A 57671-nucleotide genomic window follows, 5' to 3' on the forward strand; every position below is an offset into this window, starting at 1 on the left:
CTGTCATTGTGGCAAAGGTACTTGGCTTAAATACAAATTCAACCACTACCAATTTCAAGGACAATGCTCAAATTGCTTCGTGGAGCCGGGGTGCAGTGTCTGCTGCAGCAGCAAAGAGGATCATTAACGGATATCCGGACGGAACTTTTGGTCCAAAGAAAGCGTTAACACGTGCAGAAGCGGTTGGTATTATTAGCAACTCGGTTATTTATAAACCAACAAGCCCAGGTGGTGTAGTTACACCTACGCCAACTCCTACTGCAACACCAACACCAACGGCTAGCCCAGTACCAACTGCTACAACTGCTCCAGGCAGTGGATCAGGTGGCGGAGGATCCGGAGGAGGTGGAGGAGGAACAGTCACTACTCCGACAGTAAGCGGTGCAACCTACGGTAATGTTGGCGTCGTTACGGCGGATGTCTATCTAACTCCTTCCGTAACTGGCGCAGTATACTATGTAGTCGCACCTTCTAATAGCGGTGTACCAACTGCCTTTCAGGTGCGGGATGGACTGAAGAGTGACGGAACATTAGGAGTGAATCACGGAAACAAGGCGACTTTAGCCAATACAACGGTTTCTTTCTCTGTTTACGGTTTATCAGCTGGCACTGAGTATGCAACTTATGTGACAGTTGCTGATGCTTCCGGCAATTGGTCTGCTGTTTCAACAGTCCAATTTACGACTGTCTCAGTCTCAGGTCCTGCAACCTCGATTTCACAGTTTGAACCGGGTAATGTAGGCACTGTAACTGCAGATGTGTATGTTACTTATGGACAGATTAGTGGCCCTACAGAGTCATTAAGTTATGTTATATTGCCTGATAGTGCTGTAGACCCTAGTGCAGCGCAAATAGCGGCTGGGCAGGATAGCACAGGTGTGGTATCGCCATTGAAGGGAACGATTTCAACCGCTCCGGCGGGAGTTGAGTACACACTTTCATTGAGCGGGCTAGCGGCCAACACCGGATATAAGATTTATCTTATAAAGGGATCGGTTAGTCCTTGGTCGCCCATAGAAATCATTCGTATCCATACGAAATAAACGTTAACTGTTAGAAAATGTGTCCGGAACAGGCGATTTGCCCATTCCGGACTTTTTTTAAAAATTTTTAGAGATTCATAGGTTTCGCATGATAACGTATCTTTATATTTTCCACAGAAATCGGTGCCACCCATCTAAAGGACTGCGAAGCCATTTCTTTTTGTTTTCGGCATATTTCGCCTGCTTTTGTCAGCGTTGTGTCACCTTTTATTAACTAAATGTAAAGGCTGTCATCTTTTGCTTTTTACTTAGCTCTAACAATTTGGTATACTGATCTTGTACAACAAAGGAGGAGTGCCCATGCAATTCAGCATTCGAGGTCAACAAATTGAAGTGACCGAGGCTTTGAGAGAATATGTTGATAAGAAGCTCAGCAGACTTGAGAAGTATTTCGATGCACCCCCTACCTCAGAAGGATATGTGACGCTTGGCGTCGTTCGTGGCCTTCATACGGTGGAAGTAACAATACCACTAGCGGGTGTGACACTTCGTGCCGAAGATCGTAGCGATGACATGTATGCATCAACAGACGCTGTAGTGGACAAGCTGGAACGCCAGATTCGTAAACACAAGACCAAGCTTAATCGTAAGTTCCGCCAGGAAGGAAGCCTGAAGACATTATTTGTGGAAGGAGCTAATGGCGCTGTTGCTTTAGATGAACAGGATTACGATGATTTGGAAGTTGTACGGAATAAGCGCTTTATCTTGAAACCTATGGATGTGGAAGAAGCGATTCTGCAGATGAACATGGTTGGTCATACATTTTTTGTATTTTCCAATATTGACACTTCTGAAGTGAGCGTTGTTTATAAACGCAATGATGGTAAATATGGATTAATTGAGCAGGACTAGGCCGGAGCACTGCCAGTAATGCGGCGAGTGGCCAAGGTTTGATGAAGAAAATTAAAACGAGCCCCTATTCGCATGAAGCGAATAGGGCTCTTGTGCGTATATATAGAAGTTGTGAAAACAAAGCTTCATATTGCTTGTATTGCGGCATCTCTTACAAACTGTTACAATTTATGAAGCAGCGGAATCGAATTTATAAATGGCCCTTTCAATTCTATGAGGATGGGCTCGATTCCACCATCTGTGTTGCATGAAAGGGGTTAACCATGCTAGGACTTGTGAAGAAAATATTCGGCGACACCAACGAACGCGATGTCAAACGTCTAATGAAGACGGTCGATGTAATTAATGGATTGGAATCGGAATTTGCGGTGCTCTCGGATGAAGCACTGATGGCTAAAACAGACGAATTCCGTGCCCGTATTGAAAAAGGCGAAAAGCTGGAAGAGATTCTTCCCGAAGCATTTGCTACTGTACGTGAGGCTTCCAAACGGACGCTTGGCATGCGGCATTTTGATGTACAGTTAGTCGGAGGTATGGCACTGCATGAAGGCAGAATCTCCGAGATGAAGACCGGTGAAGGTAAGACACTGGTAGGTACTTTGCCAGTTTATTTGAATGCGTTGCTCGGTAAAGGGGTACACGTTGTAACCGTTAATGATTATCTGGCTCAGCGCGATAGCGCGCAAATGGGACAAATCTATAACTTTCTGGGCATGACGGTTGGGGTGAACCTGAGCGGAATGGACCATGATGATAAACAAGCAGCGTACGCCTGCGATGTTACGTATGGCACGAATAACGAATTTGGCTTTGATTACTTGCGTGACAACATGGTGCTCTATAAAGAGCAAATGGTACAACGTCCTTTGTATTTCTGTATTATCGATGAAGTGGATTCTATCCTTATCGATGAAGCGCGGACTCCTCTTATTATTTCAGGTCAGGCAGAGAAATCTACTGAGCTGTATTTTGCAGCAGACCGTTTCGTGAAGAAATTGACTGCAGAAGAGGATTATACCGTAGATATTAAGGTGAAATCCATTGCTCTTACAGAGAAGGGCGTAGCTATTGCTGAACGCGCTTTTGGAATCGAGAACCTCTATGACCATAGTAATGTCACTCTGAATCATCATATTGTTCAAGCCCTCAAGGCGAATGTTATTATGCGTCGTGATGTGGATTACGTTGTGAATGAGGAAGAAGAAGTCGTTATTGTGGATGAATTCACAGGCCGCCTTATGGCGGGACGGCGTTACAGTGATGGACTGCATCAGGCTATTGAAGCAAAGGAAGAAATCGAGGTGCAGAACGAGAGCATGACGCTGGCCACGATAACCTTCCAGAACTACTTCCGGATGTATCGTAAGCTGGGTGGTATGACCGGTACTGCGAAGACGGAAGAAGAGGAATTGAAGAACATTTACGGCCTGGAAGTTCTGCAGGTCCCAACGAATAAACCCAACCAGCGTCTGGATCATCCTGACGTGGTCTACAAGAGTGAGAACGGTAAGTTTAACGCTGTTGTGGAAGAAATTGTTGAGCGGCATAAGAAGAACCAACCGGTGCTTGTAGGTACTGTCTCCATCGAGAACTCGGAGCGTGTCTCTGAAATGCTCAAACGCAAAGGCGTCAAACACCAAGTTCTTAACGCCAAGCATCATGCTGCGGAAGCGGAGATCATTTCCTACGCTGGGCAACCAGGTACAGTTACTATTGCGACTAATATGGCTGGACGTGGTACGGATATCGTTCTGGGTGAAGGAGTTACGGATCTTGGGGGTCTGCATATTATTGGTACAGAGCGCCATGAATCTCGGCGAATTGATAACCAGTTACGCGGACGGGCTGGACGTCAAGGCGACCCGGGTTCTACACAATTTTATTTATCACTCGGTGATGTACTGATGAAACGTTTTGGCGCAGACAATGTACTGAACATGATGGATCGCCTTGGCTTCGAGGAAGATCAGCCGATTGAGAGCCGGATGATTAGCCGTGCGGTTGAATCTGCACAGAAGCGGGTTGAAGGTAATAACTTTGATGTTCGTAAAGTTGTACTGCAATATGATGACGTTATGAACCAGCAGCGTGGCATTATTTATAAACAACGCCGCGAAATTCTGGAGTCTGATAATATCAAAGATGTGGTAATCGAGATGATTAAGCCGGTCATTGAACGTATTGTCAATGCGCATTGCAGCGACGATATCCCTGAGAACTGGGAGTTGCAGGAGGTTGCTGATTACGTGAATAGCAAGCTGCTGGATGAAGGCTCTCTGACCCGTGATGATATGTGGGGCAAGGAAGTAGAAGAGATTATCGAATATATCTTTGGGCTCGTGCTGGAGAAGTATGCTGCTCGTGAAGAACGTCTTGGCTCAGAGCTGGTACGCGAATTTGAGAAAGTAATCGTTCTGCGCTCCGTAGACAGCAAATGGATGGATCATATCGATGCTATGGATCAATTGCGTCAAGGGATTCACCTGCGTGCATACGGCGGTACAGATCCGCTGCGCGAATATCAGTTCGAAGGTTTCGAAATGTTCAATGAGATGACTGCTACGATTCAGGAAGAAGTGGCGACTTATATTATGAAGGCGCACATTGAGACGAATCAGGAACGGCAGTCGGTTGTGGAAGAAGATAAAATTTCCACAAACAGTGAACCTGTTGAGAAACGTCCGGTGCACATTGAGTCAACGGTTGGACGTAACGACCCATGTCCTTGTGGAAGTGGCAAGAAATATAAGAATTGCCACGGTCAGAACGCGTAAGAAGAACCACCAGATAAGTCTTGAGTATTATTCTTATAGGGTATAATGACAATAAGAGCGGCTGGGCCCGGGGTTACCCGTTTGCGGCCCAGCCGCTTTTTTGGACTTTATGCATTTTGGTGATCGTGCAGCGCAGCAGGCGGAATTGTTCTGGAGAAGCGTAGCGTTTGCCTTTATCCCCGGATTTCATTCATTGGATATTAATTCGAGAAATCCGGGGATAACAGCAATCGGAAGAATAATCCGCCAGCGAAGCGGCATTCGATCACAAAGGGCTTCCAAAGAGTCCAATAGCGCAAGACGCAACAACCTATTTTGAAAGGTGAAGTGAACTCCCATGATAGATCCGAATGTAAAGCACGACCTGCGTGAAATAGGCAAGAAACTAACTAATCTTAGGGGGTCACTTTGACTTAGACCTGAAGCAGGAGATTATTGCCAACTTCGAGGAGAAGATGGCGGCTCCCGGTTTTTGGGATGATAGTGACAAGGCACAAGGCGTAATCGCCGAGATGAATGCGGTAAAGCTATCAGTGGATCAATACGAGAAGCTGCAGCAGGAGTATGATGATGCCGAGATGATGACTGAGCTGGCGGATGATGAGGGTGACGAGGATCTGGCAGCCGAGACGGGAGCAACCATCCGTGAATTGATGAAGCGACTGGATGAATTCGAGCTGCAGCTGCTATTGAATCAGCCTTACGATAAGCTTAATGCGATTCTGGAGTTACATCCGGGTGCAGGGGGAACGGAGTCTCAGGACTGGGGTCAAATGCTGCTGCGTATGTATACTCGCTGGGCAGAGAAGCATGGCTTTAAGGTTGAGGTTCTCGATTATCTTGCGGGTGACGAGGCTGGAATCAAGAGTGTAACTCTTCTTATAAAAGGCTTCAATGCTTATGGATACCTGAAGACGGAGAAAGGTGTGCATCGTTTAGTGCGTATTTCTCCTTTTGACGGCTCTGGACGACGCCATACCTCCTTTGTATCCTGCGATGTTGTGCCGGAAATTCTGGATGATGTAGAAGTGGAAATTCGTACGGAGGATTTGAAGATCGATACTTACCGCGCTACAGGCGCAGGCGGTCAGCATATTAATACAACGGACTCTGCGGTGCGGATTACCCATCTTCCATCAGGTATTGTAGTGACCTGCCAGAATGAACGCTCCCAGATCAAGAACAGGGAACAAGCCATGACGATGCTGCGCTCCAAGCTGTATGAACGTAAGCTGCAGGAGCAGCAGGCGCATTTGGATGAGATTCGGGGCGAACAATCGGATATTGCCTGGGGCAGTCAGATTCGTTCTTATGTGTTCCATCCGTATAGTATGGTCAAAGATCACCGGACCTCCGTGGAAACAGGGAATGTAGGAGCGGTAATGGATGGCGATTTGGATGCATTTATCGATGGTTATTTGCGCAGCCAGATTAAGACAGAGGCAGAATAAGGAGATCCATGCATGCAAAAAATCAAATCGCGCAACAAGCCCCCGTTTATTCCCCTAAATGGACCGTTGCGTCATACCACTGATATCGCATTAATTCTGATTGGTTCGCTAATCACTGCACTTGCTTTTAATCTGTTTTTTCTGCCGAATCGTATTGCTTCGGGGGGCGTATCCGGTCTGTCGGTGCTGGCTGAGGCTTGGTTTGGAGCAGAACCGGCCTTTACCCAATGGGCGCTGAATATTCCTTTGTTTGTGCTCGGGATATTGTTCCTTGGCAAACAATACGGAATTCGTTCTTTGCTGGGGAGTTTCGTCTTGCCGTTGTTTATCTTTTTGACGAAGGACGGACCGATTCCAACGATGAATCCACTACTCGCTTCTATTTATGGCGGGATTGGCGTGGGATTGGGACTTGGATTAGTATTCCGCGGGCGTGGTTCGACAGGCGGGTTGACGATTTTGGCACAAATTATTCAAAAGATATCCGGCCTCAGCTTCTCCATGTCTGTTGTCCTGCTGGATGGTACGGTAATCACTCTGGCTGCCTTTGTACTAGGCATGGAGCAGGCGTTGTATGCACTAATCGGACTGTTCGTCACGGGCAGGGTCATTAATGCCTTGGAGGTTGGCTTCAGCAGTACAAAGGTTGCGTATATTATCTCGGATCAGACGGAGGAAATATCACAGGCTATCTTGAATGATCTGGATCGTGGTTTAACGAAGCTGAACGCTCAAGGTGGCTATACGGGCGATGACCGTACGGTGCTGATGGTAGTAGTAGGCCAGAACGAGATTGCAAGGCTTAAAGCGATTGTCCGTTCAGTGGACCCGGGAGCATTCGTTATTATTACTGAAGCACATGAAGTGCTGGGCGAAGGATTCAAAAGAGAAGCATAAATTCTCCTTTAAGGAGGGGTTATGCTTCTCTTTTTTAAAATATAAGAATTCATATGTTTCACACGATAACTTATCCTTATATTTCTCGAAGAAACGGGTACCGTCCATATAAAGGACGGCAAAGCCGTTTCATCTTGTAGGAAAGTTAACTTAACGTGTTGTATTTATATTAATTCAGTCGTATAATAATACATATTTGCAGGATGGTATACATGGGTTAATATCCGGGAATGAAGCTGCTTGGCAGCCTTTAGATAGATTCTAGTTTTTGGTAAATTAGAAGCAGAAAGCGGGGATGACAGTGGAAGGCAAGCTGAGGGCGGCAATTGTGGGGTCAACGGGGTATGGGGGCGTGGAGCTGATTCGGCTGCTGCAAAACCATCCTATGGTAGAGATTACTTCGGTAATTTCCTCGTCGAGTGCTGGTGCTCCTATTGAGGAAGGTTTTCCGCATTTGACTGGGGTTATTGAGCGCAATCTGGATGGCGTCGACCCGGCTGAGATCGCCGGTAGGGCGGATGTGGTCTTTACGGCAACGCCGTCAGGAGTGAGCGCCAAATTGGTGCCGCAGCTGCTCGAAGCTGGACTCAAGGTAGTGGATCTGTCCGGCGATTTCCGGCTGAAGGATGGTGCTGAATATGAGCATTGGTATAAGCATCCGGCTCCAGCAGATGTCTATCTGCAACAGGCTGTATACGGACTGTGTGAAGTATTTGGCGAACGAGTGGCAGGTGTGGATTTCGTGTCCAATCCCGGCTGTTATTCAACAGCTGCGCTGCTGGGATTAATTCCGGCTCTTCAGGCAGGCTGGATTAAGCATGACAGTATCATTATTGATGCTAAATCCGGAGTGTCCGGAGCAGGTCGGGGAACGAGCCTGACGGTCCATTTTGCGGAGATCAATGAGAACTTCAAAGCTTATAAAATGAACAAACACCAGCACATCCCGGAAATCGAACAGACGCTTACTGAGATCGCAGGGGAAAAAGTTACGGTAACGTTCACCACCCATCTCGTGCCGATGAACCGTGGAATTATGAATACGATGTATGCAGGGATGAATAGCCATTATACCGAGCAGGATTTTGTGGAATTATATCGTGAATATTATGCAGGGCGACCGTATGTGCGTGTTCGGGATGTTGGTGTGGTTCCGGCAACGAAGGAAGTTAGCGGCTCTAATTATTGTGATATTGGTTTTGCAACAGATGCCCGTACAGGACGGGTTACGATTGTGTCCGTCATTGATAACCTCGTGAAGGGTGCAGCAGGGCAAGCGATACAGAACCTGAATTTGATGATGGGATGGGAGGAAACCCTTGGACTTGGCTACACACCTGTGTATCCATAAGGTTCAGTGGTAACGATAATTATGAGCAATATTGATCTATATACCGTCGTCGAAGGCGGAAGTATTACAACACCCAAAGGGTTTACGTCCGGAGGTCTGCACTGTGGCTTGAAAAAAACAGAGCGTAACGATCTCGGCGTTATCGTGTGCGAGGTTCCGGCAACGGCAGCGGCAGTGTATACGACGAACATATTTCAGGCGGCTCCACTGAAGGTGACGCGGGAAAGCCTGGTTAACGGCACATTGCGTGCAATTATTGTGAACAGCGGGAATGCGAATGCCTGCACAGGTGAACAGGGTGAACAGGATGCATACGAGATGCGCGCAGAAGCTGCCCGTTATTTGGGCGTAGCTGAGAGTGACGTTGCTGTAGCATCGACGGGCGTCATCGGTGAGCTGTTGAAGATGGATCGTGTTCGCAGCGGCATTGCCGGATTGCCGGAGAAATTGAACGGAGGCGCCAGCGGAGCGGATGATTTCTGCCAGGCAATTCTGACCACAGATCTGATCAAAAAAGAATGTTGCGTGAAGGTACTTGTTGGCGGTGAGGAAGTTACGATTGCCGGGGCCGCAAAGGGCTCGGGAATGATTCATCCCAATATGGCGACCATGCTGGGCTTTATGACCACAGATGCGGTCATTGCAGCGGAAGATCTGCACAGCCTGCTGCGGGCCGCTACGAATGTTACTTTTAATATGATCACAGTAGATGGGGATACAAGCACCAATGATATGCTGGTCACGATGGCTAGTGGGCTCGCCGGCAATGAGACACTGACTCGGTTTCATCCGGATTGGGCTGCTTTTGCTGCTGCGTTCACCCATGTCTGCCAGAGTCTCGCTAAAGCGATCGCCCGTGATGGAGAAGGTGCGACTCATCTAATTGAAGTTCAAGTGAATGGTGCGGTAGACGACGATGCGGCGGCAGCTATTGCCAAGACGGTTGTCGGGTCCAGCCTGGTGAAGTCAGCCATATTTGGCGCGGATGCGAACTGGGGGCGGATCATTGCTGCGGTTGGACGCGCGGGAGTTCCGGTATCTCCGGACCGGGTAGATATTTCACTCGGCGACATTGAGGTGCTGCTGCAGTCGCGGCCGGTTGCTTTTGATGAAGAGAAGGCCTTGGTCTATTTACAAAAAAGCGAGACGGTGCTCATTACAGTAGATTTGCATGATGGAAGCGGAACGGCAACAGCCTGGGGCTGTGACCTCACCTATGATTATGTGCGTATCAACGCTGCTTACCGTACCTGAGGTGTGGTTTTCGTAAGGCCAAAGGGGAAGGATACCAATACTATGACGCAAAATTCAACTAATGAACTTATAGAAAAGAATGACACGAAGAGCTTGTTCGTGATGAAATGCGGCGGCAGTACGCTGGCGGCATTGCCCGATTCATTCTTCGATGATCTGCGGGAATTGCAGCAAGTGGGCGTTCAGCCAGTCATTGTGCACGGTGGCGGTCCGGCAATTTCGGAGAATCTCGCCAAGCTGGGTATTGAGAGCAGTTTCGTCGATGGTTTGCGGGTGACGACGGAGGCTATTCTGGATGTAGTAGAGATGACGCTCGCCGGAAGCATCAATAAAGTGATTGTACGGCGGATTCAAGGACGCGGAGGCAAGGCTCTGGGACTTTCGGGTGTCGATGGCAACCTTATTGTGGCTCGTCCAGTAGCTAATAGTGCTGAGATAGGATTCGTTGGAGAGGTGACTGGGGTGAATACCGAGATTGTGACGGGTATCCTTGCCATGGGTTACATTCCTGTAATTGCACCTATTGGTGTAGATGCAGTAGGCCAACGCTATAATATTAATGCAGATACAGCAGCAGGGGCCGTAGCTTCATTTGTCCAGTCCTCTAAAATGATCGTAGTTACAGATGTTCCAGGTATTATGCGTTCGGTAGAAGGCCGGAAGGAAGTGCTTCCGCGAGTGACGATACAGCAAATAGAAGATTTAATTGAAAGCGGCGAAATCTACGGCGGAATGATTCCCAAGGTGCGCGCGGCGATGGATTGTATCCAAGGGAACGTCTCAGAGGTCGTCATTGTAGACGGCAAAGAGCCGCGGGTGCTTAGTCGGGTGCTGCAGGGTGAAGAGCTGGGCACGCGGATCGTGCGACGATAAAAGGCCAATTTCTGATTGGGGAAGTATCAAGTTCAGTTTGGGTAGTACAAATTATAAGCGCTGCCGGGAACCCGGAACAGCCGTTGGGAGAGTGACTTAGAATGAGTAAGCTTACGCAAGCAGAGCAGGATTCCTTGATAGAAGCACAGCAGACTCACACCGCAGAAGCGGGTAATCCGAATACAGCTAAGAAGAAGCTGAGTTCGATATTCCCCTCTTACGCCAGATATGATCTTAGTTTGGTCAAAGGCAAGGGCAGCTGGGTATGGGATGATAAGGGCAACAAGTATCTCGACTTCACCTGCGGATTGGCAGTAACCAGTCTAGGTCACGCTCCGGAAAAAGTGGGTGCGAAGCTGAAGGAGCAGATCGATACGTTGTGGCATGTGTCGAACCTATTTCACATCCCAGGACAGGATAAGGTTGCAGAGCTACTCACCGATAATAGCTGTGCAGACCAAGTATTCTTCTGCAACAGTGGAGCAGAGGCGAATGAGGCAGCGATTAAGCTGGCGCGCCGTTACCATCAGAAAGTGAAGGGCGCTGACCGTTACGAGGTTATTACGTTCGAACAATCCTTTCATGGCCGGACACTGGCCACTTTGACGGCGACTGGACAGGCCAAAGTTAAGGAAGGTTTTTTGCCGCTTCCAGCAGGCTTCAAGACTGTGCCACTGTATGATCTTCCGGCACTGGAAGCAGCCATTGGAGAGCATACAGCAGCAATTATGATCGAGATGATCTTGGCTGAAGGCGGCGTGCTTGTGGTGGAGCCGGAGTTCCTGCATGCTGTAGCCCAGCTGTGTAAGGACAAAGGACTACTGCTGATCATAGACGAGGTGCAGACAGGCATGGGCCGTACAGGCAAGCTGTTCGCACATCAGCATTACGATCTGGAGCCGGATATCTTCACACTGGCCAAAGGGGTGGCTAGCGGCTTCCCGGCCGGTGTGATGCTGGGTAAGGGTTATCTGCGCGAGGCGTTCTCACCGGGCAGTCATGCGACCACCTTCGGCGGAACACCGCTGGCGGCAGCGGTGATGGCAGCGACAATCGAGACGATGCTTGAGGATGAGCTGCCACAGCGCGCAGCTGAAATGGGCGAATACCTGACCGGACTGCTGAAAGAGAAGCTGGCAGATTGTTCTTTTGTTATAGATATTCGTGGCAAAGGCTTGCTGATCGGGATTGAATGCCAGACACCGGTAAGCGATATTGTGCTGGCAGGACAAAAACGGGGTCTACTGTTCGTAAACGCAGGACCCAATGTTCTTCGTCTACTTCCTAATCTATATGTAAGCACAGAGGAGATCGACCAAGCGGTGGACATCCTTTCGGAACTCATTCATACTTATGCTAAACAAGTAAACGGGGAGGCAAGTTCATGAGCCAGGGCGTACAGAGCGATCCGCAAAAGATTGCTGAGCAGCTGAAAGGCCGCGACTTACTGGAGCTGAACGACTACAGTACGGAAGAAATCAACTATTTGATTGAGCTTGCGATCGAACTGAAGCGTAAGCAGAAGAACGGTGAGGAATACCAGCCATTGAAGGGTAAGACGATTGGACTTATTTTTGAGAAATCCTCTACCCGTACACGCGTTTCGTTCGAGGTCGGAATGTATCAACTCGGCGGACATGCGTTGTTCTTAAGCAGCAATGACATTCAACTTGGACGCGGGGAGACGATTGGTGATACAGCACAGGTAATGTCCCGATATCTCGATGGCATCATGATCCGCACCTTCGGCCATGACAAAGTTGAGGATCTTGCGCGGTTCGCTTCTGTTCCTGTAATCAATGGTCTTAGCGACCAGGCACATCCGTGCCAGGTACTGGCGGACTACCAGACTGTGTATGAGCATAAGGGACGGCTTAAGGGCCTGAAGCTTGCCTATATCGGTGACGGCAACAATATGGCCCATTCCCTCTTAATTGGCGGTGCCAAGTTGGGTGTGCATGTATCGATTGCTGGACCGGAAGGTTATGAGCCGGATGCTGCTGTTGTAGCGGAGGCCCGTGAGATCGCTAAAGAGACTGGAGCACAAATCGTTATCACCCGCAGTCCGCAGGAAGCGGTGCTGGATGCCGACATCATCTACACGGATGTATGGGCGAGCATGGGTTTTGAAGCAGAGCAGCTGGCGCGCGAAGCGGCGTTCAAAGATTATCAGGTTAACGAGGAGCTTGTACAGGGCGCGAAGAGCGATTACCTGTTCCTGCATTGCCTGCCGGCCCACCGTGAGGAAGAAGTCAGCACAGGCATCATTGACGGTCCGCACTCGGTTATTTTTGACCAGGCCGAGAACCGCCTACACGCACAGAAAGCACTGATGGCCGCATTGATGGGTTAAGACTCAGGGCTAAAAGGAAATTAGGATTGATCTTGTATGGCTCTTAAATTATATAAAATACTATATAAGATGAACTTGATCTGGAGCGTTAGAATTCTGGTGAAGTAACGAAGTGAAGGTTTGGAACTGGAGGAGCGTAGCGTTCGCCTTTGTCTCCGGATGTTATCCGCTAACAGCGATATAATTAAAAACATCTGGAGACAACAGCGGCCGGAAGTCCAAACAATTCACGCAGTTACGTCATATCACCAGATTTCTATAAGCATAAATCTTTTCATCTTACACTCCCCCACACGAAAGGAAGTTGCAGATTCATGGCTAAAGAAAAAATTGTACTCGCCTATTCCGGCGGGTTGGATACGTCGGTCATTCTGAAATGGCTGAAAGAAACTTATGATGCGGAGATTATTGCCTTCACAGCCGATATCGGCCAGAAGGAAGAGTTGGACGGTTTGGAGGAAAAAGCGCTCGCTACCGGCGCGTCGAAGGTATACATCGACGACTTGCGCGACGAGTTCGCGAATGATTTCATCTACCCGATGTTCCAATCGGGCGCACTGTATGAAGGCCAGTACTTGCTCGGCACTAGCATCGCACGTCCGTTGATCGCCAAACGTATGGTTGAAATCGCCATCGCCGAAGGCGCAACAGCTATCGCGCATGGCGCGACTGGCAAAGGCAACGACCAGGTGCGTTTTGAACTTGGCGCAGCAGCACTTGCTCCTAATATCAAGGTGATCGCACCTTGGCGTCTGGAGGAATTCCGCAACCAATTCCCCGGCCGTGCGGAAATGATCGCCTATGCGGAAGCCAATGGCATTCCGGTACAAGCCTCAGCGGCGAAGCCGTATTCGATGGACCGCAATCTGTTACATATCAGCTATGAGAGCGGCGTGCTGGAAGATCCATGGTTTGATCCAAGCGCACCGGAGAACAAAGAAATGTTCCTGCTGAGCAACGCTCCTGAGGATGCTCCGGATCAATCCGAATATTTGGAGCTGGATTTCCTGAAGGGCGAGTGTGTAGCGCTGAATGGTATAACTTTAACTCCTTTACAGGTGATGGAAAAGCTGAATGAGCTGGGCGGCAAGCATGGTATCGGCCGGGTAGATATGGTGGAGAACCGTTTTGTTGGCATGAAGAGCCGCGGCGTGTATGAAACTCCGGGTGGAACGATCCTATTCACAGCTCATCGCAAAATGGAGTCCATTACGATGGACCGTGAGGTAATGAATCTGCGCGACAGCTTGATTACCCGTTACAGTACCTTAGTGTATAACGGCTTCTGGTTCGCGCCTGAGCGTCTTGCACTGCAAGCTCTTGTAACAGAGAGCCAGAATAATGTAACTGGCACCGTGCGCCTTAAGCTGTACAAAGGCAACATCATCGGCGCGGGTGTAAAGAGTCCAGTCAGCCTGTATAATCCGGATATCGCCACCATGGAAGCTGATCCGACACAAGCCTATGACCAAGGCGATGCTACAGGCTTCATCCGCTTGAATGCACTGCGTCTTAAGGTCTCAGCAGGTGTTGCAGAGTCAGCGAAGTAAAGCGGGCGTAAATTCTTTATCAATCAATTAAACGGATACACTAGAGAAGGCCGTTCCTCCCGTCAGGATAGGAGCGGCCCTCTGGCGTCATAAGAGGAGGAAGCAACGGGTGAGCAAGCTGTGGGGTGGACGTTTTACGAAAGGCACAAACAAGCTGGTGGAGGAGTATACGGCTTCCATTGGATTCGATAAGGCTTTGGCGGAAGAAGATGTGCAGGGCAGTCTGGCACATGTTACGATGCTGGGGAAATGCGGGATCTTGCCGCAAGATGATGTGGAGATTATTAAGAATGGCCTGAATAAGGTGCTGGGCAAAGTACGCGCGGGCGAGGTTCTGTTCTCCGTAGCGGATGAAGATATTCATATGAATATCGAGAAACAGCTCATCGAGGAAATTGGTCCAGTCGGCGGCAAGCTGCACACAGGACGCAGTCGGAATGATCAGGTGGCGACCGATATGCATCTCTATTTGCGTAACCGTGTGGTAGAGCTGGTTGCTCTGTTGCATGAACTACAGGAAGCCTTGATCGAACAGGCTAAAGATAACGTGGAGACGATCATTCCCGGCTACACGCATTTGCAGCGTGCCCAGCCTATCCTGTTCGCCCATCACCTGTTAGCTTATGTATCGATGTTCCGCCGCGACGCAGAGCGCCTGACGGACAGCTACAAGCGTATTAACGTACTGCCGCTGGGAGCGGGAGCACTTGCCGGAACAACGTTCCCGATTGACCGTCATTATGTGGCCGAACTACTGGGCTTTGACAGCGTCTATGAGAACAGCCTGGATGCCGTCAGCGACCGTGACTTTATTGTCGAGTTTCTGGCGAATGCAGCGCTTGTAATGACCCATCTCTCCCGGTTCAGTGAAGAACTGGTGCTGTGGAGTAGCACGGAATTTAACTTCGTTGAGCTGGATGATGCTTTCTGCACAGGCAGCAGCATTATGCCGCAGAAGAAGAATCCGGACGTGCCGGAGTTGGTGCGGGGCAAGACAGGACGTGTATACGGCAACCTGATCGGTCTATTGACTGTGCTGAAATCACTGCCGTTAGCCTATAACAAGGATATGCAGGAAGACAAGGAAGGCATGTTCGACACTGTGGCGACGCTGACAGGCGCACTGCAGCTGTTTGCCCCGATGATTACCACTATGAAGGTGAACAAGCTTCGCATGCGTGAGGCGGTCAATACGGACTTCTCCAACGCTACTGACATCGCCGATTTCCTTGTGGGTAAAGGTCTTCCGTTCCGTCAAGCACATGAAGTTATCGGCAAAACGGTGCTGTACTGCATCAACGAAGGGAAATTCCTGCTGGACTTGAAGCTTGAGGAGTTTAAGCAGTTCTCGCCGTTATTCGACGATAACATCTATGCTGTGCTGCAGCCAGAGGCAGTAGTGAATGCGCGTAACGTCTACGGAGGTACAGCTACTGTTCAAGTGAAAGCAGCAATTGAACGGGCCGAGGCAGCACTGCATGAAGCTAATGAATGGGTAGTGAAGCACGGGGATAGACTTTTGTAAGTGAAGCTGCTATAAAAGAAGCCCGATAGAGAGTGACCTTAAACAGAAAGACTGTCTTTCCGCCACATCTTGAAGATGAGGAGGGAAACAGTCTTTTTTATGGTTTCCTTCGGGAAGTTGTGAATTAGCGGTATTTTTAGTTGTAAATAAACACTAGTCGTGACTAAAGCCATTAAAGTGGCGAAGCATTTGCATGAAATCATTCAGCTCGGCATCACTCCAAGTGGAAATCCGTTCGAAAAAGACGGATCCTTTCTCCTTAAGCGCGCTAGTAATTTTTTGTTGACCTGTCTCCGTCAGGGAAATCACTACGCCTCGGCGATCATTAGGAGCCGCCTCTTTTTTTACATATCCCAAGGTTTCTAACTGTTTGATAAGACGGCTGACCGAACTACGATCCATAGCGGTGGATTCCGCTAAAGTCGCAGCACTTGACGGTCCGTAGGCATAGAGCCAACGAACAATATGGAATGCAGCAGGCTGCAGGGAGGAATCAAAGCGCGCTGAGGTTGTAACATTTAGAGCATGTGAAGCGCTGAGAAGTGCATTAAGCTGCTCGCCTAGCGCTATCTCCAGCAGCTCTCTCCGGTTATTTGGGCTGTCTTCATCTGTCATCTTCATTCACCTTTCCGTAACTAAAATAAAACACTTGAATATAGTTGACATATATCCATTAAATTATTATAGTGGATATATGTTAACTATATACTTATATCTCTATTAAAAATAGTATCACATAAAGGAGAATGATTATGAGTGAAAAATCAACTGTAGTTATCACTGGTGCCACTAGTGGTCTGGGGCAGCTTGTTGCAATAGAATTGGCGAAACGCGGCTTTGATCTTGTTTTGACAGCTAGAAGCAAGGAACGTGCGGAGGTTACCAGACAAATTATTCAAGCCAACAACTCTTCGGTTAAGATCGACTTTTTCTTCGGGGATTTATCCTTGATGAAGGATGTAGAGCGTGTTGGTAAACAAATCGTGGCTGCATATCCGAAGATCGACGTGCTTTTGAATAATGCAGGTATTCATGCTTTTGAGCCACGTACCACTTCCGAAGGGTTTCCGGAAATGATCGCTGTGAATTATTTAGCGCCATGGCTATTGTCACATACACTGAAGCCTTCTCTACAGAACGCAGACGGTGCAAGAGTGGTCAATGTGGCCTCTGAGGCTTCACGCAATCATGGTGTGTTGAATTTGCCAGATGATCTAACAGATACAGCCCCCTTTACAGCTCGGGGTTCATCGCCCATCTACGGCAAAACCAAATTGTTGAATATTATGTTCACTGCCGAATTGGCTCGGCAATGGGAAGGCACCAAGATTAGCGTCAATGCACTAAATCCGGGATTTAATGTGACCGGACTTGGACGCGAGCTCAGATTTGCCTCCGTCATCGAACGTATTTTGAAATTTCTACATCTTGGAGATCCCCGTAGAGGTACAGATATTATTACCAGATTAATCGTAGAGCCGACATATGGAAAAGTGACTGGCGGGTATTTTAACGTTGGAACCGGAAATTTAATTGAACCGGTATCACCAGGCGGTGATGCTGCGATGCAGAAAAAATTGTGGGAGGTCACACAGGATTTACTGGAGCAAAAAGTTGAGCATCAAATTCGTTGAATAATCCATCCCCTTCCACATATTGCTTGAAAAAACGGATACCGTCCATAAAGACGATACCCGTTTCTTCTTGATATCTCTCTACTTGCCCAAAGGCAGCCAATTCAGCACATCGCGGATTTTGGTGTCCCAATAACCCCATTCATGTGAACCAGGCCCTTCCTCGTAGGTCAGAGACAGTGATGTTCCTTGACAGGCCTCGCGGAAAATTTGGTTATCAGCATACAGGAAATCCTCTGTGCCGCAGCATTGATATAGTGCTGGCTTAGGTCCCTTGGAGCGGTCCCGTTCCTTTAGCAGCCATAATAGATCTTCTTGGGTTCCGGTAATGTCTTCTTTGCCAAAAATCTGCTCGTATTCTTTCGTCTTAGCGGTAGGATCATCCCAGTTCATGAAATGATGCGCCATATCAAGCGCCCCTGACAGACTGGCAGCAGCGGAGAAAACCTCCGGCTTACGCAATCCCAGCTTGATCGCTCCATACCCGCCCATCGACAGTCCGGCTACAAAGTTATCCTCACGCTTAGGTGACAGCGGAAAGAACGAACGTGCCAATGCCGGCAGTTCCTCACTAATGAAGGTCCAGTACTTGCCACCTTCTGCCATATCCGTGTAAAAACTGCGATGCACCTGAGGCATAACTACCGCAATCCCCATTTCCGCCACATACCGTTCAATCGAAGTCCGGCGCAGCCAGATCGAATCATCATCTGATAGCCCGTGTAGCAAGTACAGTGTAGGGTGAAGCTTCCCTCTGGTAACGTTGCTCATGCCAATCTGTGTTGTTGTTTTTTGCGGTAAAATGACGGTCATCGAGGTGCTAAGCCCCAATACCTCTGAATAAAATTTGCATTCTATTAAAGCCATTTTCTTTCATCCCCCTCTCAGCACAAATGATAGCATAATCGAAAAGCGAGTGACATTGGATAAATCTCTGAAATAATGGGAGGAGGCCCCTTTTCAATTCTCTATGGATTGGGTATTTCTACTTACGGGGTAACGTAGCACGTTACGATACCTATCGTCCGTATTCGGAAATTTGGAGGAGATTTAAGATGAATAAAAAGTTGATGATTGGTTCATTGGCACTTTCACTGGGTTTGGTATCTGCAGGGAGCGGAGCGATGGCAGCTTCAGCATCAGTGGGGAGCACTACCGCGATAAAGACTGTAGCTGTGGCATCCGTTCCAGGCAAGGAAGGACCAGCCACCATTAATAATTTGACGGTGAAGAGTATTATTTCGCTCGTAGTTCATGCGAAAAAGTTGTATATCTATTCTAATCATGGTGGGAATGATTATAAACCGGAGACTTTTCAATATAAGGGTACAGAATATCGCTATATATCGAGCGACATTGGCACGAAGCAGAAGCTGATGAATTACATAAAACGGGCTTATACCTCAAATGCGGCAGCTTTTTATGTACAAACACAGTACCTGGAGCAGAACGGGAGACTAGCGCAGGTCAATACAGATTTAGGGAATTCCTTGGTCTATGAGAAGGCAACCGCAAGAATGGTCTCGAAGAATGCAACAGCAGCTGTATTTGAGCTGACAGTTCCACAACAAGAAGGCCAAGGTGGTAGCGAGGTAGTTACAGTTAAGCTGAAGAAGGTGAGTGGGTTCTGGAGAATAGATATGTCTCCCGATACCCTTTTCTAAAGGATGAACTAAGGGGAAGTTTAACTGTGGGTGGACGAGGGGAAAGCTTTACTGCTGGATGCGGAGCAGATCTGAGGTATAGGCAACTCCGGCGAACTTACCGTTTCTGGTGATAATGACGCAGTCATTCTTCAGGGGTTCAGGGCGTTTCAGGGCTTCGGCAAGTATAAACTCTGGTGAGGCGGAGATGTCAAAGATCAATGGTTTTGTGTTCATAAGCTTCATTATTGGCTCTCGGTAGAACAAATCTATACCATTCCGTCCTGAAGCCTTCAGGAAAAAGCGTTCGCTCATAAGTAGTCCAAGGGGTTCATTAGTAGCATCGCATACAACGATGCATTTGGATTCCGGATGCTGGAACATGACACGCATAGTTTCCCGGCAAGTACGGGTGGCAAAAACGGCAGGAGCGCTGCGGATAATATCAGCTAGTTCATTTAGTTGGGCTGTAGCCATTAAAGATTCATCCTTTCTAATGTAAGTCTAACTTCTATTATACTCCTTGATCGTAAATTCTACTGGTTGCGCAGGTAAGTTGCATGTAAAGTATGGCCTGGAATCTTTGTATTAAATGACGGTCAGACCTCTCACTTGTTGAGGTCTGACCGTTTCTTTTGGTTAGTGGAAAATATTTATTCGCTGCGTATTCCATCTTCCACTAGTGGCTTTCTTAAATTTTCCGGTGATCCAGATTTACTGGTACCGGCACGATTTACGGCAATTAGCCGTTTTTGTGCGGGATAGACATCACGGGACAGCTTTTTCTTCTCTACAGCTTTGCCGTCAATAAACCGGGTAATGTAGGTCTCAACAACATATCCGGTTTTACCGCTCTGTATCACCCGCGAGCTTCCTGGAGAGAGCGAAGAGTCACTGATGTATTTATCGCTTGCAGCTAATATCTCAACCGTCTGCGAGTGTACTTGATAGCTGGTATTCTGCGGAAATGTGCCAAACAGCTTCACGGTCAGTGATCGTCCCTGTACGGCGGCTTTGATGATGAGATATTTGCCGGTGGTATTGCGAAATCGGAAGTTAATATACCCTTCTGCAAAGGTAGCATCCTGTCCTTTGGGCAGATAGCTGACCGGAAGCGAATGATTGTGCCGCTCGACGATTTCCAGTCCCGAGCGCAGCGCTGCATTATATAGGGTGCTCGAAACCTGGCAAATCCCTCCGCCCATTCCTGGCTGCAACTTTCCGTTCACAATTACAGGTGCTTGGCGAAAACCGTATTTGGTTTTGGCTTCTTCAATAGCTTTGCCATAATCAAAAATGGCGCCTGGCGGGAGGACGGTACCATTCACGGCTTTGGCGGCTGAATCAACATTGAATGTTCGCCCGGGTCCGCTGGCGCCGAGATTGGTGCTGAATTGTGCTATTTTTCGTTCAATTCCTTGGCCTTTCAATGCCTTTAAGGTTACATCTGGCAGCAGAACTGCTAAAGGGACCTCCAGGGTAATTCCCATGCCCTGCAAGGCTTCCAGCCGACTTAGTCTTGTGGGGATAGCCGCTCGCATCGTTGTCTCAAGAGTGGTCCAATCCACCTCATACGAGGTAGTCTCAGGTGTATATAATACTCGGTCATCAACGGTAATCCGCCGCGTAGCATCCACTGGAACGCCAAAGGTTTCTCTTTCCCAGGCTGGACTGAGACTGGCCTGCAGCTCTTTAATTTCCAGGTGCGCTCCAAGACTCCAACTCTGCGGGAAGCTGCGGCGTGCCTTCACCCGCTTCATAAGCTTGCCCTCATCGAGCTCTTTAAGACCCCGCAGAAAGTCCTCTGCTTCAAATGTAACTCCAGCCTGCTTCAGTGTAAGGGTCAGCTCCGTATTTCCCTCTGCCCTCAGTACCAGGGGGAGTGCTTGAATAGCCTTCAGTCGTTCATCGAGACCGGCACGGACTTCAACAAAGCTCATTCCACTTATGTCCCAGCCGGCAAGGTCGGTGTCTTTGGGCAATGTATTCTGACTGCCATATAGATGAAGCCCTCCCAATACAAGTGAGCCGGCCAAGAGGAGGCCGATCACTCCGCTGAGGGCGATGTGAATTTTTTTCATGAAACAATCTCCTTATAGGGTCTAATTTGCGCTAAGGCAGGCGCAGCCCATGATTACCTAGCTGAAAAGATCATATTTCTATGTATATGTGAGCTAGTAGCAAAACTTTCGGGTACTCAAGCAGTTACGGATTTGTTACAATAGATACGTTGCGGTAATATTGCAGTTTATGGAAACCTGCGCTGGACCTTGTCGAAAGGCCAAGCAGCGGAGAATGTCAAAATCGGGAAGTGATAAAATGATTGAAATGCAGGATGTGTGGAAGACCTACCCAAATGGAACCCATGCTTTGCAAGGTGTATCTGTCAAAATCGCTCGCAACGAATTCGTGTATATCGTCGGACCGTCCGGCGCAGGTAAATCAACTTTCATGAAATTAATTTATAGAGAAGAAGTTCCAACCAAGGGGCAGATTTCTGTAGGCGGCTTTAATATTGGTAAGCTTAAGCCTCGTAAGATTCCTTATGTCCGCCGCAATATTGGCGTTGTGTTTCAGGATTTCAGGCTGCTGCCAAGGATGACGGCTTTTGAGAATATTGCTTTTGCCATGGAAGTTATTGAAGCCCCGAAGAAGGTCATCAAGAAACGTGTGAATGAGGTGCTCGATCTCGTTGGTTTGCGGAGCAAGGCTAATCGCGAGCCCTCGCAGCTGTCAGGTGGAGAGCAGCAACGGATTGCTATTGCCAGGGCAATCGTCAATAGCCCTTCTGTAATTATTGCGGACGAGCCTACGGGTAACCTCGACCCGGAGACCTCATGGGGCATTATGCAGCTGCTTGATGAAATTAATTTTCGGGGGACAACCATCGTAATGGCAACTCACAACAGAGATATTGTGAATCGCATGCGTAAACGGGTGCTCGCCATTGAGAACGGAAACATTGTTAGAGACCAAGTGAGAGGGGATTACGGTTATGAGTTTTAAGACCTTCTTGCGGCATGTGCGGGAAGGCTTCAAAAACGTATTCCGCAACGGGTGGATGTCGATAGCATCCATTACCTCCATCGTCGTTTCCCTTTTCGTACTAGGCGTATTTATACTGCTTGTGCTCAATGTGAATGCTGTAGCTGATAAGGCGGACAGTCAGGTCCAGATCAATGTACATTTGGCTCTGAATACCGATCAGAAGATGCGTGAGACATTAGAGAACGAAATTGGCAGTATGCCGGAAGTCAGCAAGATTGAATTCATCTCCAAGGAGCAAGGGCTAAAGGATTTCCGCGAAGACATGGGCAAGGATGCTGCCGAGCTTCTGGATGGGTTCGATACTGACAATAATCCGCTGCCGGACAAGCTGCTGGTAGAGGTTGTCGAGCCGACGACGGTGGCGTTTGTATCTGAGAAGATTGAAGCGCTCAACAAAATCCACCCCGAGCAGCCGATATTTAAAGTGAACTATGGTAAGGGCTCCATTGAGACCTTGTTTAAGGTCACACGTGCTGTACGTAACATCGGTTTTATTTTTGTAGCAGGACTGGCACTGATGTCGATGTTCCTGATCTCGAATACGATTCGGGTTACGATTCTGGCCCGGCGTAAGGAGATTGGCATTATGAAGCTGGTAGGTGCAACAAATTATTTTATTCGCTGGCCCTTTTTTATCGAAGGTGCACTGATTGGGATGATTGGATCATTAGTCACCTCAGGTGCTTTGTATATTGGTTACACCAGCTTAGTAGCGTCAGTACAGGGAGATCCAATGCTTGGACTCGAGTTAGTTCCCTTTAATGATATATGGATGCAGTTATGCGGTTTGCTGGTAGGTCTCGGCGTGCTGATAGGTGTCTGGGGAAGTACCGTATCTATTCGCAAGTTTTTGAAAGTATAACAAGATCCAATTTGAAATGATCTATACTTATAATTAAAGGATGGGGAGTGCGAGTTGAAGAAGATTGCCGCCGGCTTAGCTGTGTTGTTACTGGCTGTCACTATATTCCAACCCACTGACGGTTATGCCAAGAAGACTAGTGTTACTGAGATCGACAAGCAACTGAAGCAGCTGAAGCAAGAAGTACAGGCTGCCAAGGCACAGCAGGAAAAAGCCGCTTCGCGCAATCAGGAAGCACAGCACTACAAGAACAAGACCAATCTCAATCTGCAGTATGTACTGGAGCAAGTGGATCTCGTAAAGGGTAAAATGACCGATATTTCCTCCAAAATCGCTAAGACGGAAGATTCATTGAACGTTACGGCGACCGAATTGGACGAAGCGGAGGCTCGTGTGGCTTCAAGGGAGAAGCTGCTGGAGTCCCGTGTTCGGCTCATGTATACGGATGGGGCAGTCTCTTACCTAGATGTCTTGCTCTCATCGACGAGCTTTTCCGACTTTCTGGATCGAGCGGACTCCCTGAAGATGATTGTGGATCAGGATCAGGATCTGTTAGTGCAGCATAAACAGGACAAGCAGACCGTTGTTGTCAAGAAGCAGCAGCTTGAAGGGCAATATGCGCAAGCTAAACAGCTGTATACAGACTTGGAATCCCAGCGCAGCATGCTGAAGGAGAAGGAAGACGAGAAGCAGGAGCTTATCGCTTACTATGACAAGGAAATTCAGGAGTCTGATGAAGTCAGCGAAGAGCAGAATGCCAAGCTGGTAGAGCTTGCGAGCAATCGTTCTGCCCTGGAGCAGCAAAAGGATAAGATAAAGGCTGAGGAAGCGGCCCGCAAAGCAGCGGCGGTCAAAGCGGCTGCGGCCAAAGCAGAAGCGGCCCGCAAAGCTAAAGCGAATTCTTCCAGTAGTGGAAGCAGCGGTTTCAGTTCAGCCTATGAAGGTGGAGATGGACCTTTCCTGCTTCCGGTAGGGTCTGTGCGAATTTCGTCAGGCTACGGCAAACGGACACATCCAGTTACGGGTGAGGTAGGCAAGATGCATACCGGAGTTGACTTTGCAGTTTCACAAGGAACCAATATTCATGCGGCTGATGCCGGAACGGTGATTGTGGCTGAATGGTGGAGCGGTTACGGATATTGTGTGATTATTGACCATGGCGGAGGCATGTGGACGCTGTATGGACATATCCGCGAGGGCGGCATTAAGGTTAAGGTAGGCGATCACGTTGATCGCGGTCAGACGATTGCCGAATCGGGTGCGACAGGTCGTGTAACCGGCCCGCATCTTCATTTCGAAGTGCGGATTGACGGTCAACCGGTTAATCCTATGCCTTATCTCTAATTTAAAGCGTGCATAAATATTAATTGAACTCGCGGCATATACTGGAAGAGATACCGTCCCATCGAAGGATGGGTTTGGGTTGTTATGGTCAAGATGGACAAGAGGGGACGGTGGAACATTATGTTAAAAAAAAGCACAGCGGCGTTTATGATCATCGCTGCCTTGCTGTGCGGCAGCTTATTGACCCTGAGCGTGACTGGTTACAGTCATGTATTCGGACAAGCCGCAGGTGAAGGGATCACATCGGTTTTGCAGGCGACTGGACTGCAGGCTAAGGAATCCAAGAAGCTCGGAACCGCTCTGGATCTGATTGAGAGCAATTATTATGAGACTGTAGATCGGGACAAGCTGATAGATGGTGCTGTCAATGGGATGATGGAAGCATTGGGCGATCCCTATTCCAACTATATGGGTAAGGAAACGGCAGCACAGTTTGAGGAAAGTATTGAAGGTTCCTTTACAGGGATAGGCGCGGAAGTCTCCTCGGATAACGGCAAGGTAGTTGTGGTTTCGCCGATTAAGGGCTCCCCGGCTGAGACCTCCGGGATTCAGGCCAAAGATGTAATTCTGTCTGTTAATGGAGAATCGCTTGAAGGCATGGAGCTAAATGCTGCAGTGGCCAAGATACGTGGTCCTAAAGGCAGCAAGGCGACCTTGAAGGTACAACGAGCTGGCTCTACAGAGCCGCTGGAATTTGTGATTACCCGGGATGACGTGAAGCTGGAAACCGTGTATGCCACTATGGAGAAGGATGGGGTAGGCGTAATCGAGGTCACCCAATTCTCACTGAACACCGCGGAGCGTTTCAAGGAAGAGCTAGGCAAACTGGAGAAGAAGGGCATGAAGGGCCTTGTCATCGATGTTCGTAATGACCCGGGTGGTGTTCTTCCAATTGTCATTCAGATGGCAGAAGAGTTCGTACCGTCAGGCAAAACAATCGTGCAGGTAGAGTATAAGACCAAAGAGCGTGAGGTTAGTAAATCCAAGGGCTCAAGCAAAGCTTATCCAGTTGTTGTCCTAATGAATAAGGGTAGCGCAAGCGCTTCGGAGATACTGGCAGGAGCATTGCAGCAATCAGCCGGAGCCAAGCTGATCGGGGATAATTCCTTCGGCAAAGGCACCGTGCAGACCAGCTTTGACAAGCAGCTGCAGGACGGCAGCTTACTGAAGATTACCATTGCCAAATGGTTAACACCTGATGGTACGTGGATTCACGGCAAAGGGATTAAACCCGATATTGCCGTTGCACAGCCGGATTACTTCTCAGTAGCACCGATTAACAAAACTGCAATTCTGCAATATAACATGAATAGTGCAGATGTGAAGAGTGCCCAAACGATGCTGGATGGTTTGGGGTATAAGCCAGGGCGTAAAGATGGCTACTTCGACGTGGGTACGAAGAATTCAGTTAAGAAATTCCAAAGTACAGCGAAGCTGAAAGTCACGGGTATTATTGACGCGAAAACAGCGGAGGCACTTGAACTTTCATTGATCAAGGTCATTCAGGACCCTGTCAATGACAACCAGCGGAATAAGGGAATTGCAGAGATTCAGAAGGAAATCAAGGCGGCAGCGTCGAAAAAGTAAGAAGGCTGAGTTCAGCCTTCTTTTTTCTTTACTGGAAAATGAGTAACACTAGCAGCTTTATATTTCTGTGGTCCACTTATTGATTTCATAGGCTAAGGAGTGTGACGAAAGGTTTGAATGGGATAACCGAACTGTTGGGAAGCTTGGGTAATGCGCTTTTACATTTGCTTATTCAGCCTTATTACTATATTGCTCTTGTATTCATAGCACTGTATTACCGCCGGCAGGTAGCATTGGAACGAAAGTTAATTCATGTGAAGCTGCATAGCTGGGCTCAGGAGACGTGGCGAACGGTCTGGAGTGGTCTCGTTATGGGGCTTGTGGTTTCAATCGCTGCTGTCCTGTTAGGGATATCTTTATCCGGCACTGCTGTAGCCTGCATTTGGGTAGTCAGTTTACTGCTGCTGCTGGTACGAGTGCGCTATTTATGTTTTGCCTATTCTATAGGTTTGCTTGGTATCATTCAATTTGTACTCTCTTTTTTTCCAGATGCGTTGCAGAGTGGTGAAATAGGTACTATTGCTGTTGCGCTACGTGAGATGGATATCCCGGCACTGCTAGTGCTGGCAGCCTTGCTGCACATGGCCGAAGCCTTGCTGGCCCGTTGGCAGGGGGCTAGACTCGCCACGCCACTGTTTCTGAAGGGCAAGCGCGGCAAGGTCGTCGGCGGCTATCAGCTGCAGGCCTTCTGGCCGCTGCCGTTGTTCCTCCTGGTTCCCGCGGGAGCCGGAACCGAGGCTTTGCCATGGCAGACGCTGCTCGGCGGCGGGCTTGGCATCGTATCCCTGCCCGTCATCATCGGTTTCAGCGAGATGACGCAGAGCATGCTGCCAGGGCGCAAGGCGGCCCGTACATCAGGACGACTGCTGCTGTACAGCATCGTCCTGATGGGCTTAAGCCTACTTGCGTTCTGGTGGAGCCCGCTGACCGTGGTCGCGGCGCTCGCAGCAATTACGCTGCACGAAGGCTTAAGCTGGTACAGCGCTCTGGAGGAGCGCAGTGTCAGCCCCGTCTTCGTGCATCCGTTGGCCGGCCGCAAAGTGCTGGCCGTGCTGCCGGGCAGTCCCGCGCAGGATATGGGCATCCTGCCAGGCGAGATCCTACTGAAGGTCAACGGGGTCCTGTTGACCAATGCCTCGCAGCTGCATGAGGCGCTGCGGATGAACCCGGCGTTCTGCAAGCTGGAGCTGCTGAATGCCGAAGGCGAGAGCAAGTACCTGCAGCGGGCTATCTTTGATGGCGATCATCATCAGCTTGGCATCATTCTCGTGCCGGAGCAAGATGGGTATCTTACAGCGGAGACGAAACCCTCAAGCATCTTCAGCATTGTTATGATGAAGACGGGTACACGCAACCGGAGTCTACCTGTGGGCGAACTCAAACGAACAAAAAGCGCAAAGTCCAAGGCAGATTCAGCCGAGGTCTGACGCGCTAAGATGGATTGGCCTTTTTAACGATAAGCCCGGACTCCTAGACCAGTGGAGTCCGGGCTTTTATGTATTTTGAAATGGATCAAAGTACCTTACTCCTGGCGGTTTTTTAAATAAAAAATAGCAATTTGTGTACGATCGCGCAAGCCCAACTTGCTTAAAATATCGGTGATGTAATTTTTGATGGTCCCCTCGCTCAGAAACAGCACCGCGGAAATTTCCTTATTAGAATGTCCCTCCGCTATGGAGGCAACAACGGCAATCTCTGCCTTGGTTAACCCGTAGCTCATAAGCGGCGGATACACTTGCTCGGCTTCAGGACGAGAGACAGGCTGCAGAAAGGTTGCCAGCTTACGGGCAATATCGGGATGGATCAGCATGTTGCCCTCTTGTACAGTCTTGATGCCTTGTATAATACGGTCAGGTGGAATGTTCTTCAATAAATAGCCGCTGGCTCCGTTTCGCAAGGCTTCAATAATATATTCATCATCATCAAAGGTAGTCAGCATCAGTACCGACACCTGGGGGAATGACTTCTTAATGGCTAGGGTGCCTTCTACTCCACCGCAGCCTGGCATGCGAATATCCATGAGTATTACATCTACTTCAAGACCCTCCATAAGCAAGGCTAAGGCCTCGTTGCCGTCACTAGCCGTGCCTGCGATTTCAATTTCAGAGTCCAGGCCCATTAGCACCTTAAGGCTTTCGCGAATAAAAGAATCGTCGTCAACAATTAGAAGCTTGATCATCAGTTGGTTATACTCCTTTCGTTCCAATTAAACCCTCTTGATTACATAATTTCTCCCTGCTTATATACCGGCAATCTGGTCACTACTGCGAACTGCGGCACCTGCTGTAGCTCAAGGGTTCCACCGATCAGCCGCGTTCGTTCTGTCATTCCCTTCAAGCCAGTTCCGCCACTACTCTGCAGTTTATGCAGCGCTTCTCCTGCGGGAAGGACTCCGTTGTTACTAACCTCCATAATAATCTCAACTTCACTATAGGTTAGATGAATCCATACTGCTGTAGCTCTTCCGTGACGGAGGCCATTGGTGATGGCTTCCTGGGCATTTTTGAACAGAACAACTTGAATACTGGGATACAGGGGATAGGGTATGCCTTGAACAAGGTATGAGGTCTCTATTCCTGTATCGCGGCCAATCTCCTCTAGCAGCCGGTCTAGCGCATAAGCACCCTCCAATTGCGGGGCGTAGTTGATACGCTTCACAGCTGCACGCATATCGTCCATACTGGCCGACACTTGGTCACGAATCTGGCCCATCAGCTGCATGCCGGTTTCGGGTGCAGCAGGAAGGGTCTGAATCGCGGCCTCCATCATCATTTTGATGCGGATCAGGCGATGGCCGATATCATCATGCAGCTGGCGGGAGATCCGCACTCGCTCTTCAGATTGGGCGGCAGTTTCCACTTGGGCGGTGAATTGCTGCAACCGGCTGCGGGCTTCTTCCAGCTCGAAATGTTTTTTGCGCAGCGCATCATACACTAGCAACGTTTCTGCCCGGCCGCGTCCAGCCTTCCGCAGAAGCTCATTTAGGGAGAGGGTGAGCAGGAAGGTAATATTCATGTAGACCCACAGAAGCGGAATGGAATGTTTGAAGGCAAGATTCAACGCAGTCAGGTGAATAATGGTGAACAAGACCGGCACAGAGTACGGTTTCAGCCGGGAATAACAAAGCAATGCGGAGAGCGCTGGGAAGATCATCAGACTGCCATACTGGTAGCACAACCAAGCGGTGAACAGCATTTCTAAGGCACTAGCCAGCGCGGATAGCGAATCCGGCAGCTTGGCACCAAGCGTCACCAACAGCATAAGCAATAAAAGGTGCATGGTGAATAATTCGTAATCATCATATTGGTAGACGTAAATGGTAATAGAAGCAGGAATAATAATGAGTCCGTAACGCAATAGGTTCAGTTCTCTGGTCACGCCGGTTCATCCTTTTTGTCGATATATAAGATAAACGCGAGATTTCTCAGGTGTCGGTTGTAACTACGAGAAATGTTTGGACTTTCGGCCGCTGTTGTCTCCAGATTTCTTAGATTTTACCGCTTTTTGCGGATGAAATCCGGAGACAAAGGCGGTCGCTATCGCTCCTCCAGTTCCAAAATTTCCCTTCGTTACTTCTCCCCTGTTGTTTTTTCCCCAGTTTATCTTATATAGACAGTTTTCTTAGCCTTTATCTTAGCATATTTACCCGCTGCTTCAGGAGATGACTTTAGTCACCTTCAGAAGATGACCTTTTGTACGTACGGTGGAGCTTCTTGTGAGCTACAATTTAGAATATAGAAGCACACAGAAGACAGGAGCGAAACAATATGTCACTTGCGGTATTAACGGATGTAGTGAAACGGTATAATGACAAACTAACAGTGGATCATGTGAATGTTACGATTCAGGCTGGTGAGATCTTCGGTCTGTTGGGTCCGAACGGAGCGGGCAAGAGCACTACAATCAGCATGATTTGCGGCCTGCTTAAGATCGACGGTGGCGACATTAGGATTGACGGCCTGTCGGTATCTGCGAACCCGCTGGAGGTCAAGAAAAGAATTGGCCTGGTCCCCCAAGAGCTGGCACTGTACGATATGTTGACGGCAGAGGAGAATGCGACTTTTTTCGGGAGGTTATACGGCTTGCGCGGCAAGCTGCTGAAGGAGCGGGTAGCGGAAGCATTAGCGTTTACAGGTCTCAGTGACCGGGCCAAGGAGAAACCATCGACCTTCTCGGGAGGAATGAAAAGACGGCTGAATATCGCCTGCGCCATTATGCATCGCCCCAAGCTGATCATTATGGATGAGCCGACCGTAGGGATTGATCCCCAGTCACGCAATCATATTCTGGATTCGGTTAAGGCACTGAATAAGCTCGGTTCAACGATCATCTACACAAGTCATTATATGGAGGAGGTCGCAGCCATTTGTGATCGGGTCGCCATTATGGATAAAGGTCATATTATTGCCTGCGGCACGGAAAAAGAGTTGCGGGAACGAGTTGCCCAGGAAGAGAAAATCGTGATCAAAGCTGGGCAGATTACTCCTGAGCTAATCCATGAGCTTAAGCTGCATCCGCGGATCAGTCGGGTAGATGTGAAGGATGGGTTAATAGAGCTTTATCTGCCTTCTTCGCAAGGGGAGCTGCAGGATATTCTCTTTATTTTTGCCAAACATGAGGGGATTATTGGTTCCCTGCATATTGAGGAGCCGGATCTGGAGACATTGTTCCTGAGCCTGACCGGACGGACCTTGCGCGATTAAAAGAGGAGGGGGGAAAGCTCTGATGAATACATGGACAATTATGAGCTATGAGCTGCGCAGGCTGCTTCGGTCACGCTCGATGCTGCTGAATATGTTTCTCCTGCCGTTGGTATTAATCTTTCTGCTCGGCTCCTCGCTTTCTGGTGTCATGGGAAACGGTAAGGATTCTACTATTGAGCCAGTAAACGTAGGCATTATCAGCCAATCTGGAGAGGGACTCGCCAGCTCAGCAATGGTAGCAAGCTTTCTGAAGACACCGGAGATTTCGAAGATTATCGTTCCGCTGGAGGTAGAGAGCCGAAAGACTGTGGAAAGCGGGCTGCGCAGTGGGAAATATGGCTATGCCGTTGTCATTCCTGCTAACTTCGACAGCGAAGTGCAGAGCGGTGGGGCAGCAAAGCTTGAATATATTTTGGGCAAAGATCGTACGGACAATATGGTTGTAGGGACCGTATTTGATAATTTTTTGAGCAGTATCAATGCTAAACAGGCTGTGGCGCTGACGCTAGGACCGGAAGCTTTAACGGCTGAGGCAACAACTTCTGGAGATCACGCGCTGGTTACACTGGGTAAGCTTAGTGAAGGAGGGATGACGTATACGGCTTCGCAATTCTATGCGGTCTCGATGATGCTGATGTTTTTGCTGTATAGCGGGCTTACCGTAACTACGTCTCTTTTTAATGAAAAAGAGAACCACACCCTCTTCCGAATCAACTCGATGCCGGTTACAGGATCACAGCTGTTCATAGGTAAAATGCTGGGGGTAGGCATCGTTTCTATTTTCCAATGTATTGCTATTCTTCTCTTGTCACACTGGTTCTTCGGCGTGGATTGGGGCAATCGTCCAGGTCTGCTGCTGCTGTTCTGTCTGTTAATGATCATAGCATCCATGACGTTATCCATTATTATTTCTTTGTTTAGTAAGAATTTGGCCGGTGCAAGAAGCCTAATCACAGTAATCACAGTAATCATGACCTTTATTAGTGGGGGGATGGCCCCACTTCCAGAATCGTGGGTGAACTCTGTCGGCGTCTATACGCTGAACCATTGGGCAATGCAGGCTATTCTAAGGATGATGCTCCATTCTGGACTGTCGCAGATCCTGCCAAATTTAGCGGTTCTGTCGTTGATCTGTCTTGTACTGTTCAGTGCGGCGGTTATCTCATACCGGAGGGTGGGTTATCATGAATAATATCATTACGATCAGCTTAAATATGGTTAAGCGAATTATTGGTTCCCGGAGGGGGATTCTTACTTTTATTATTCTGCCCAGTGTTGTATTGGCTGGGGTTGTATCGATTTCCGGAGGTATGGGCGAGAACCCCGCGATTGTGTTATATACGAATATGGACAACGGTGCTGGTGGTAAACACCTTCTTGCCGAATTGGAGAGTACCGGTGATTATAAGCTTCTGCAGAAGTCGGATGAAGCGGTTCTGAAGGAGAGTATCATTGGGCAGACGGGGGAGGCCGGGGTCATGATTCCGGCTGGATACACCTCGGAGTTGTTGGCCGGAAAACAGCCGCAAATTAGCATATATGAACTCAAAACGAGCGAAACTTCGATCATGGTCAAAATGAAAACAAATGCGATTGCTGATGAGATGCTGAGTACCGCCACACTTATTCGGTCTGCTGATGGAGGTTCCATCGACCCTGAGGCACAGTTCGCTGCTATTCTGGCAAAAACGGAGCAGCATAGTGTAGGCAGCATCCGAACGGATTATAATTTGTATCCCCGAGAGGGTTTGGGGGTAGTAGTCGGCTTAACGTTAATGTTTCTGATGGGGTTGGTGACCAGCTCTGTATCAATTATTATGGATGACCGCAGAGGGCGCACCATGATGCGGATGTTCAGTGCTCCTGTACGCTCTTACGAAATTGCTTTAGGTAATTTTCTGGGGAGCTTTATGGTAGGACTAATTCAGATTATTGTAGTCCTTACCTTAGGCCGTTGGGTGCTGCACTATGATTATGAAATACCGCTTTATCTTTATTTCTTGGTGCTTGCGGCATTCATGCTGGTATCCATGGGCATTGCCAGCACAGTAGCTGGGTTGGTCCGTAATCCGAATAATGCCGGCATGCTGAATATGTTGATCTTAACTCCGACCTGTATGCTGGGCGGCTGCTTCTGGCCGCTAGCCATTATGCCGGACTACATGCAGAAAGCTGCCAACTTTGTTCCGCAAAAATGGGCGATTCAGGCCGTTGATATCGCCGCAACCGGCGGAGGTTGGAATGAGCTATGGCTGCCCTTCGCCATTCTGGGTTTGATGGCCGCAGTACTGCTGGCAATAGGCTCTGCTATTCTTCGCCCTAGTGAGGCGGGAATAAGCGCTTAAGATACTGCGCTTCCCGATGAACTGGATTTTCGACTGCCCCTTCTCGGTCATCCCCTTGACCTAGAGGGGCAGTTTTTATTTAAAGATAAGACACCCATGCCGCTGCGCGGAGGTTGCTGCCCTTAACCAATAGCTTTCCAGTGAAAATATTGTATAAAATACAACAATATTTGTTATATCTACTCCGCAAGTAGTGAATGTTGTATGAAATACAACTTTCACTAGCTGTGGAGTCTGTTTTGAATTAAATTGTTGTATTACATACAACAATTTAACAATAAGGGTATATTTTTGAGAGGAATGTTGCAAAGAATACAACATTTAGCCGAAATCCGCTGCTCCAGTCTATCTCTCTCGACTCCTTTACTTTCCTGCTCAGAAAGTATGGATGTAGGCAAGTACCTGAAGCAGAGCTTCAGGTACTTCTTGAAATATAAGAATTTATATGTTTCACGCAATAATTTATCCTTCTATTTCTCGAAGAAACGGGTGCCGTCCATATAAAGGACGGAAAAACCGTTTATTCTTACTGGTTAGGGTTTGATGACACTACGTGATCCACTAGTAGGCAGAAAATTGGGCATTTTCAGGTTCAAGCTGAAATGATATGATCACAGTAATTGAGTTTAGTGGAAGCGATATCATTATAGGTGATAAAAGTTTGTTCAGCTGTATTGTTAGTTCGGTGTAACCTTATTGGTCTGGTTGCACTTTTAGAGTCAATAGAGCTTGGCTCTTAATATCAGCTAGACAAGACGAGGAGGAAATAATAATGTCTTTTGTAATTGATTATAATGTACGAAAGAATCGAATTGAGGTAATTACTAACGGAATTACCGAAGAGAATGCACATGACTATAATGAACAATTTGCAGAAATTATTGAAATAGTAAAACCAGGCTTTACTGGTATTACTGATGTACGTACATCCAAATCTGTATTATCTCCTGAGGTTGCTGCTTTGTTGGCACCCACTGGGGAGATGGCTACTGTAGCGGGTGTAGCGGGTTGGGTATACATTGCTGATGCTCCTATTTGGATCATACAGATGAATAGGCTTTTTGGTAAATTTGCGGTACACTATAAAACTCGTGAAGAGGCAATTGCCTATCTAGATAGTCTTGTGTAAATACGATTTGTAATTAGGAGGATGAGAAGATGAGCAGCAACAAACTGGCTTGGACATGGAAGGTAAAGGAAGAATGTCTGGAAGAGTACGTGGCGATGCATTTAAACCCATGGACAGAAATATTGGAGGAACACAGTAAAGCTGGGATTACGAATTATTCAATTTTCCAGAATGGCAATCAATTTTTTTACTGCTTTGAATGTGAGGATACGGAAGCGGCTTTTGCTTACATAGCTCAGAGTGAGGCCTGCAATAGATGGAATGATATTACCTCGAAGATGGTAGAGGGGTCCTTTGATTTCAATGAGGAGACGCCTATGGTTCCGCTTCGCGAGGTGTTTTATCTGAAATAAAGGCATAATTCGTAGCCTTCAGTTTACAATAATTCTAAATAAGGTTATAATTAAATTACATTGTTTAACTGAATATTTATTTGTTTTTTGGAGGAGCCTGTCAACAAGGGCTCCTCTTTGTGTTTTTTAGGGAGAAGGGGAGAAAAAGGAGTGGATGACCATGGAATTTATTTTTTATCTTGTGCTAATCTTATTGTTTACCAAGCTGGCCGGGGATTTATCTGTGCGGCTGGGACAACCGGCTGTGCTGGGCAAGCTGATTGTAGGCATCGTGCTGGGTCCTGCCGTGCTGGGCTGGATTCAAGAGGGTGAGTTTATTCATTACATGTCGGAGATTGGAGTACTCCTGCTGATGTTCATTGCCGGTCTGGAGACCGATCTGGATCAGCTTCGCAAGAACTGGAAATCGGCCTTCGCAGTAGCGGTTGGCGGTATCGTGTTACCCTTTTTTGGGGGCCTAGCCATTGGGGAGTTGTTTGGCTTTGCCTACTATAACGCTTTATTTATGGGTGTCCTGCTGAGTGCGACCTCTGTCAGTATATCTGTGCAGGTGCTGAAGGATATGAACAAGTTGAATTCTCGTGAAGGCTCTACCATTCTGGGAGCCGCCGTGGTGGACGATATATTAGTAGTCATTTTGCTGGCTGTGCTAATGAGCTTTTTCGGGACAGGAGCAGAAATATCCCTAGGCCTTCTTATTGGCAAAAAAGTGTTGTTCTTTGTAGTCGCCATTGTCGCCGGCTGGTTCCTTGTGCCACTGGTGATGAAAGTACTGGCTCCACTGAAGGTAACAGAAGCGACAATTACGGCGGCGCTGGTAGTTTGTTTTTCTTTTGCCTACTTTGCCGAACTAATGGGTATGGCCGGGATTATTGGTGCTTTTGCCGCCGGGATTGCCATCTCACAAACGCCCTTTAAGCATACCGTAGAAGAGAAGCTGGAGCCGATTGCGTATTCGATTTTTGTACCGATCTTTTTTGTGAGTATTGGACTCAGCGTATCCTTTACTGGTGTAGGAAGTCAGATCGGGTTCGTTATCGCTCTTACACTCCTTGCAGTAGTAACCAAGATGCTAGGTGGCGGGCTGGGTGCGCGGCTTACCGGTTTTAATAACCGCTCCTCGGCAATTATTGGCTCAGGGATGATCTCGCGAGGGGAAGTGGCCTTAATCATCGCTGCAACAGGCCTGCAAAGCGGACTGTTGCTTCCGGAATATTTCACCTCTGCAATTATTGTAGTTATTGTAACTACACTTGTAACACCGCCACTGCTGAAGTATCTGTTCCGTGAACCTGCCCGGCGAGGTGCAGAATGAGTCGCTGAGAGGCATGGTATTGCTTATCCGATCTTAACTCGAGAATAAATATATGTACGCTACTTAGTAGCTGTCCCTCTGTAGGGGCAGCTTTTTGTGCTTTCTGACCTCAGAGGGGGGAGAATCCCCGCCTTAAGGCTGAGAGCGAAACCCGCCGCCGGACCGTTTTGACACTTGCCAAAAGACCGTAAACTTAAATCAAGGGATGGCGAATTATACATAAGTTAGCAGTCATACAATAGAAACCACAAATTAGAGCGTGGAAGGGGTAAGAAAAGAATGAATTGGTTAACCAAATGGTCGTTTGGAAACAAAGGTGCGGTGGGGTTATTGGTCGTGATGGCGTTAATAGTAGGGGGATTGAGTTATACCTCGCTGCCGATGGAATTTATGCCGGAGGCGGATAATCCTCAGGTTACCGTAACTGTACTGGGGCCCGGACAGGATGCCCAATCGATGGAGAAGAACGTCACTAAACCGATTGAGGCTGCAACCGCATTGGTCAAGGGCAAGACAGAGCAGCAGTCGACTTCCGGAGATGGATATGCGAAGGTAGATATTTATTTTGAAGGCACAACCAATATGAAGGATGCCGCGCAGGAAGTTCAACAGGCGGTTGATTCCTTACAATTCCCTGAGGGTGTTATGGACCCCTTCGTTCTGCAATTGAATACTTCGATGATTCCGATATCCCAAGTAACTCTTTCATTTGATGAAGGATTAACTAAAGATAACGTAGAGCTTGCGGAGAACAAGATTATTCCTGAGTTTCAGAAGCTTGACGGAGTATCGAATGTGGCTTTATACGGAAAAGTGGACCCGCAAGTCAAGGTTAAGCTTGATCCGAAATTAATGGCTGACAAGGGTGTATCCTCAACGCAGGTAATGGGCTTACTCCAAGGGCGCAATGTATCGGCTTCGCTTGGAGAGCAGACGATCGGTGGGCAGACAGGTAACGTAAACGTGATTTCCACCATCGATAGTATCGATACCTTGAAAAAGCTTCCTGTAGCCCCTGGAGTTGCCTTGCAGGATATTGCTGCGGTGACCTTGAAGCAGGACCAGCAAAGCGTTAGCCGTTCGAACGGCAAAGATGTGCTGTTCGCAGTTATAACCAAAGAAGCTAATGCGAATGCGGTCGATGTCGGCGATAAAGTGCAGACTACTGTGGACAAAATTAATGACACAGAAAAAAATGCAGAGGTAGCCGTAGTGTTCAGTACCTCGGACATGGTTGTCACTTCGGTGAATAGTATGATGCGTGAAGTATTGCTGGGTGCTTTATTCGCAACGATCGTAATTCTATTATTCTTGCGCAACATACGGGCAACGCTCATTACAGCAATATCCATCCCGCTGTCCCTAGCTGTCACCTTGTACTTGCTGAATATCTCCGGCATAACCTTAAACATTATTACACTCGGGGGCGTAGCCGTTGCGGTTGGGCGTCTGGTTGATGACAGCATCGTGGTCATTGAGAATATTTACCGCAGATTGCAAAAGGAGCCCTTTTCCCGTGAAATGATTATTAGTGCCACTGGGGAAGTAGCCAGAGCCATTACTTCATCGACCATTGCAACGGTCGCCGTGTTCCTGCCCATGGGTCTTTTACGCGGCAGTTTACAGGACTTCCTGCTTCCGTTTGCGCTAACGGTTACCTATTCCTTGCTCACCTCGCTGGTGGTGGCGTTAACCGTGGTTCCTCTGTTAAGTGCAGTTCTGCTGCGAAAGTCTTCTATGAAAGAGCATGAACCATCCAAATGGTTTACCCGCTTCCTGAGTTGGAATCTTCAGCGCAAATGGGTAACGTTGTCTTTGGGGCTTATCCTGCTTATTGGTTCAATTGCTGCCTATGTATCGATGCCCAAGGCTGCGCTGGATGCTTCTGATGCCAGCTATGTCTCGATTCAGCTGAACTACCCCAATGATGTTCCCGTTACTGAGGTAATGGAGAAAGGGAAACAGCTGGAACAGGAGCTAATGCAGCAGCCACAGGCCGAAACCGTTCTGATGCAGTCCGGCAACAGTGCCGATTCGGCGAAGTGGGGAAGTGTTACCTCTGTGACGTTGGTTGACTTCACGGTTGTCATGAAAAAAGATGCAGATGCACAAGCCTTTATTGACTATGTCCGCGGTGCAGCGAAGTCTTATACTGGCGCTACCTTAACAGCTAACGAAGCCAGTATGATGGGCTCAGGCTCAACCAATGAATACATCGATATTGTCGGTGATGATCTGGCCGCTGTGACGTCGGTAGCCCAAGAGGTTGCGGCTAAAGTGAAGGCTGTGAAAGGCGTTCAAAAGGTCAGCAGCAATATGGAGGATACCAAGCCGGTATTTGCCTTCAATGTTGACCCTACACAGGCTAACGCGCAGGAAATCTCGATGCAGCTAGGTGGGATGTTAAGACCGATTCCGCTGGGACAGATGGAGCTGGACGGATCGCCAACCACAGTGATATTAGACCCGCTTGTGGAGCCGAAGACACAGCAGGATTTAGAAGGAATCACACTGATGACCGCCAGTGGCCCGCAGCCATTGTCTCAATTAGCTACCCTGAAGGTTAGCAATGAGCCAGCTATGTTGTACCATAAAGATGGTAAGCCTTATGTAAGAATTACTGCAGATGTTGATCCGAAGAAGGTTTCGGAGATCGGTGCTGATATTGCCAAGCAAACAGATAGCATGAAACTTCCTGAGGGTGTTACTTTATATGCAGGCGGAGCTTCTGTGGATCAATCAGGCGACTTCAATGACCTGGGAATGACAGCGCTGATCTCTATCGGCCTGGTCTATCTGATCATGGTGCTTACTTTCAAAACTCTGCGTGCACCACTGGCTATTATGTTCTCTCTGCCACTTGCAGCGATTGGGGCCATTGTTGGATTGATCGTCTCAGGTGTTACACCTGACTTTACCGCATTGTTCGGGGCACTGATGCTAATCGGGATCGTGGTCACGAATGCGATTGTGCTGATAGACCGGATCAAGCATAACGAGGAGCGTATGAGTGTTCGTGAAGCAATTCTTGAAGCGGCCGGAACGCGGATGCGTCCGATCCTGATGACGGCTATTGCCACGATATGCGCCATGCTCCCATTACTGTTCGGACATCCCGAGCAGGGCAGCATCGTTTCGCAAAGTCTGGCTATTGTAGTCATCGGCGGCTTAACCGCCGCAACGCTGTTGACACTGGTTGTCGTACCAGCTATATATGAACTGTTCTACTTCCGTAAATCGGCTAAAGAGCGCAAAGGAGTCGTTAAGGCAGAAGTTGAGGCGCTTTAACAGAGAGATAGACAGCAGTTGAATCAACAAAAGGAGTGCCTCCAGCCAATAGGGTTGAGGGCACTCTTTTTGTTGAGAATTTATAGAGGTTATTTTACTTAGCAGTCCATAACGTAACTCGATCCTGTACGTATTTAGTGTAACCCGCTTCCATTTTTTTCACGCCTGCTTTTTCCAGATCCGCCATGTACGAATCCCAAATCTTATCAAAGTCGGTCGGTTTGGCTAAGATGGCTTCCGGGATACGTTTCCAAGTAATATCTTTCATTTTGTTGCCCAAAATGGATACTTCATCTTCGCCTGGAATTGCGATGTTCCATGCCGCACCATAAGCTTTTTCTGTGAATTCTTCTTCTTTCGGGAATAGGTCCTTCCAAGTAGTTGCCTTGTAAGCGGCAAGAGTTTCTTTTTCAACATCACTATAGCCCAGTACCAGTTGCTCAGGGAAGTTCTTAGTATAGTAATTGTCTGTTGAATCTTTGGCCCCATCGCCATAATGCACCATCATATTCCAGTAGAAGCCGATTCCGGATTCCTTGGTGAAAGCGGTGTTGTCATTGTTGATGCGATCTTGAATGGCTGCAGGCACGGTGCGTTTGCCATTCTCCACCGTGTAATGCTTGCCTTCAATTCCCCAGTTGTTAAGAATTTGGCCCTCGTCAGAAGCGAGGTAGTCTAAGAATTTAATAGTGCGAACCGGATCAGGATTCGTACTGGAAATGGAGATTCCATAGCCGCCCATGAAGCCGGTTGGCCAGAAGCTTGTTTCTTTATATTCTGCTGACAGAGTTACAGGGAAGTGGCCGTAAGTCTGCTCGAATTTGCCTGCTGTCTTCAAAGCCTGCTGAGCATCATTGTAATCCCAGTCCTGATCAATCAGACCAAGCACCCGGCCTGTGGCTACTTTTGCTTTGTATTGATCGTATTTTTGCACAAAGCTTTCTCTATCGAGTAAGCCAATATCGTTCATATGATTGAGCCAACGGAAGTATTCTTTTTCTTCAGGACGGCGGAAATGGTATATGGCTTCATGCGTTTCCTGATTAACGAAATATTCACCATCATCAGATCCACCTGTAGTCGCAACCGCAGGGTTAGTAACGGAGATGTACATATGCCAATCATCCGCATTTAAGGATACCCCGATGTTCTTGTTTCCATTTTCATCGGTAGGATGTTTTTCCAGATAGGCTTTAATCACATTCTCATAATCTTGCACGGTACGAATCTCTGGATATCCAGCTTCTTTAAGCACCCGATGCTGTAGCTCGAAACCCCCGCCAGCAACGAACTTCTTCTCATTTACGGCAGCCCACGTAGGAATGGAGTAGATAGACTGGTCTTCATTGGTATATTTGGCCCGAGCCAGATTGTCTCCGAGCACCTTCTTGATGTTTGGGGCATATTTATCAATAAGCTCCGTCAGGTCGACAACCGCACCTGCATCGACAAGTTTCCCTATATCGCCTTTGGCGGAAATAATATCGGGATATTCGCCACCAGCGGCAATTAAGGCAATCTTCTGTTGTGGATCACCTACAGCGAATTCCGCATCCAATGTGACGCCTGTTTTCTCAGTAATGACTTTACTGATGTCATCCTTCATATTATTCCAATTGGGATTCGGATCTTCAGCGAAGAAGGAAAGTGTAAGTGGAGATAAATCCTCAGGCGCCGCTGTTGATTCTGCTTCTGCCGTTGGTTCATTGGTGCTTTTTCCGGCATTGCTTTCTTTATTCTCTGCGTTGTTACCACCACCGCAGCCAGACAATAAGCTGAGAAGTAGAACGAACAGAAGAAGTGCAATGTACGGTTTGGTTGTCTTAGTCTTCATGAATATAAACCCTCCCTTTATGGACTGAATTAATATTGTATAAACAGGCTAACCTGCAGATACCGCAAGTGAACTAACTCTTAACTGAACCCAGGGTCATACCCTTCACGAAATAGCGCTGCAGGAAAGGATAGACGATCAGGATCGGAACCGTAACGACGATTGTAATCGCCATTTTGACGGATTCAGGCGAGATTTGGGCCATGACCTGTGTCATATTCCGGCCGCGAAAACTGTCCGCGTTCGTTGTCGTACTCTGAATGACCTTCATTAATTCATATTGCAGGGTAGTTAGGGAATCCTTGGAGCCGTTATACAGATAAGTATCGAACCAGGCATTCCATTGCCCTACGGCTAGAAACAAAGCGATCGTAGCCAGAGCCGGTTTGGTCAGTGGGAGAATGATTCGCCAATAAATTGTAAAGTCGTTCGCTCCATCGAGCTTGGCGGATTCCTGAAGAGCGTAAGGCAGGCCGTCAATAAAGGAGCGGATGACGAATACATTGAAAGCGCTGACAAGACTCGGTAAGACATAAACTGCGAAGGTACCCATCATATCGAGATTTTTGATCAGAATATAAAAGGGGATCAGACCTCCTGAGACATACATCGTCAGCGCAAGAAAAGTGGATACGAATTTGCGGGCCTGGAAATCAACCCGGCTTAAGGTAAAAGCAAGCATGGAGGCACTAATTAAGCCGAGGATAGTGCCAATCACAGTGCGCAGAATTGAAATCTTCAGTCCGGTCATTAGCCCGGAGAAGGCAAAGATGGTCTCATAATTCTTCAAGGTGAAGACACGGGGGAAGATGGTGATTCCGCCCTTGATACTGTCTGTCGAGTCATTGAAGGAAATGGCCAGTACATTGAGAAAGGGATACAATGTGGCTATAGTGACTATAGTTATGGCAACATAGACAACGAGATCGAAGAGACGATCTTGCCAAGATGTGGCGGACAGTTTTTTGCTAAGCATAGAAGTACCTCCTTTAGATGATGCTTTCCTTCGTGATTTTCTTGAAGATCCCGTTAGCGAGAAGGAGCAAGAACACACTGACCACGGAATTGAAGATGTTGATGGCTGTACCGAACGAAAAGCGCCCCATGCCAAGCCCGTAGTTCAGAGCGTATAAATCAAGGGTTTGTGAATAGTCGCGGACCAGATTGTTGCCAAGCAGAAACTGCTTCTCAAATCCGATGCTGATCAAATGCCCGATAGAGATGATCAGAAGGATAATAATTGTGGTCCGTATACCCGGCAGTGTAATATTCCGCACCTGTTGCAGTCGGCTGGCACCATCTACTCTGGCCGCTTCATAAAGCTCTGGACCAATTCCGGAAATGGCGGCTAGATAGATGATCGTGTTCCAGCCAGTTTCCTTCCAGACATCAGAGACGGTCACAATTCCCCAGAAGAAATTTCCTTTGGCCATAAACTGGATCGGTTCACTGATCAGATGCAGGCTCATTAGCAGATCATTCACGGCGCCGTTGTCCGTAGACAACATCTTGGAAATAATTCCAGCCGCCACGACCCAGGAGACAAAGTGGGGCAAGTAGGACACAGTTTGCACAAAACGTTTGAGAGTCTGAAGTCTGAGTTCATTGAGAAGTACGGCGAAGATGATAGGTATGATAAAGCCGGCCAGCAAGCCCATGATGCTCATGGCTAATGTATTGCGCAGCGCATTATAGAACTGCTCGTCATGGAACAGTTCGCGGAAATATTGCAGGCCAACCCACTTCTGTTCGAAAAAAGATTTTCCCGGTTTGTACTTTTGAAAAGCCATGGTCCAGCCCCATAAAGGTAAATAACTGAACACAAAAGCCCAGGCTACAAAGGGCATAGCCATCATATAGAGGTATTTTTGTTGTGAAAAGATAGGCCAGAAACGTGCTGCCTTTGGCTTCGGCTCCAATTGTTTTTTTTCGGTAATCGCTTTCATTTATGTCCCTCCTCCTATATAAGCCAATCATAATTAGAAAAAGGATAAGGAAACACCCGAAGATTTTATCTAAAAAACAGGGAGAAATCAGCTCTTTTCGTAAGCGCTTACAGAAAATAGTGCAAAAAAAGACGCCCTAATGAAAAAGGCGTATGTTCGTAATCACTTATTTTTTTCGATACACAGAGGGGGAAATCCCTTCATACTTTTTAAACTTTTCGCGAAAATAGTCCACGTCGCTGAACCCTGCCTCCTTCGCAGCCTGATGAATCTTACAGCCTTCGCTCAAGCGCTCTTTGGCCTTCTCCATGCGTACTTTATCCAAGTAGGTGTTAAAAGAATAACCGGAAATGTTTTTGAACAGCTTCCCTAAATAAGCGCTGCTATAATTAAATACGTCTGCTAAGGCTTCCAATTTTAAATTTTCCGAATAATGGCGGTTAATAAAATCTAACATTCTCTTCATCAAGATGTCCATATCATCACGGTTAATTTCGCCTACATTATGATGGAGCAGTTGAATGATATAACGCTGTAATACGGGCAGTGAGATATGTTTATAGATCTGTTGTACCTGTTCCTCCAAGAGGTTGTTCCCTGATTCCAGCTGTCTGTATTGAATCGATAGTTTATTGAATAGGCAGGTGACGATTCTCACATATCTGGATTTGATAGCCATTTCGGATAATCCGGCGGCAATCATGATAGCTCCAGCCTCTCTAATCAAGGCAGCCAGCACCTCTGTATTGCCCACATCCATCGCAAAATATAGTCTGTCGGTTACCGCTTCCAGCTTCGTTTCCAGCTCCCTAGTGCTTACTGGCAGCAGCTCTTTCAGCTTTAAGGAGTCCGGTCCAATGATCCCAGATTCTTCGTAGAAAAAATGATCCATCATCCGAGCAAGCGCAGTATTGTAGGATTGGCGGAGGTGGTCAAAGCTGCCCACGGTATCCCCTGCGGTTATAATACATTCCAGTCCTTGACCTGTTACAGCTTCCTGTACATCCTGATACATCAATTTACGAACCAACTCCTTCTGGAAGGAGGGCTGAAACAATATGCCTAAATAAGAATCCATGGAAAAGATAATGCCGCGGTCATGATCTTCAAAGCTCTTCGCCAACCGTGCCTTAACAGCTGTAGACGGTCCACTATCCGCATAGTCCTGCAGCAAGAGCTTGATTAATACAATTTGGTAGGAATCCCAGGTCAAACCGGATTCAATGACGGATAATTCCAGAGAAGAGAGGGTCTGGCTATTATTTTCCAGCAGTGCAGATTGGACCAGCATCTCCCGGCTCCACTCTTTAACTGCATCATTTTTTCGGTGTGCCGCGCTTCTCTGCATAAGCTCTCCGGCGAGCTTAACTAAATATAGTTGCAGCTCATCCTCATCGACAGGCTTTAGTAAATAACAGTCGATACCGAAGGTCAACGCACGTTTGGCATAGCTGAAATCAGCAAATCCACTAAGAATGATGATGTGGAGCTCCGCATCGCCAGCGCGTAGCTCTTCTATTAACTCTAAACCATCCTTACCGGGCATGCGGATATCGATAATCATTAAATCAGGGGAGTAGAGATCGTATTTCTGCTTAGCCTCAATGGCGTTTGCTGCTGTATCAACAACCCTGAAGCCGAGTGCAGCCCAATCCAATAAGCTGCGGAGTCCTTCGCGGATGGATAGTTCATCATCGACAATTAATACGCTATACAAATGAATCACTCCTCAGGGGAAGCGCAAAGCTAATTTGCGTTCCGAATCCGATTTGACTGGCAATGCTCAGACCATAGTCGGGGCCATAAGTTAATTGGAGCCGCAGATGAACATTGCGAAGTCCGATATTATTCGTCTCAAAGTCATCCTTGCTCTCCAGCAACTGCTGGATTTCAGACATGCGCGGCTCAGAGATGCCTGCTCCATTGTCGGAAACCTGCACCCTAACCTGCTGTCCCTCTACCCGCACATCCACCCGGACGATTCCGCCTGTGATCTGGCGCTCCAAGCCATGAATGACAGAGTTCTCAACCAGCGGCTGAATGATCAGTGGAGGAATCGGTATATGTGCAGCTCTTGGATCTACATGCAGCTCATAAGTAAGCCTGTCATCATACCGGAATTTCTGAATGACCAAATAACAATTTACCGTCTCCATTTCGCGTTGCAACTCGATTTTACCATTCCCGACTTCCAGATTATTGCGCATCATTTTACCTAGCAGACGGACGACCTGGGCGATATCTCCATGTCCCCGCAAATGGATTTTCATTCGTATGGACTCCAGGGCGTTGAATAGAAAATGAGGATTAATCTGGCTGGCCATCATTTTAAATTTGATTTCATTCTGTCGCAGTTCAATCTCGCTCTTCTGACGGTTGGATTCTTGTACCTCCACCACCAATTCATTGATATTACGGACCATATGATTAAATTGCCGGGCTAACTGGCCGATTTCGTCTTTGCCGTCAATGACAAGGGTAACCCCGAGGTTCCCGGAGGCAACCTTCGAGATATGTTTGCTTAAGTGAAGCATTCGCCTAGCCAGCAATCGCGAGAAGTAGTAAATGAGCACAATGGCCATGACCAAAGCGGCTGATATGACCGAAAATGCCAAGAGAATAATATGATTAGCTTCACTTACAATATTTTCGACGGAAAAAATGGAGATGATCCGTAAGGAGTTCAGGCTTGCTCCGGGATGCCAGTCATCAATCAGCATCTTCGAATGTTTACCTTCTATAGTGACGTCATAGGGTCCTTGCCCGGCAAGATGACTTACAGACTTTAAGTTAATATCGAGCAGGGTTTTGCCTAGCATATCCGAGCGGTTAGAAGCAACGATATTATCATGCTCATCAACAATTATCGTTTCAAAAGCTTCCTGATTCAGGATTGAATTCAGCATATCCGTATTCACATTAATAATCAGAACACCCTGTGTCCGCTGCTCCAGAAAATCAATCTTTCGGATTAAACTCAGATAATATTTATTGTTTCGGCTATCCCGAATATAATTCCAAGAGATCAACCCTCTCTGAGCGAGTGCCGTCGTATACCAGTCTTGTTGAGTCACGGCTTCATCCGGTTGCAGGAACTCCCAATTATTAATAATTGTCGGATTGTCTACATAGAGGCGGACACTGGATACTTCCTTATATAGCCTGACAAATTCACGGAAGTCAGGGTAATTCCAGTAGGCTTGAACCACATCATAGACTGTCTCATAACGGTGATTTGCCGCTTCCTCCAGCCGATTGTCATTAGAAAGGCGGTAGGAAATATCGTAGGGTACATTGAGCATATCGCCAGTTCTTTTCTTAACACGTTCAACATTTGCTGTGATTTGCTCCAGGGCATTATTCAGGGCCATATTTCGCAGCTCGCGGGTCAAGAACACGCCAACAATCAATACGGGAATAAGGACGACACATCCAAATGACAAAAAAAGTTTTGTCCTGAGCTTCAGATCATTCATAAAACGGATGATATTGGTATACACAGCAGGACCATCCTTTGGCTTGATGGAATGGGTAATCTATTTGTTAGGCTGATCAGACAATAATAAATCTAACTAATTAATCAGAAACGCCTCCATTCTCTAAAATGAAGATAACGCTTACAATGTATTATATCCTTAAACTCTTAATCTTGAAATATAGTCGAATATACATTCATTGTATTATTTTATCTATTTTGTATTGGACGAGAGTGCTTTATAGATGATAGAGAGGATCTGAATTGCAGCCCCAGTATCAACTCATTCCTTGCTTTAATTCCTTGAATAACCAATGACCAGAGCTCTAATACAGAAGCCGATAAGGCAAGGCAATACCAGTTGTACACTAATTCTCCAATTCACCGCATATAAATCGATTACACTTATTTTTAACAGAATGATATATAGGATGTTGTAGAGGTTGAAGAAGATGTGGATCGTAAGCATGGGAATCAATTCGGATGGCGGGTGCCCTTTGAGAAATCTATAGCCGATCAGAAACAAGAGGGGGAAGCAGACCATCACCAAGAAGGCATAGTTTCCACCTAGTAATATATAAGAAAGAGCAGCAGTAATTATACTTAAAGCTACGAGTAAATAGCCGGCACGAAGCATTTTGCACCACCTTCTTTAAGATCTAATATAAACCTTCACGGAAGGTGAGGACATGAGCTAGTGATATAGATGCAAAAAGGACATTGGCCGACCTAGGTGGACACAGCAGACGCTATTCACTCCAAATACTCCCTATTTCTATTTTGGCGGACAGAGAATCCGCTATGGAGCTAAATTTGGCTCAAGAAGGCGCTGTATCCACGAAATAACGGAATCTCAGTCCGCAAGAGTACTGAAATAGAAGTATTTATGGAAATAGTGGATTCTCTGTCCGCCTATGAACTTACATGTCCTATACCCTAATTCCCCGTACTCTCATAACGCGTAAGTCCGAACCGGAAAATGCAATAGGCTGCGGCTGCACTCCCAAATGCAACGACAGGGGCTAGCATCCACCAGCCGGACCATCCGCTTTTCTCAAAAATATAAGTCGCAGGATAAAAGCTGATGAAGGCATAAGGAAGCACCGTGGAAATAAGGATGCGTACTCCCTGATTGAACAGGGTAACCGGATATTTAGCCAGATCAGCCATACTATGAACCATTAATGGGAAGGCGTTGCCGGCATTACGAATCCAGAAGGCCGCCGAGTTGCCGACCAAATTGATGGATACCCGGATAATCACGGCGGACACCAGAAGCAATAAAGTAATAGCAATTTTGGCAATAGACCAATGAATATGACTATGAATCAGAGATTGCCAGATAATCACTCCACCAATAAGCAGATTGCCCAATCCATTAACGCCAATCCCCGTACAGAATACTTGGAGAACGATGGGTACAGGTCGAAGCAGATACCGATCCAGCTCTCCGCGGTTCACCAAACCACTTAATCTCCAGGTTCCCTCGAAAAACAACGAGCCAATTCCCTCCGTAAGAAAGATCATCGCGTACATAAACGAGACTTCCCAGAACTTCCAGCCGTTGATATCGGGTATTTGATTATAGATAACGTTTAGAAAAATAAATCCGAGCACCTGAGTTAATGCGGCAGAACACAATAATATGTAGAAATCCTTGTTATATTCCATAATCGCTTTTAGCTGTTGGGCATACATTCTCTTATAGAGATAAATGATTCGCGAAAGCTGCATTGTATATTTCCTCCCCCTCTAACCCCCATGAATGGTCACTTGCCGAACCGCCCAGTTCCACATGCATTTCCCAGCGATCCACAAGGCAATCCCCCAGAAGCATTGGACACCAATCAACGATAAACTCTCCCAGGCAGTAGCTTGCTCCAGAAAAATGACTGTAGGGGTGTGAATGATACTCTGAAATGGCAGCAGTAACGCCACCCGCTCCAACCAGTCCGGAAAAAAAGCCAACGGAACCAACGCCCCAGATAAGAGATTTGTGACGGCAATGCGTGCCCAGACAATGCCCATAGAACCTGTGGACCAGAAGCATAATAAAGCGGCTAGATAAACAACGCCAAACTTCACGAGCATGGCCCCCAGTAGACTAAGCGCAAATAAAACATAGACCAAAGGCGAATGCGGAAAGTTCACGCCTGAAGTGAATAGGATAAATATACCGATAAGGACTGTGCTCATGCCCCCTTCAAGCAGGCTTGTGCCCAACGTTTCAGCGAAACGGGCACTTTGGAAATCTATAGGTTTTAGTAAATCGGCAGCGACACTTCCATCCAGAATCTTCCCAGAAATAGCGGTTTCGGAATACCAGGATAGAACAGAATTCGCGAGGAAGGTAATGAGCAAATAGGTCCTCATCTGATCCCACGTATAACCACCGACTGAGGCACGGCCATTAAAGATCCCTTGCCATAAGAAATAGATTGCCAGCAGGTTGACGAAATTAGATAAAAAGGTAATGACATAAGAAGTTCGGTAAGCCAGCACATTCTGCAACGAACGATTTGTAATACTGCTGTATTTCTTGACTACGGACATGGAGATTAGGCTCCTTCCTGTGGTCTGCTGTGCTTCAGATCCAAATTTCCGTCATAAACGGTTTTGATCACTTGCTCAATGTTGGCATCTTCCATTCTGAAGTCGACTACCTCACCATGTTTCATGACTCGGCCTACTATTTCACTGGCGGTATATTCAAACCGGTCAAAGGATAGCGAGAATTCCAGCTCCCCTTGAATATCCAGCTTAATATCTGGTGCTTGTGCTAATTGGTTAAGCAGGGCGGGCAGTGGTGAGGCAACCTGGAAGAAAACGACGCGTTCTCTGGCGAAATTAGACTTCACATCTTTCAAACTGCCATCATAGATGATCGCTCCGTGATCGATAATTATAAGCCGTTTGCATAAATCCTCTATGTCACCCAGATCATGGGTAGTCAACATAACGGTGGTCTGCTGCTCTTGATTAATCTTTTTAATGAACTCGCGTATTTTCTGTTTGACAGATACATCTAGTCCGATAGTAGGTTCATCCAGATAGAGAATCGGTGGATTATGTAATAAGGAGGCAGCGAGATCTGCGCGCATCCGTTGCCCTAAGGAGAGTTTTCTTGCCGATAAGTGAATAAATTCACTCATACCCAGCAGCTCAATAAACTGATTCATATTCGTCTTATAGACAGCCTCAGGAATTTGATAAATATCTTTAAGCAATGAAAAGGATTCTAGTATCGGAATGTCCCACCATAATTGTGTGCGTTGTCCGAAGACAGCCCCGATTTGCGCGGCATTCTCCATTCTTTTTTTATAAGGATTGATACCGTTTACAGAAATGGTGCCTGATGATGGTGTCAGTATTCCGGTTAGCATTTTGATCGTGGTTGATTTGCCTGCACCATTAGGTCCTAAGTAAGCGACCGTTTCTCCTGCTTCAACAGTGAGGTCAAGCGGTTGGACCGCAATCTTCTCAATGTATCGGGGTGCAAATAGATGCTTGGCCGCACCCTTTAATCCAGGTTCTTTCACCGCTTGCCTAAAGGATTTCGTTAGCTGTCTGGCTTCAATAATACGCACAAGAGACTCCTCCTATATGATATTAATCCCAAAAAATGATCATTAAGTAAATATAGCACAGGGAAATTGTCGGAAACTAGCACTTTTTATCCACTGCATAAACATATTTACTTGAACATGATAAGTCTAAATACACAAAAGCGGCTAATCTCCATGTCTACTACTGACATGGGCGATTAGCCGCCTTGGTTTCACACTATACTAATTCTTTATCCATTGCCTTACTGACCAATGTGGCGAAGAGACTGTTGGACCAGGCAAACCATTCCCGTGAGAAATCGAAAGGATCGTCCGGGTGAAAACCTTCGTGCATATAACCAGTATCCGCATCCGTATTAATCAGCATATCGATCAGTTTTTGTATTTCCTCATCATTGTCTGCAGTTAGAGCTTGCATGGACAGTGCCATATGCCAGACGTAACCTCCTGGTGTATGCGGACTGCCGATGCCTTGGGCATATTTTCCTTCAAAATAGAAGGGATTGTCAATACTCAGAGCAAATCGGCGTGTGTTTTGGTAGATCGGATCGTCAACACCCACATAACCAATATAAGGGATAGACAGCAGCCCTGGCGTGCCTGCATCGTCAATCAGAGAGTAATTGCCGTAGCCATCTGTCTCATAGGCATATATTTTCCCGTATTTTGGATGATTGACAATGCCGTAAGTACGGATGCCAAAGTCAATTTCCTTGCGTAGCTGAGCTGCTTGAGCCGCTAGTCTTTCGTCTTTGTATATTTCGCTTGCGATCTCCTGAATGTATCCCAAAATAACGACTGCGAACATATTAGAAGGGATGTTATATCCGAATTCGCAGCTATCATCGCTTGGACGAAAGCCGGACCAGCTCATGCCCGTATAATTAACCGGCATGCCGCGCCCGTTATTCTGTAAAGTCTCCGTATCCTTATCCGTTTGGCGGACAAAATGGTATGCTGATTTCTCCATATGCTTTTGCTCGGTTGTGATGACGTTTACGATGGAAGTCAGCGCCTGATAGCAGGCGGCATCGAACATGTCCGTCTGCTCCGCTTCTTTCCAGTACATATAGACAAGCTGTACCACAAAGCAGAGTGAATCAAGCTCATATTTGCGTTCCCACATCCATGGATTCAAGTTGCAGTCGTCAGTGTCTCTGTAATGCTTATCACTTGCAGTTTCGTTAAAAGCATTCGTGTAAGGGTCAATGTTGACATAGAACATCTGCCGGGCAATCAGTCCGCGTAGGATGCGCTGCAGCTCGGGATCATTCTTCGCAAACGGTATATAATGACGGACCTGCTCCGTGGAATCACGCAGCCACATGGCCGGGATATCTCCGGTAAAGACGAAGGTGGTGCCATCATCCAGTAGTTTGGTCGTTGTCTCAAGGGTGTTCGGGAAGCAGTTTTTGAACAGCTTCTGTAGTTTGGGATGATGGGCAAGCCGCTCGTCTGCTTCATTCAGATACTGAGTGATGGATGGTGGCAAGGTCATAATGGAATTCCTCCTGATATCATTTTGATTGATTGTTGAACTGGGCTCAACGCATACGTAATAATCTGAGCTTTACCTACAGTGGTGTGAAGTTTATCTACTTCAGCAAGCTCAATTCGCTGCTGCTGTCGTTCCAAAATGTCGCTTGAATAGAGGCATTCCAGCGGGAAGTTAGTCTCAAGCTTCAATTCCTCGCTCTTATGCGCCAGATTGTACCACCGCAATACGATATCCTCATGCTGCTGCGACATTTTAAATGCGGAGAGGGCCAGGGATTCACCCTGCCATTTCAGCGGCTGATAAGTTGCAGGCAATGAACCGTTGTGCCAGTCCGTCTGAATATTGAACCACGGTGTCTGAAATTGATAGGCCCAGGCAAAGGCTAAGGATTCAATAGCGTCACCTTCATGGGGATAGATTGCAAATTCTACGGTATGTTCTCCCAGACACTGGGCTTCCGGAGTTGGAAACACTCCCCAGTCCCCTAACTCCGATACACTGCGAAGCAGGGTTACGGCGATCGTATTCATTCCGTCGCGAAGTACTTCATATTCATTGAGTCCTTTATTAGCCACAGTCAGACCGTGTTTGCTGTCAGATACACTAACAAATGCATGCTGGTGCTGTGCATTGCTCGGATTGATCCAATCGGGCGCAGGATGAATATCGCGCTCTGTTGCCTCAAACACAGAATCAGCCAGATGGGTTGCGGCCGTAAGACCAGTTGGGAATAGGACGCGAAGACGGTGATCCTTGGCTTGGTTGTTGAAGGTAGCAGACACTTGAATGCCTTTTGCACTTGCCTCCAAGCTCACTCTGGTCACCATTCGCAGCGGTGATTGTTCCGTTGCTCGTGCAGCCTTACGTTTTCGGAAGGAAACCATTTTACGCTTCTCTTCATCGAACGAGGCATCGGCTGCAGCCGGGATTTCCCACTCATGCACGATTTCGTAAGTGATCCGGTAGGGTTCATCCTCGACCCGAGAAATTTGAGCAGGCATGCCGCGGGTAGTCAGCGAAACGTCGTTGTCCGGCTGGCGAAATACATATTCGTTGCCGAGATCGCCGCAGTCCTCGTATACTCCGAGTCCTTCAAAGGTTGTGCCACTGTGCTTGTCCGTCACATTGTAGGAGCCATCTTCATTAATATGAACGGCAATGAAGGCATTGGCCATCCCTGTTTCCGTGACCGTCAGAGAACTCGCGGCAGGCTGCACGGGCAGGCTGGACGAAATTTTCCAGGCGAATGTTTTGAACCCCAGAGCAGGCACTTGCCCTACTTCAAAGGTTAGGCGAATTTTACGCGCCATGTAGGGCTTACGAAATTCATCCTTAGGCAGGTCATATCCGAAATGGCTGCCCAAATCTTCCACTTTCGCGGCAATGATCTGGCCGCTGTCATCTAGGAGTCGGCCTGAATCTAGCTGAAGATCCAGCTGTTCGAGTTGTTCGAATATCGCTGTAGGATTAGGACCTTCCTTGAAATAGCGTTTGGCGGCAATAAGCTCAACGCAGACTACACCGCTGCGCTCCCAGCCGGTCATGTTAAAGATGACCACGGGTATAGCGGTCTCTCCCCAAGCCTTTACAGCAGAAGTTTCGATTTGCCCAGCGACTGCTTTTAAGCTTTCTTCAATAATCGTTTCAGTTACTTGTCTGCTCTTGTCAAAGCGCCCCACCATTTCGCGGTGGACCTCATCCACGCTGCAGCCGCAAATACTGTCATGCGGATGGTTCTGCATGAGTATCTTCCAGGCGTAAGTTAACAGCTGGTGGGGATAGGGCCGGCCGCTGACAAGGTGAGCCAGCGTGGCCAAAGGCTCGGCTCCTTTCTCAAGCAGGGTCTGCCCAAGCTGATTCAACTGCTTAAGGTAGACACGGGCTGAAGCGGTATTGACCAGGGTGCCCCAGCCGTCCGTATGCTGGCTGCGCAATTCACCGTTCACAGTAATCCAATCGGCAGGAACCTTCTGCTTAAGGGCGTCCAAATATTGCTCGAAGTTGGAATGAACAAATTGGACATCCGGGAATAGCAATTTGGCTGTCTCCAGAGCGTCTCCAAGATTTTTTTGGACCGGCTGATGATCACAGCCATTCATGAACAGCAGCTCCGACGTGGACGCATACTTCTCCGCATCACCCAAGCGTTTATTCCAGTAAGTCTTGGCTTCCTCCGGATCTACAGGAACCTCGTTGCCGTTGCTGTACCAGTTGGCCAATAACAGACCGATTACGGTAGACCCATCCGGCGAGGTCCAGAACATTTCAGAATAAGGCGATTCATAGCTAGTACTGGTCGATTCACCGACCATATTGTCAAACCCTGTCGGCTTCACCCCGCGACCAAATACAGCGGTATCAATATCGGCCTGTTTAAGCATCTGGGGCGCCTGTCCCATATTGCCGAAGGAATCAGGGAAATATCCAAGCTTGGAGATCACTCCATAATGGGCAGCATCTTGGTGGCCGATCAGCAGATTGCGAACGTTGGCCTCCGAACTGGTCAGGAATTCGTCTTGCAGCACATACCAAGGGCCAATAATGATGCGCCCTTCGCGGATGAATTTCTCCAGGGTTTCTCTTTTCTCCGGATGAACCTGCAGATAGTCATCAATAATAATAGTCTGTCCGTCCAGATGAAAGGAACGGTAACGTTCATCTTTGTCCAGTGTGTCCAGAAGTTCATTCATTAGCTCAGTTAGCAGAACATGATGATATTCGTAAGGCATATACCATTCCCGATCCCAATGGCTATGGGAAATCAGGTGAGCGGTTTTACCCGTCATCACAAAACCCTCCTTATCGTCAGTGGATTATTTAGTCAAGCGTTCGTAAGAAATATTTGCACAACTCCACTGCGATCACAATATGTAACTTTTGCAGCGGGTGGAGCAGTTCATAATTCACACATTATCGGCAGAAGCACTTCTTGGGGAGGTGACGATAATTGCAGTGAAGAATGCTGTTCTACCGCGACTTTAGCGTGCGTTTATTTGACAGTGCAGATCTTACATATATACGGTGTCAAGTTTAGTTGTCTACACTTTGGGATGTAAGCGTTAGCAAATATCGAATGAAATCACTAATCGAAGGAGAAAGGAGGGGGAGAATGAAGGGGAAGAGACAACTTACTAGAGTATCGGAAAGTCATTCTTCAAATAACAATTCCCTTGGCAAAAGGATTGTACAGAACTGGGAGCTCTACCTGTTCATGGTTCCGGCCATGCTGTACTTTTTCGTATTTCATTACGGACCTATGTACGGCATTCAGATTGCTTTCAAGAACTTTATTCCATCTAAAGGAATCGCAGGCAGTCCATGGGTTGGCTTGGAGCATTTTGAACGATTTTTTAATTCCTATTACTTCTGGGATCTGCTCTGGAATACATTCAGCATCAGCTTCTATGAGCTGGCTATCGGATTTCCTTTGCCGATCATTCTGGCACTGGCCTTTAATGAGGTCCGCAACGGACCCTTCAAAAAGACTGTCCAGACGGTTACTTATGCACCGCATTTCATTTCTGTAGTCGTTATGGCGGGGATGATCATTACCTTTTTATCACCTTCCAGCGGAATGATTGTCCGGGTGATCGAAGGGCTCGGATTGCAGCCTGCAGCTTTTCTTACGGATCCTGCCTGGTTCAAGACAGTCTACGTGTTCTCAGGGGTTTGGCAAAGCACGGGCTGGGGTACCATTATTTATCTTGCGGCTCTATCGGGCGTAGATCCTCAGCTACATGAGGCTGCGATCGTCGATGGAGCAAGCCGCTTCAAACGGGTGTTACATATTAATCTACCGACGATTATACCCACGATTACGATCATGTTGATTCTGAACATGGGTAATATTCTGGGCGTAGGCTTCGAGAAAATTCTGCTTCTGCAGAATTCACTCAATATGGAGGCCTCTGATGTGATATCCACCTATGTGTATCGAGCCGGTCTGGTGAACGCTCAATACAGCTTCTCAACAGCTGTCGGCTTGTTCAACTCAGTCGTAAACGTCATCCTGCTGGTTACTGTGAATAAGATTGCCAAACGCACCAGTGAGAACAGCCTCTGGTAGAAAGGAGTTGAAATCAATGATTACGGCTATGAAAGAATCCAGGGGGGACAAGGTGTTTCTTGTCAGCACCTACATTTACTTGTGCCTAGCACTAACTGTTGTAGTCTACCCGCTCATTTATATTCTCAGCGCATCGATTAGTGATCCACAAGCGGTCAATTCAGGAGCCATGTGGCTGTTTCCCAAGAATGTGACATTGGACGGTTACAAGCTCGTCTTCGAAAATCCTAAGATATGGAATGGATATTTGAACACCATCATTTATACAGTAATCGGAACCTCACTGAATCTTTTTGTTACTTTGCCGGCAGCCTATGCGCTTAGCCGCTCCGATTTTGTCGGTCGTCAATTGTTCATGGGTCTCATTTTATTTACGATGTTCTTTAGCGGTGGCTTGGTGCCCAGCTATCTCTTAATCAAGAACCTGGGCCTTATTAACAGTATGGGTGCACTGATTCTACCTGTTGCCGCTTCCGTCTGGAATATTGTTGTAGCCCGCACCTTTTTTCAATCTACGATTCCAAAGGAACTTCAGGAAGCAGCGCATATGGATGGCTGTACAAATCTCAAGCTGTTCATTCGTATTATTTTACCGTTGTCCGCACCGATCGTTGCCGTTATGGCCCTTTTCTATGGGGTAGGCCACTGGAATAGCTATTTCCCGGCTTTGATCTATTTAAATGATGAGAGCAAGTATCCACTGCAGATGGTATTGCGGCAAATTCTAGTTCTTCAGGAAATGTCGGCAGAAACTACGGGCGCTGCGATCAGCGGAGAGGTAGCTATAGCCATGAACTCCAAGGCTGAAACAGCTTCACTGATTAAATACGGGGTCATTGTGGTATCTACGCTACCGATTGTTGCCGTATATCCCTTCTTGCAACGTTATTTTGTCCAAGGGGTTATGATTGGCTCTGTAAAGGGATAACAAAGTGCTGGATAGTATCGAGGGTATTATACAATTTAATTATCGAAATGGAGGAACTATCAATGCATACAAGAAGTAAACCCTGGAAGCTGATGTTGACTGGAGCCATAAGTTTGACGTTACTGGCCGGCTGCGGTACGTCCAACAATGCAGAGACAAACGGAGCCAGTAGTGGAGATGTCGTCGTAAGCAAGGAAGATTTCCCAATTGTGAGTAAACCCGTGACGCTGTCACTAATGGCTCCTGACGTAGGGATTCAAAACTGGGAGGATATGGCTGTTCTTCAGCAGATGGAAAAGAAGACAGGCATTTCTTTTAAATATCTGAATGTACCTAAAGACAGTTTTGACACTAAGAAGAATTTGGTCTTCGCTAGCGGAGAATACCCGGATGTTTTTTATGCCTCAGGTTTGACTACCGCAGAGCAGATGAACTATGGAGAGCAGGGAATTTTGATTCCACTTGAAGATCTCATTGAAGAATATGCCCCTAATTTCAAGGCTCTAATGGAGGAGAATCCTGATGTCCGCAAATCCATTACCGCACCAGATGGACATATTTATTCCTTGCCTGTAGTGGAATATAGCCAACACTGGTACCGCAACCCGATGTGGTACAACGGGGATTTCCTGAAAGCATTGAAGATAGACAAGCTTCCGGAAACGACTGAGGAATTATATACCTACCTAAAGCGTGTTAAAGAGGAGGACCCGAACGGTAACGGACTCGCGGATGAAATTCCAATCTCCTCTGTTACGGTCACCGCCGCTAACCTTAGAGATATTCGCACCTGGCTTCTTGGAGCCTTCGGCATCTATGATGATGAGATCTATATAGATGATGTGGACAAGGTGCATTATACCGCGATGGAAGAAGGCTATAAGCAATATTTGATCTATATGAACCGTCTGTGGTCCGAGGAGCTGCTTGATCATGAGAGTTTCTCACAGACAGCAGAGCAGAAAAAAGCCAAAGCGCAGAATAATCGGGTGGCCCTTTTCTCGGATTGGCATGCTTATATGACCAAAGGTGGAGAGCCGTCCATGGAAGATCCAATGTTTGCCCCTGTAAAAAGCGATATGGTTGATGCACCCGCAATATCTAAGAATAGAGGAATTACAACTGGAGCATTTGCTATTACAAAAAGCAATAAGCAGCCGGAGGCTTCCATGCGCTGGGTTGAC

46 protein-coding genes (2 of these 46 cut by a window edge) are annotated in these 57671 nt (G+C 47.5%); 29 read left to right on the top strand and 17 right to left on the bottom strand.

Features of this window, described 5'->3' with window-relative positions; translation table 11 throughout:
* From GJB61_RS14950 to argH, 12 genes are all read left to right on the top strand, one after another.
* Nucleotides 1-1043, top strand: partial view of an S-layer homology domain-containing protein gene (locus tag GJB61_RS14950; RefSeq protein ID WP_195724342.1) — the 3' portion only. The gene continues 391 nt to the left of window position 1, outside the view; the window shows 1043 of its 1434 coding nt (coding positions 392-1434); its start codon lies beyond the left edge, outside the window; its stop codon occupies nucleotides 1041-1043.
* 300 nt (nucleotides 1044-1343) lie between these two features.
* The gene (gene hpf / locus GJB61_RS14955; protein ID WP_154119285.1) at nucleotides 1344-1895 is read left to right on the top strand and encodes a ribosome hibernation-promoting factor, HPF/YfiA family; all 552 of its coding nucleotides are present in this window, start codon (nucleotides 1344-1346) and stop codon (nucleotides 1893-1895) included.
* Nucleotides 1896-2158: 263 nt separating this feature from the next.
* Nucleotides 2159-4669, top strand: coding sequence for a preprotein translocase subunit SecA (gene secA / locus GJB61_RS14960; RefSeq protein ID WP_154119286.1), 2511 nt, complete (start codon nucleotides 2159-2161; stop codon nucleotides 4667-4669).
* Nucleotides 4670-5006: 337 nt separating this feature from the next.
* Nucleotides 5007-6120, top strand: a protein-coding gene (gene prfB / locus GJB61_RS14965; protein ID WP_154119287.1) for a peptide chain release factor 2 whose coding sequence is annotated in 2 segments (ribosomal slippage) — nucleotides 5007-5078 and nucleotides 5080-6120 — 1113 coding nt in all. Because the reading frame shifts where the segments join, the coding sequence is not laid out codon by codon here.
* A gap of 12 nt (nucleotides 6121-6132) precedes the next feature.
* Nucleotides 6133-7017: a YitT family protein gene (locus GJB61_RS14970; protein WP_154119288.1), complete on the top strand. Its 885-nt coding sequence runs from the start codon at nucleotides 6133-6135 to the stop codon at nucleotides 7015-7017.
* 295 nt (nucleotides 7018-7312) lie between these two features.
* A complete protein-coding gene (gene argC, locus GJB61_RS14975) occupies nucleotides 7313-8368 on the top strand; it encodes an N-acetyl-gamma-glutamyl-phosphate reductase (protein ID WP_154119289.1) in 1056 nt (351 codons plus the stop codon).
* A gap of 21 nt (nucleotides 8369-8389) precedes the next feature.
* Nucleotides 8390-9622: a bifunctional glutamate N-acetyltransferase/amino-acid acetyltransferase ArgJ gene (argJ, locus tag GJB61_RS14980; RefSeq protein WP_154119290.1), complete on the top strand. Its 1233-nt coding sequence runs from the start codon at nucleotides 8390-8392 to the stop codon at nucleotides 9620-9622.
* Between the two features lie 42 nt (nucleotides 9623-9664).
* Entirely contained in the window at nucleotides 9665-10495 is an 831-nt protein-coding gene (gene argB / locus GJB61_RS14985; RefSeq protein ID WP_154119291.1) for an acetylglutamate kinase, read from the top strand.
* Nucleotides 10496-10596: 101 nt separating this feature from the next.
* Nucleotides 10597-11883, top strand: a complete 1287-nt coding sequence (locus GJB61_RS14990) for an aspartate aminotransferase family protein (RefSeq protein ID WP_154119292.1) — start codon at nucleotides 10597-10599, stop codon at nucleotides 11881-11883.
* A complete protein-coding gene (gene argF, locus GJB61_RS14995; protein WP_154119293.1) occupies nucleotides 11880-12848 on the top strand; it encodes an ornithine carbamoyltransferase in 969 nt (322 codons plus the stop codon). The genes GJB61_RS14990 and argF overlap by 4 nt, the downstream gene beginning before the upstream one ends.
* A 314-nt stretch (nucleotides 12849-13162) precedes the next feature.
* The gene (locus GJB61_RS15000; protein ID WP_154119294.1) at nucleotides 13163-14398 is read left to right on the top strand and encodes an argininosuccinate synthase; all 1236 of its coding nucleotides are present in this window, start codon (nucleotides 13163-13165) and stop codon (nucleotides 14396-14398) included.
* A gap of 109 nt (nucleotides 14399-14507) precedes the next feature.
* On the top strand, nucleotides 14508-15923 hold the full coding sequence (gene argH, locus GJB61_RS15005) for an argininosuccinate lyase (RefSeq protein ID WP_338115834.1): 1416 nt from the start codon (nucleotides 14508-14510) through the stop codon (nucleotides 15921-15923).
* 153 nt (nucleotides 15924-16076) lie between these two features.
* Here the strand turns inward: argH and GJB61_RS15010 are convergent, their stop codons facing one another.
* A complete protein-coding gene (locus GJB61_RS15010) occupies nucleotides 16077-16538 on the bottom strand; it encodes a MarR family winged helix-turn-helix transcriptional regulator (protein ID WP_154119295.1) in 462 nt (153 codons plus the stop codon).
* Between the two features lie 137 nt (nucleotides 16539-16675).
* On the opposite strand from GJB61_RS15010, the gene GJB61_RS15015 reads away from it, so the two are divergent.
* The gene (locus GJB61_RS15015) at nucleotides 16676-17557 is read left to right on the top strand and encodes an SDR family NAD(P)-dependent oxidoreductase (protein WP_154119296.1); all 882 of its coding nucleotides are present in this window, start codon (nucleotides 16676-16678) and stop codon (nucleotides 17555-17557) included.
* Nucleotides 17558-17638: 81 nt separating this feature from the next.
* Here the strand turns inward: GJB61_RS15015 and GJB61_RS15020 are convergent, their stop codons facing one another.
* Nucleotides 17639-18424, bottom strand: coding sequence for an alpha/beta hydrolase (locus tag GJB61_RS15020; protein ID WP_154119297.1), 786 nt, complete (start codon nucleotides 18422-18424; stop codon nucleotides 17639-17641).
* A 188-nt stretch (nucleotides 18425-18612) separates the two neighbouring features.
* On the opposite strand from GJB61_RS15020, the gene GJB61_RS15025 reads away from it, so the two are divergent.
* Nucleotides 18613-19221 (top strand): DL-endopeptidase inhibitor IseA family protein, encoded by a 609-nt coding sequence (locus GJB61_RS15025; protein WP_154119298.1) that lies wholly within the window; start codon nucleotides 18613-18615, stop codon nucleotides 19219-19221.
* 48 nt (nucleotides 19222-19269) lie between these two features.
* Here GJB61_RS15025 and GJB61_RS15030 read toward each other — a convergent pair whose 3' ends face one another.
* Together GJB61_RS15030 and GJB61_RS15035 are read right to left on the bottom strand one after the other, a co-directional pair.
* On the bottom strand, nucleotides 19270-19677 hold the full coding sequence (locus GJB61_RS15030) for a CBS domain-containing protein (RefSeq protein WP_154119299.1): 408 nt from the start codon (nucleotides 19675-19677) through the stop codon (nucleotides 19270-19272).
* Between the two features lie 176 nt (nucleotides 19678-19853).
* Nucleotides 19854-21281 carry a VanW family protein gene (locus GJB61_RS15035; RefSeq protein ID WP_154119300.1) on the bottom strand — a complete coding sequence of 476 codons (1428 nt, stop codon included), beginning with the start codon at nucleotides 21279-21281 and terminating at the stop codon, nucleotides 19854-19856.
* A 238-nt stretch (nucleotides 21282-21519) separates the two neighbouring features.
* Between GJB61_RS15035 and ftsE the strand changes: the two genes are divergently transcribed.
* The 5 genes from ftsE (at nucleotide 21520) to GJB61_RS15060 (ending at nucleotide 27468) form a co-directional block, all read left to right on the top strand.
* Entirely contained in the window at nucleotides 21520-22206 is a 687-nt protein-coding gene (ftsE, locus tag GJB61_RS15040; RefSeq protein ID WP_154119301.1) for a cell division ATP-binding protein FtsE, read from the top strand.
* On the top strand, nucleotides 22196-23110 hold the full coding sequence (ftsX, locus tag GJB61_RS15045) for a permease-like cell division protein FtsX (RefSeq protein WP_154119302.1): 915 nt from the start codon (nucleotides 22196-22198) through the stop codon (nucleotides 23108-23110). Before ftsE ends, ftsX begins: the two co-directional genes overlap by 11 nt.
* 54 nt (nucleotides 23111-23164) lie before the next feature.
* Nucleotides 23165-24454 (top strand): murein hydrolase activator EnvC family protein, encoded by a 1290-nt coding sequence (locus GJB61_RS15050; RefSeq protein ID WP_154119303.1) that lies wholly within the window; start codon nucleotides 23165-23167, stop codon nucleotides 24452-24454.
* A 120-nt stretch (nucleotides 24455-24574) separates the two neighbouring features.
* Nucleotides 24575-26041: a S41 family peptidase gene (locus GJB61_RS15055; RefSeq protein WP_154119304.1), complete on the top strand. Its 1467-nt coding sequence runs from the start codon at nucleotides 24575-24577 to the stop codon at nucleotides 26039-26041.
* 113 nt (nucleotides 26042-26154) lie between these two features.
* Nucleotides 26155-27468 carry a PDZ domain-containing protein gene (locus tag GJB61_RS15060; protein WP_154119305.1) on the top strand — a complete coding sequence of 438 codons (1314 nt, stop codon included), beginning with the start codon at nucleotides 26155-26157 and terminating at the stop codon, nucleotides 27466-27468.
* Between the two features lie 95 nt (nucleotides 27469-27563).
* Here the strand turns inward: GJB61_RS15060 and GJB61_RS15065 are convergent, their stop codons facing one another.
* Both GJB61_RS15065 and GJB61_RS15070 read right to left on the bottom strand, forming a co-directional pair.
* Nucleotides 27564-28220, bottom strand: coding sequence for a response regulator transcription factor (locus GJB61_RS15065; RefSeq protein WP_154119481.1), 657 nt, complete (start codon nucleotides 28218-28220; stop codon nucleotides 27564-27566).
* A 41-nt stretch (nucleotides 28221-28261) separates the two neighbouring features.
* Nucleotides 28262-29419 carry a histidine kinase gene (locus tag GJB61_RS15070; RefSeq protein ID WP_154119306.1) on the bottom strand — a complete coding sequence of 386 codons (1158 nt, stop codon included), beginning with the start codon at nucleotides 29417-29419 and terminating at the stop codon, nucleotides 28262-28264.
* 389 nt (nucleotides 29420-29808) lie between these two features.
* Here GJB61_RS15070 and GJB61_RS15075 point away from each other — a divergent pair, with 389 nt between their 5' ends.
* From GJB61_RS15075 to GJB61_RS15105, 7 genes are all read left to right on the top strand, one after another.
* Complete coding sequence (locus tag GJB61_RS15075; RefSeq protein ID WP_154119307.1) at nucleotides 29809-30744, top strand: ABC transporter ATP-binding protein; 936 nt, start codon at nucleotides 29809-29811, stop codon at nucleotides 30742-30744.
* Nucleotides 30745-30766: 22 nt separating this feature from the next.
* Complete coding sequence (locus GJB61_RS15080; RefSeq protein WP_154119308.1) at nucleotides 30767-31936, top strand: ABC transporter permease; 1170 nt, start codon at nucleotides 30767-30769, stop codon at nucleotides 31934-31936.
* A complete protein-coding gene (locus GJB61_RS15085) occupies nucleotides 31929-33089 on the top strand; it encodes an ABC transporter permease (protein WP_154119309.1) in 1161 nt (386 codons plus the stop codon). The genes GJB61_RS15080 and GJB61_RS15085 overlap by 8 nt, the downstream gene beginning before the upstream one ends.
* Nucleotides 33090-33861: 772 nt before the next feature.
* Nucleotides 33862-34218: a hypothetical protein gene (locus GJB61_RS15090; RefSeq protein WP_154119310.1), complete on the top strand. Its 357-nt coding sequence runs from the start codon at nucleotides 33862-33864 to the stop codon at nucleotides 34216-34218.
* A gap of 29 nt (nucleotides 34219-34247) precedes the next feature.
* On the top strand, nucleotides 34248-34571 hold the full coding sequence (locus GJB61_RS15095; protein ID WP_154119311.1) for an L-rhamnose mutarotase: 324 nt from the start codon (nucleotides 34248-34250) through the stop codon (nucleotides 34569-34571).
* 160 nt (nucleotides 34572-34731) lie between these two features.
* Nucleotides 34732-35886, top strand: coding sequence for a cation:proton antiporter (locus GJB61_RS15100; protein ID WP_154119312.1), 1155 nt, complete (start codon nucleotides 34732-34734; stop codon nucleotides 35884-35886).
* A gap of 279 nt (nucleotides 35887-36165) precedes the next feature.
* Nucleotides 36166-39174: an efflux RND transporter permease subunit gene (locus GJB61_RS15105; protein WP_154119313.1), complete on the top strand. Its 3009-nt coding sequence runs from the start codon at nucleotides 36166-36168 to the stop codon at nucleotides 39172-39174.
* 94 nt (nucleotides 39175-39268) lie between these two features.
* Here the strand turns inward: GJB61_RS15105 and GJB61_RS15110 are convergent, their stop codons facing one another.
* The 11 genes from GJB61_RS15110 to GJB61_RS15160 all read right to left on the bottom strand — a co-directional run bounded on the left by GJB61_RS15110 (nucleotide 39269) and on the right by GJB61_RS15160 (nucleotide 54279).
* The gene (locus tag GJB61_RS15110; protein WP_154119314.1) at nucleotides 39269-41008 is read right to left on the bottom strand and encodes an ABC transporter substrate-binding protein; all 1740 of its coding nucleotides are present in this window, start codon (nucleotides 41006-41008) and stop codon (nucleotides 39269-39271) included.
* A gap of 73 nt (nucleotides 41009-41081) precedes the next feature.
* The gene (locus GJB61_RS15115; RefSeq protein WP_154119315.1) at nucleotides 41082-41984 is read right to left on the bottom strand and encodes a carbohydrate ABC transporter permease; all 903 of its coding nucleotides are present in this window, start codon (nucleotides 41982-41984) and stop codon (nucleotides 41082-41084) included.
* 13 nt (nucleotides 41985-41997) lie between these two features.
* Complete coding sequence (locus GJB61_RS15120; protein WP_154119316.1) at nucleotides 41998-42954, bottom strand: ABC transporter permease; 957 nt, start codon at nucleotides 42952-42954, stop codon at nucleotides 41998-42000.
* Nucleotides 42955-43120: 166 nt separating this feature from the next.
* Complete coding sequence (locus GJB61_RS15125; protein ID WP_154119317.1) at nucleotides 43121-44671, bottom strand: response regulator transcription factor; 1551 nt, start codon at nucleotides 44669-44671, stop codon at nucleotides 43121-43123.
* Nucleotides 44664-46454, bottom strand: coding sequence for a sensor histidine kinase (locus tag GJB61_RS15130; protein ID WP_338115837.1), 1791 nt, complete (start codon nucleotides 46452-46454; stop codon nucleotides 44664-44666). Before GJB61_RS15130 ends, GJB61_RS15125 begins: the two co-directional genes overlap by 8 nt.
* Before the next feature lie 270 nt (nucleotides 46455-46724).
* The gene (locus tag GJB61_RS15135; protein WP_154119318.1) at nucleotides 46725-47066 is read right to left on the bottom strand and encodes a hypothetical protein; all 342 of its coding nucleotides are present in this window, start codon (nucleotides 47064-47066) and stop codon (nucleotides 46725-46727) included.
* A gap of 299 nt (nucleotides 47067-47365) precedes the next feature.
* The gene (locus GJB61_RS15140; protein ID WP_154119319.1) at nucleotides 47366-48163 is read right to left on the bottom strand and encodes an ABC transporter permease; all 798 of its coding nucleotides are present in this window, start codon (nucleotides 48161-48163) and stop codon (nucleotides 47366-47368) included.
* A gap of 18 nt (nucleotides 48164-48181) precedes the next feature.
* On the bottom strand, nucleotides 48182-48982 hold the full coding sequence (locus tag GJB61_RS15145; protein WP_154119320.1) for an ABC transporter permease: 801 nt from the start codon (nucleotides 48980-48982) through the stop codon (nucleotides 48182-48184).
* Nucleotides 48983-48987: 5 nt separating this feature from the next.
* Nucleotides 48988-50016: an ABC transporter ATP-binding protein gene (locus GJB61_RS15150; protein ID WP_338115838.1), complete on the bottom strand. Its 1029-nt coding sequence runs from the start codon at nucleotides 50014-50016 to the stop codon at nucleotides 48988-48990.
* 196 nt (nucleotides 50017-50212) lie between these two features.
* Complete coding sequence (locus GJB61_RS15155) at nucleotides 50213-51493, bottom strand: glycoside hydrolase family 125 protein (protein ID WP_154119321.1); 1281 nt, start codon at nucleotides 51491-51493, stop codon at nucleotides 50213-50215.
* Nucleotides 51490-54279 (bottom strand): alpha-mannosidase, encoded by a 2790-nt coding sequence (locus GJB61_RS15160; protein WP_154119322.1) that lies wholly within the window; start codon nucleotides 54277-54279, stop codon nucleotides 51490-51492. Before GJB61_RS15160 ends, GJB61_RS15155 begins: the two co-directional genes overlap by 4 nt.
* Nucleotides 54280-54602: 323 nt before the next feature.
* On the opposite strand from GJB61_RS15160, the gene GJB61_RS15165 reads away from it, so the two are divergent.
* The 3 genes from GJB61_RS15165 to GJB61_RS15175 all read left to right on the top strand — a co-directional run.
* A complete protein-coding gene (locus GJB61_RS15165; RefSeq protein WP_154119323.1) occupies nucleotides 54603-55559 on the top strand; it encodes an ABC transporter permease in 957 nt (318 codons plus the stop codon).
* 16 nt (nucleotides 55560-55575) lie between these two features.
* Nucleotides 55576-56487 (top strand): carbohydrate ABC transporter permease, encoded by a 912-nt coding sequence (locus tag GJB61_RS15170; RefSeq protein WP_154119324.1) that lies wholly within the window; start codon nucleotides 55576-55578, stop codon nucleotides 56485-56487.
* Between the two features lie 62 nt (nucleotides 56488-56549).
* Nucleotides 56550-57671, top strand: partial view of an extracellular solute-binding protein gene (locus GJB61_RS15175; protein WP_154119325.1) — the 5' portion only. The gene runs 492 nt beyond the window's last position; 1122 of the gene's 1614 nt are visible here — the first part of the coding sequence; it begins with the start codon at nucleotides 56550-56552; its stop codon lies beyond the right edge, outside the window.

It is taken from the genome of Paenibacillus monticola, assembly GCF_009664975.1.
Lineage (GTDB): Bacteria > Bacillota > Bacilli > Paenibacillales > Paenibacillaceae > Paenibacillus_AQ > Paenibacillus_AQ monticola.

What these genes read in the sequence shown, in the direction of transcription:
- ftsX (WP_154119302.1), top strand. Translation starts at nt 22,196, where the DNA reads ATGAGTTTTAAGACCTTCTTGCGGCATGTGCGGGAAGGCTTCAAAAAC.
- GJB61_RS15155 (WP_154119321.1), bottom strand. Translation starts at nt 51,493, where the DNA reads ATGACCTTGCCACCATCCATCACTCAGTATCTGAATGAAGCAGACGAG.
- GJB61_RS15015 (WP_154119296.1), top strand. Translation starts at nt 16,676, where the DNA reads ATGAGTGAAAAATCAACTGTAGTTATCACTGGTGCCACTAGTGGTCTG.
- GJB61_RS15035 (WP_154119300.1), bottom strand. Translation starts at nt 21,281, where the DNA reads ATGAAAAAAATTCACATCGCCCTCAGCGGAGTGATCGGCCTCCTCTTG.
- GJB61_RS15160 (WP_154119322.1), bottom strand. Translation starts at nt 54,279, where the DNA reads ATGACGGGTAAAACCGCTCACCTGATTTCCCATAGCCATTGGGATCGG.
- GJB61_RS15020 (WP_154119297.1), bottom strand. Translation starts at nt 18,424, where the DNA reads ATGGCTTTAATAGAATGCAAATTTTATTCAGAGGTATTGGGGCTTAGC.
- GJB61_RS15000 (WP_154119294.1), top strand. Translation starts at nt 13,163, where the DNA reads ATGGCTAAAGAAAAAATTGTACTCGCCTATTCCGGCGGGTTGGATACG.
- GJB61_RS15140 (WP_154119319.1), bottom strand. Translation starts at nt 48,163, where the DNA reads ATGCAGCTTTCGCGAATCATTTATCTCTATAAGAGAATGTATGCCCAA.
- GJB61_RS15055 (WP_154119304.1), top strand. Translation starts at nt 24,575, where the DNA reads ATGTTAAAAAAAAGCACAGCGGCGTTTATGATCATCGCTGCCTTGCTG.
- GJB61_RS15135 (WP_154119318.1), bottom strand. Translation starts at nt 47,066, where the DNA reads ATGCTTCGTGCCGGCTATTTACTCGTAGCTTTAAGTATAATTACTGCT.
- GJB61_RS15100 (WP_154119312.1), top strand. Translation starts at nt 34,732, where the DNA reads ATGGAATTTATTTTTTATCTTGTGCTAATCTTATTGTTTACCAAGCTG.
- GJB61_RS15075 (WP_154119307.1), top strand. Translation starts at nt 29,809, where the DNA reads ATGTCACTTGCGGTATTAACGGATGTAGTGAAACGGTATAATGACAAA.
- secA (WP_154119286.1), top strand. Translation starts at nt 2,159, where the DNA reads ATGCTAGGACTTGTGAAGAAAATATTCGGCGACACCAACGAACGCGAT.
- hpf (WP_154119285.1), top strand. Translation starts at nt 1,344, where the DNA reads ATGCAATTCAGCATTCGAGGTCAACAAATTGAAGTGACCGAGGCTTTG.
- GJB61_RS15105 (WP_154119313.1), top strand. Translation starts at nt 36,166, where the DNA reads ATGAATTGGTTAACCAAATGGTCGTTTGGAAACAAAGGTGCGGTGGGG.
- argJ (WP_154119290.1), top strand. Translation starts at nt 8,390, where the DNA reads ATGAGCAATATTGATCTATATACCGTCGTCGAAGGCGGAAGTATTACA.
- GJB61_RS15170 (WP_154119324.1), top strand. Translation starts at nt 55,576, where the DNA reads ATGATTACGGCTATGAAAGAATCCAGGGGGGACAAGGTGTTTCTTGTC.
- GJB61_RS15110 (WP_154119314.1), bottom strand. Translation starts at nt 41,008, where the DNA reads ATGAAGACTAAGACAACCAAACCGTACATTGCACTTCTTCTGTTCGTT.
- GJB61_RS15010 (WP_154119295.1), bottom strand. Translation starts at nt 16,538, where the DNA reads ATGACAGATGAAGACAGCCCAAATAACCGGAGAGAGCTGCTGGAGATA.
- argC (WP_154119289.1), top strand. Translation starts at nt 7,313, where the DNA reads ATGACAGTGGAAGGCAAGCTGAGGGCGGCAATTGTGGGGTCAACGGGG.
- argF (WP_154119293.1), top strand. Translation starts at nt 11,880, where the DNA reads ATGAGCCAGGGCGTACAGAGCGATCCGCAAAAGATTGCTGAGCAGCTG.
- ftsE (WP_154119301.1), top strand. Translation starts at nt 21,520, where the DNA reads ATGATTGAAATGCAGGATGTGTGGAAGACCTACCCAAATGGAACCCAT.
- GJB61_RS14970 (WP_154119288.1), top strand. Translation starts at nt 6,133, where the DNA reads ATGCAAAAAATCAAATCGCGCAACAAGCCCCCGTTTATTCCCCTAAAT.
- GJB61_RS15065 (WP_154119481.1), bottom strand. Translation starts at nt 28,220, where the DNA reads ATGATCAAGCTTCTAATTGTTGACGACGATTCTTTTATTCGCGAAAGC.
- GJB61_RS15090 (WP_154119310.1), top strand. Translation starts at nt 33,862, where the DNA reads ATGTCTTTTGTAATTGATTATAATGTACGAAAGAATCGAATTGAGGTA.
- GJB61_RS15120 (WP_154119316.1), bottom strand. Translation starts at nt 42,954, where the DNA reads ATGAAAGCGATTACCGAAAAAAAACAATTGGAGCCGAAGCCAAAGGCA.
- GJB61_RS15145 (WP_154119320.1), bottom strand. Translation starts at nt 48,982, where the DNA reads ATGTCCGTAGTCAAGAAATACAGCAGTATTACAAATCGTTCGTTGCAG.
- GJB61_RS15030 (WP_154119299.1), bottom strand. Translation starts at nt 19,677, where the DNA reads ATGGCTACAGCCCAACTAAATGAACTAGCTGATATTATCCGCAGCGCT.
- GJB61_RS14990 (WP_154119292.1), top strand. Translation starts at nt 10,597, where the DNA reads ATGAGTAAGCTTACGCAAGCAGAGCAGGATTCCTTGATAGAAGCACAG.
- GJB61_RS15080 (WP_154119308.1), top strand. Translation starts at nt 30,767, where the DNA reads ATGAATACATGGACAATTATGAGCTATGAGCTGCGCAGGCTGCTTCGG.
- GJB61_RS15115 (WP_154119315.1), bottom strand. Translation starts at nt 41,984, where the DNA reads ATGCTTAGCAAAAAACTGTCCGCCACATCTTGGCAAGATCGTCTCTTC.
- GJB61_RS15085 (WP_154119309.1), top strand. Translation starts at nt 31,929, where the DNA reads ATGAATAATATCATTACGATCAGCTTAAATATGGTTAAGCGAATTATT.
- GJB61_RS15095 (WP_154119311.1), top strand. Translation starts at nt 34,248, where the DNA reads ATGAGCAGCAACAAACTGGCTTGGACATGGAAGGTAAAGGAAGAATGT.
- GJB61_RS15165 (WP_154119323.1), top strand. Translation starts at nt 54,603, where the DNA reads ATGAAGGGGAAGAGACAACTTACTAGAGTATCGGAAAGTCATTCTTCA.
- GJB61_RS15025 (WP_154119298.1), top strand. Translation starts at nt 18,613, where the DNA reads ATGAATAAAAAGTTGATGATTGGTTCATTGGCACTTTCACTGGGTTTG.
- argB (WP_154119291.1), top strand. Translation starts at nt 9,665, where the DNA reads ATGACGCAAAATTCAACTAATGAACTTATAGAAAAGAATGACACGAAG.